Source organism: Photobacterium gaetbulicola, from assembly GCF_003025515.1.
Classification (GTDB): Bacteria; Pseudomonadota; Gammaproteobacteria; order Enterobacterales; family Vibrionaceae; genus Photobacterium; species Photobacterium gaetbulicola.
In genome coordinates this window covers 1-57,391 of the sequence record NZ_PYME01000016.1, presented here as the reverse complement: position 1 = coordinate 57,391, position 57,391 = coordinate 1, and the positions used below count along the sequence as shown (strand labels likewise).

The 57,391-nt window shown below is 49.4% G+C and carries 54 protein-coding genes and 1 tRNA gene (1 of these 55 cut by a window edge); 28 read left to right on the top strand and 27 right to left on the bottom strand.

The window, feature by feature from the left end; all coding sequences use genetic code 11:
- The 10 genes from tkt to C9J03_RS14935 form a co-directional block, all read right to left on the bottom strand.
- Positions 1–770, bottom strand: partial view of a transketolase gene (gene tkt, locus C9J03_RS14980; protein WP_044620537.1) — the 5' end (the start) only. The gene continues 1,222 nt to the left of window position 1, outside the view; 770 of the gene's 1,992 nt are visible here — the first part of the coding sequence; its start codon is at positions 768–770; the stop codon falls past the left edge of the window.
- Between the two features lie 82 nt (positions 771–852).
- Positions 853–1,803 carry a transaldolase gene (gene tal / locus C9J03_RS14975; RefSeq protein ID WP_044620538.1) on the bottom strand — a complete coding sequence of 317 codons (951 nt, stop codon included), beginning with the start codon at positions 1,801–1,803 and terminating at the stop codon, positions 853–855.
- 470 nt (positions 1,804–2,273) lie between these two features.
- The gene (locus C9J03_RS14970; RefSeq protein WP_044620539.1) at positions 2,274–3,686 is read right to left on the bottom strand and encodes a YfcC family protein; all 1,413 of its coding nucleotides are present in this window, start codon (positions 3,684–3,686) and stop codon (positions 2,274–2,276) included.
- 53 nt (positions 3,687–3,739) lie between these two features.
- Complete coding sequence (locus tag C9J03_RS14965; RefSeq protein ID WP_044620540.1) at positions 3,740–4,804, bottom strand: alanine/ornithine racemase family PLP-dependent enzyme; 1,065 nt, start codon at positions 4,802–4,804, stop codon at positions 3,740–3,742.
- 277 nt (positions 4,805–5,081) lie between these two features.
- A complete protein-coding gene (locus C9J03_RS27185; protein WP_338064704.1) occupies positions 5,082–5,489 on the bottom strand; it encodes a substrate-binding domain-containing protein in 408 nt (135 codons plus the stop codon).
- Positions 5,490–5,790: 301 nt separating this feature from the next.
- The gene (locus tag C9J03_RS14955; RefSeq protein ID WP_044620541.1) at positions 5,791–8,598 is read right to left on the bottom strand and encodes a hybrid sensor histidine kinase/response regulator; all 2,808 of its coding nucleotides are present in this window, start codon (positions 8,596–8,598) and stop codon (positions 5,791–5,793) included.
- A gap of 153 nt (positions 8,599–8,751) precedes the next feature.
- Positions 8,752–10,242 (bottom strand): lactate dehydrogenase, encoded by a 1,491-nt coding sequence (locus C9J03_RS14950; protein WP_044620542.1) that lies wholly within the window; start codon positions 10,240–10,242, stop codon positions 8,752–8,754.
- Positions 10,243–10,635: 393 nt separating this feature from the next.
- Positions 10,636–11,346, bottom strand: a complete 711-nt coding sequence (gene deoD, locus C9J03_RS14945) for a purine-nucleoside phosphorylase (RefSeq protein ID WP_039457361.1) — start codon at positions 11,344–11,346, stop codon at positions 10,636–10,638.
- Positions 11,347–11,411: 65 nt separating this feature from the next.
- A complete protein-coding gene (locus tag C9J03_RS14940; protein WP_039457360.1) occupies positions 11,412–11,582 on the bottom strand; it encodes a XapX domain-containing protein in 171 nt (56 codons plus the stop codon).
- A 435-nt stretch (positions 11,583–12,017) separates the two neighbouring features.
- A complete protein-coding gene (locus tag C9J03_RS14935) occupies positions 12,018–13,364 on the bottom strand; it encodes an amidohydrolase (protein ID WP_082060419.1) in 1,347 nt (448 codons plus the stop codon).
- A gap of 162 nt (positions 13,365–13,526) precedes the next feature.
- On the opposite strand from C9J03_RS14935, the gene C9J03_RS14930 reads away from it, so the two are divergent.
- The 10 genes from C9J03_RS14930 (at position 13,527) to tsgA (ending at position 22,318) form a co-directional block, all read left to right on the top strand.
- Complete coding sequence (locus C9J03_RS14930) at positions 13,527–14,045, top strand: porin family protein (RefSeq protein WP_044620544.1); 519 nt, start codon at positions 13,527–13,529, stop codon at positions 14,043–14,045.
- Positions 14,046–14,284: 239 nt separating this feature from the next.
- Entirely contained in the window at positions 14,285–15,058 is a 774-nt protein-coding gene (locus C9J03_RS14925) for a hypothetical protein (protein ID WP_044620545.1), read from the top strand.
- Positions 15,059–15,242: 184 nt separating this feature from the next.
- The gene (locus C9J03_RS14920) at positions 15,243–15,449 is read left to right on the top strand and encodes a DUF3283 family protein (protein WP_039457350.1); all 207 of its coding nucleotides are present in this window, start codon (positions 15,243–15,245) and stop codon (positions 15,447–15,449) included.
- A 209-nt stretch (positions 15,450–15,658) separates the two neighbouring features.
- Entirely contained in the window at positions 15,659–16,384 is a 726-nt protein-coding gene (locus C9J03_RS14915) for a response regulator (RefSeq protein WP_039457345.1), read from the top strand.
- Between the two features lie 29 nt (positions 16,385–16,413).
- Positions 16,414–17,859 (top strand): ATP-binding protein, encoded by a 1,446-nt coding sequence (locus tag C9J03_RS14910; RefSeq protein ID WP_044620546.1) that lies wholly within the window; start codon positions 16,414–16,416, stop codon positions 17,857–17,859.
- 4 nt (positions 17,860–17,863) lie between these two features.
- Entirely contained in the window at positions 17,864–19,111 is a 1,248-nt protein-coding gene (locus C9J03_RS14905; protein ID WP_044620547.1) for an ABC transporter substrate-binding protein, read from the top strand.
- Between the two features lie 292 nt (positions 19,112–19,403).
- Complete coding sequence (locus C9J03_RS14900) at positions 19,404–19,919, top strand: SixA phosphatase family protein (protein ID WP_044620548.1); 516 nt, start codon at positions 19,404–19,406, stop codon at positions 19,917–19,919.
- 103 nt (positions 19,920–20,022) lie between these two features.
- Positions 20,023–20,113, top strand: a tRNA-Ser gene (locus tag C9J03_RS14895).
- Between the two features lie 245 nt (positions 20,114–20,358).
- Positions 20,359–21,069, top strand: a complete 711-nt coding sequence (gene deoD, locus C9J03_RS14890; protein WP_420813010.1) for a purine-nucleoside phosphorylase — start codon at positions 20,359–20,361, stop codon at positions 21,067–21,069.
- Between the two features lie 76 nt (positions 21,070–21,145).
- Positions 21,146–22,318: an MFS transporter TsgA gene (gene tsgA / locus C9J03_RS14885; protein ID WP_044620549.1), complete on the top strand. Its 1,173-nt coding sequence runs from the start codon at positions 21,146–21,148 to the stop codon at positions 22,316–22,318.
- Positions 22,319–22,393: 75 nt separating this feature from the next.
- On the opposite strand, the gene C9J03_RS14880 is transcribed toward tsgA, so the two are convergent.
- Positions 22,394–23,068: a Crp/Fnr family transcriptional regulator gene (locus tag C9J03_RS14880; protein WP_044620550.1), complete on the bottom strand. Its 675-nt coding sequence runs from the start codon at positions 23,066–23,068 to the stop codon at positions 22,394–22,396.
- Between the two features lie 155 nt (positions 23,069–23,223).
- On the opposite strand from C9J03_RS14880, the gene C9J03_RS14875 reads away from it, so the two are divergent.
- Positions 23,224–24,252, top strand: a complete 1,029-nt coding sequence (locus C9J03_RS14875; protein ID WP_082060421.1) for a linear amide C-N hydrolase — start codon at positions 23,224–23,226, stop codon at positions 24,250–24,252.
- Between the two features lie 120 nt (positions 24,253–24,372).
- Entirely contained in the window at positions 24,373–24,636 is a 264-nt protein-coding gene (locus C9J03_RS14870; RefSeq protein WP_044620552.1) for a hypothetical protein, read from the top strand.
- Positions 24,637–24,747: 111 nt separating this feature from the next.
- On the opposite strand, the gene C9J03_RS14865 is transcribed toward C9J03_RS14870, so the two are convergent.
- From C9J03_RS14865 to ebgR, 5 genes are all read right to left on the bottom strand, one after another.
- Positions 24,748–26,175: an amino acid permease gene (locus C9J03_RS14865; RefSeq protein WP_044620553.1), complete on the bottom strand. Its 1,428-nt coding sequence runs from the start codon at positions 26,173–26,175 to the stop codon at positions 24,748–24,750.
- 187 nt (positions 26,176–26,362) lie between these two features.
- Positions 26,363–27,796: an amino acid permease gene (locus tag C9J03_RS14860; protein ID WP_044620554.1), complete on the bottom strand. Its 1,434-nt coding sequence runs from the start codon at positions 27,794–27,796 to the stop codon at positions 26,363–26,365.
- 94 nt (positions 27,797–27,890) lie between these two features.
- Positions 27,891–28,343, bottom strand: a complete 453-nt coding sequence (locus C9J03_RS14855; protein WP_044620555.1) for a beta-galactosidase subunit beta — start codon at positions 28,341–28,343, stop codon at positions 27,891–27,893.
- Positions 28,344–28,357: 14 nt separating this feature from the next.
- Positions 28,358–31,462 (bottom strand): beta-galactosidase subunit alpha, encoded by a 3,105-nt coding sequence (ebgA, locus tag C9J03_RS14850; protein ID WP_044620556.1) that lies wholly within the window; start codon positions 31,460–31,462, stop codon positions 28,358–28,360.
- A 317-nt stretch (positions 31,463–31,779) separates the two neighbouring features.
- Positions 31,780–32,763 carry a transcriptional regulator EbgR gene (ebgR, locus tag C9J03_RS14845; RefSeq protein WP_044620557.1) on the bottom strand — a complete coding sequence of 328 codons (984 nt, stop codon included), beginning with the start codon at positions 32,761–32,763 and terminating at the stop codon, positions 31,780–31,782.
- Positions 32,764–33,096: 333 nt separating this feature from the next.
- Here ebgR and C9J03_RS14840 point away from each other — a divergent pair, with 333 nt between their 5' ends.
- Both C9J03_RS14840 and C9J03_RS14835 read left to right on the top strand, forming a co-directional pair.
- Positions 33,097–33,429, top strand: coding sequence for a tRNA-binding protein (locus C9J03_RS14840; protein ID WP_044620558.1), 333 nt, complete (start codon positions 33,097–33,099; stop codon positions 33,427–33,429).
- 14 nt (positions 33,430–33,443) lie between these two features.
- Positions 33,444–33,986, top strand: coding sequence for a nucleotidyltransferase family protein (locus C9J03_RS14835; protein ID WP_044620559.1), 543 nt, complete (start codon positions 33,444–33,446; stop codon positions 33,984–33,986).
- An 80-nt stretch (positions 33,987–34,066) separates the two neighbouring features.
- Here the strand turns inward: C9J03_RS14835 and C9J03_RS14830 are convergent, their stop codons facing one another.
- A complete protein-coding gene (locus C9J03_RS14830; RefSeq protein WP_044620560.1) occupies positions 34,067–35,044 on the bottom strand; it encodes a zinc-dependent alcohol dehydrogenase family protein in 978 nt (325 codons plus the stop codon).
- A gap of 138 nt (positions 35,045–35,182) precedes the next feature.
- On the opposite strand from C9J03_RS14830, the gene C9J03_RS14825 reads away from it, so the two are divergent.
- Positions 35,183–36,082, top strand: coding sequence for a LysR family transcriptional regulator (locus C9J03_RS14825; RefSeq protein WP_044620561.1), 900 nt, complete (start codon positions 35,183–35,185; stop codon positions 36,080–36,082).
- Positions 36,083–36,115: 33 nt separating this feature from the next.
- The gene (locus tag C9J03_RS14820) at positions 36,116–36,367 is read left to right on the top strand and encodes a hypothetical protein (RefSeq protein WP_231580610.1); all 252 of its coding nucleotides are present in this window, start codon (positions 36,116–36,118) and stop codon (positions 36,365–36,367) included.
- Between the two features lie 83 nt (positions 36,368–36,450).
- Here the strand turns inward: C9J03_RS14820 and C9J03_RS14815 are convergent, their stop codons facing one another.
- Positions 36,451–37,611, bottom strand: a complete 1,161-nt coding sequence (locus C9J03_RS14815; protein WP_082060422.1) for a DUF4382 domain-containing protein — start codon at positions 37,609–37,611, stop codon at positions 36,451–36,453.
- A gap of 175 nt (positions 37,612–37,786) precedes the next feature.
- Between C9J03_RS14815 and C9J03_RS14810 the strand changes: the two genes are divergently transcribed.
- The 4 genes from C9J03_RS14810 to C9J03_RS14795 all read left to right on the top strand — a co-directional run bounded on the left by C9J03_RS14810 (position 37,787) and on the right by C9J03_RS14795 (position 39,650).
- The gene (locus C9J03_RS14810) at positions 37,787–38,026 is read left to right on the top strand and encodes a hypothetical protein (protein ID WP_044620562.1); all 240 of its coding nucleotides are present in this window, start codon (positions 37,787–37,789) and stop codon (positions 38,024–38,026) included.
- Positions 38,027–38,171: 145 nt separating this feature from the next.
- Positions 38,172–38,462, top strand: a complete 291-nt coding sequence (locus C9J03_RS14805) for a DUF3303 domain-containing protein (RefSeq protein WP_044620563.1) — start codon at positions 38,172–38,174, stop codon at positions 38,460–38,462.
- 281 nt (positions 38,463–38,743) lie between these two features.
- Positions 38,744–38,959: a TIGR02450 family Trp-rich protein gene (locus C9J03_RS14800; RefSeq protein ID WP_044620564.1), complete on the top strand. Its 216-nt coding sequence runs from the start codon at positions 38,744–38,746 to the stop codon at positions 38,957–38,959.
- Between the two features lie 88 nt (positions 38,960–39,047).
- On the top strand, positions 39,048–39,650 hold the full coding sequence (locus tag C9J03_RS14795) for a 2OG-Fe(II) oxygenase (protein WP_044620565.1): 603 nt from the start codon (positions 39,048–39,050) through the stop codon (positions 39,648–39,650).
- A 228-nt stretch (positions 39,651–39,878) separates the two neighbouring features.
- Here the strand turns inward: C9J03_RS14795 and C9J03_RS14790 are convergent, their stop codons facing one another.
- The gene (locus tag C9J03_RS14790; RefSeq protein WP_231580611.1) at positions 39,879–40,622 is read right to left on the bottom strand and encodes a hypothetical protein; all 744 of its coding nucleotides are present in this window, start codon (positions 40,620–40,622) and stop codon (positions 39,879–39,881) included.
- A 299-nt stretch (positions 40,623–40,921) separates the two neighbouring features.
- Here C9J03_RS14790 and C9J03_RS14785 point away from each other — a divergent pair, with 299 nt between their 5' ends.
- The 4 genes from C9J03_RS14785 (at position 40,922) to C9J03_RS14770 (ending at position 45,463) form a co-directional block, all read left to right on the top strand.
- Complete coding sequence (locus C9J03_RS14785; RefSeq protein WP_231580612.1) at positions 40,922–42,334, top strand: DUF3943 domain-containing protein; 1,413 nt, start codon at positions 40,922–40,924, stop codon at positions 42,332–42,334.
- Between the two features lie 179 nt (positions 42,335–42,513).
- Complete coding sequence (locus C9J03_RS14780) at positions 42,514–43,629, top strand: M28 family metallopeptidase (protein WP_044620567.1); 1,116 nt, start codon at positions 42,514–42,516, stop codon at positions 43,627–43,629.
- Positions 43,630–43,926: 297 nt separating this feature from the next.
- On the top strand, positions 43,927–44,880 hold the full coding sequence (gene melR, locus C9J03_RS14775) for a transcriptional regulator MelR (protein WP_044620568.1): 954 nt from the start codon (positions 43,927–43,929) through the stop codon (positions 44,878–44,880).
- 91 nt (positions 44,881–44,971) lie between these two features.
- The gene (locus C9J03_RS14770) at positions 44,972–45,463 is read left to right on the top strand and encodes a GreA/GreB family elongation factor (RefSeq protein ID WP_044620569.1); all 492 of its coding nucleotides are present in this window, start codon (positions 44,972–44,974) and stop codon (positions 45,461–45,463) included.
- Positions 45,464–45,544: 81 nt separating this feature from the next.
- On the opposite strand, the gene C9J03_RS14765 is transcribed toward C9J03_RS14770, so the two are convergent.
- The 3 genes from C9J03_RS14765 to C9J03_RS14755 all read right to left on the bottom strand — a co-directional run bounded on the left by C9J03_RS14765 (position 45,545) and on the right by C9J03_RS14755 (position 48,498).
- Entirely contained in the window at positions 45,545–46,858 is a 1,314-nt protein-coding gene (locus C9J03_RS14765) for a peptidoglycan DD-metalloendopeptidase family protein (RefSeq protein WP_082060423.1), read from the bottom strand.
- Positions 46,859–47,345: 487 nt separating this feature from the next.
- Positions 47,346–47,546 (bottom strand): hypothetical protein, encoded by a 201-nt coding sequence (locus C9J03_RS14760; RefSeq protein ID WP_039460341.1) that lies wholly within the window; start codon positions 47,544–47,546, stop codon positions 47,346–47,348.
- 415 nt (positions 47,547–47,961) lie between these two features.
- Positions 47,962–48,498: a GNAT family N-acetyltransferase gene (locus tag C9J03_RS14755; protein ID WP_044620571.1), complete on the bottom strand. Its 537-nt coding sequence runs from the start codon at positions 48,496–48,498 to the stop codon at positions 47,962–47,964.
- A 235-nt stretch (positions 48,499–48,733) separates the two neighbouring features.
- On the opposite strand from C9J03_RS14755, the gene C9J03_RS27100 reads away from it, so the two are divergent.
- Together C9J03_RS27100 and C9J03_RS14750 are read left to right on the top strand one after the other, a co-directional pair.
- Positions 48,734–48,868: a hypothetical protein gene (locus tag C9J03_RS27100; protein ID WP_276329430.1), complete on the top strand. Its 135-nt coding sequence runs from the start codon at positions 48,734–48,736 to the stop codon at positions 48,866–48,868.
- Between the two features lie 597 nt (positions 48,869–49,465).
- Positions 49,466–50,914: a glutathione synthase gene (locus C9J03_RS14750; protein WP_197078560.1), complete on the top strand. Its 1,449-nt coding sequence runs from the start codon at positions 49,466–49,468 to the stop codon at positions 50,912–50,914.
- A 59-nt stretch (positions 50,915–50,973) separates the two neighbouring features.
- Here the strand turns inward: C9J03_RS14750 and C9J03_RS14745 are convergent, their stop codons facing one another.
- On the bottom strand, positions 50,974–51,546 hold the full coding sequence (locus C9J03_RS14745) for a DUF2913 family protein (RefSeq protein ID WP_039460333.1): 573 nt from the start codon (positions 51,544–51,546) through the stop codon (positions 50,974–50,976).
- A 305-nt stretch (positions 51,547–51,851) separates the two neighbouring features.
- On the bottom strand, positions 51,852–52,238 hold the full coding sequence (locus C9J03_RS14740; protein WP_039460331.1) for a hypothetical protein: 387 nt from the start codon (positions 52,236–52,238) through the stop codon (positions 51,852–51,854).
- 272 nt (positions 52,239–52,510) lie between these two features.
- On the opposite strand from C9J03_RS14740, the gene C9J03_RS14735 reads away from it, so the two are divergent.
- Complete coding sequence (locus C9J03_RS14735; RefSeq protein WP_044621807.1) at positions 52,511–53,416, top strand: DUF2860 domain-containing protein; 906 nt, start codon at positions 52,511–52,513, stop codon at positions 53,414–53,416.
- A gap of 71 nt (positions 53,417–53,487) precedes the next feature.
- Here C9J03_RS14735 and C9J03_RS14730 read toward each other — a convergent pair whose 3' ends face one another.
- Positions 53,488–54,423 carry a LysR family transcriptional regulator gene (locus tag C9J03_RS14730; protein ID WP_039460327.1) on the bottom strand — a complete coding sequence of 312 codons (936 nt, stop codon included), beginning with the start codon at positions 54,421–54,423 and terminating at the stop codon, positions 53,488–53,490.
- A gap of 167 nt (positions 54,424–54,590) precedes the next feature.
- On the opposite strand from C9J03_RS14730, the gene gltS reads away from it, so the two are divergent.
- Entirely contained in the window at positions 54,591–55,787 is a 1,197-nt protein-coding gene (gene gltS, locus C9J03_RS14725) for a sodium/glutamate symporter (RefSeq protein WP_197078561.1), read from the top strand.
- A gap of 179 nt (positions 55,788–55,966) precedes the next feature.
- Here the strand turns inward: gltS and C9J03_RS14720 are convergent, their stop codons facing one another.
- On the bottom strand, positions 55,967–56,413 hold the full coding sequence (locus C9J03_RS14720) for a hypothetical protein (RefSeq protein WP_044620574.1): 447 nt from the start codon (positions 56,411–56,413) through the stop codon (positions 55,967–55,969).
- 367 nt (positions 56,414–56,780) lie between these two features.
- Positions 56,781–57,077, bottom strand: a complete 297-nt coding sequence (locus tag C9J03_RS14715; RefSeq protein ID WP_044620575.1) for a hypothetical protein — start codon at positions 57,075–57,077, stop codon at positions 56,781–56,783.
- Positions 57,078–57,391 lie beyond the last annotated feature (314 nt).

Here is a 57,391-nt window from a genome sequence, read left to right as displayed (position 1 = left end):
TCGTGAGAGCCAGACTTGTTAGGTGAACCGAAACCGATGATAGTTTTGGTACAAATCAGAGTTGGGCGAGGATCTGCTTTTGCTGCTTCGATTGCTGCGTTGATAGCGTCTGCATCGTGACCGTCTACTGCTGGGATAACGTGCCAGCCGTAGGCTTCGAAACGCTTAGGCGTATCGTCAGAGAACCAACCTTCTACGTGACCGTCGATAGAGATGCCGTTGTCATCCCAGAACGCGATCAGTTTACCAAGGCCTAGGGTACCCGCAAGCGAGCACGCTTCGTGAGAGATACCTTCCATCAGACAGCCGTCGCCCATGAAAGCGTAAGTGTAGTGGTCAACGATATCGTGACCGTCACGGTTGAACTGGGCTGCCATGGCTTTTTCAGCCATTGCCATACCCACCGCATTGGTGATGCCCTGTCCCAGTGGACCCGTTGTGGTTTCGATACCCGGTGCATAACCGTACTCAGGGTGGCCCGGGGTTTTCGAGTGTAGCTGGCGGAAGTTTTTCAGATCATCAATTGATAGCTCGTAACCTGTCAGGTGAAGCAGCGAGTAAATCAGCATTGAACCATGGCCGTTGGACAGCACGAAGCGGTCGCGATCAGCCCACTCAGGGTTTTGTGGGTTGTGGTTCATGTGGTTGCGCCACAATACCTCAGCAATATCCGCCATACCCATAGGTGCACCCGGGTGACCAGAGTTTGCCTGCTGTACACCGTCCATGCTCAGGGCACGGATTGCATTTGCCAACACTTTACGTTCCATATTTGTATCCATTATGAAATTGTCTAAATCGAAAAAGGAAGAAAGCGGCAAATGGCCGCTTTCTAAAATTATATCTGCAGGATTACAGACGCTCTGCAATCATGGCTTCTAGCTTGCCCTGGTCGGTGGCGAAGTTACGGATACCTTCCGCTAGCTTCTCAACAGCCATTGCGTCTTGGTTGTGCTCCCATAGGAACTCTGCGTGCGTCATCGCCGCTGGACGTGCTTTGATTTCAGTGGCAGGCGTTAGCTTCTGAACCACTTCGCCTTGCGCATCTTCAAGTTCTTGAAGCAGCTGCGGGCTGATAGTTAGGCGGTCACAGCCTGCAAGCTCAAGGATCTCGCCGGTATTGCGGAAGCTCGCACCCATTACCACTGTGTTGTAATCGTGCTCTTTGTAGTAGTTGTAGATCTTGCTAACAGATAGTACGCCTGGATCTTCAGCAGCTTCAAAATCACGGCCTTCTTTGGCTTTGTACCAGTCCATGATGCGACCAACGAATGGCGAAATCAGGTAAACACCGGCTTCGGCACAGGCACGTGCCTGAGCAAATGAGAATAGAAGGGTCAGGTTACAGTTGATGCCTTCTTTTTCCAGAACTTCAGCAGCGCGGATACCTTCCCAAGTAGAAGCAAGTTTGATCAGGATACGGTCATTTGGAATGCCTGCATCGTTGTACATTTTGATCAACTGGCGGGCTTTGGCAATGCTGCCTTCTGTATCGTATGAAAGACGTGCGTCAACTTCGGTAGAGATACGGCCAGGTACGACGTTCAGGATTTCTTTACCGATGTTTACAGCCAGCATGTCACAAGTGTCTTGGATTTGTTGTTCTTTGTTGTCACTCTGTGCTTTGGCGTAAGCAATGGCTTGTTCGATTAGCGGGGCATATTCGGCAATTTGAGCCGCTTTTAGGATCAGGGATGGGTTGGTGGTCGCATCTTCCGGCTTGTACTTACTGATAGCTTCAATGTCACCTGTATCAGCAACAACAGTAGTTAGCGCGCGCAGTTGTTCCAGTTTAGTACTCATATATTCCGACCTTATCCTCGTAGGGCATTGTTTCAATGCTAGCTAAAAAATCCTGCTGGCAAAGTTATAATTACGCTTTCTTAACCTTTCCGTATCAGACCAAAAACATGGCCGATGAGCGGATGGAGTGCTTAAGAACAATTGATGCTTCGATAATTAGCGTTTTGACATATTTTGTCAATCATAAAAGTGCTCAAACTGTGTTTTGATCTCAGTTTTATCTGGTCTAGGTGCTTAAAGACCAATAATTCAACAGTGCAAATAGCCTTTAAGGAATATGCAGGATGCTTTTGTGTTGAGCGCATGCTCATGAGGCGGATCATATGTTCGTTTCGGGCGTGATATTAGCTGGGTAGAGGGCCGGTGAGTTGTTGCTTAGCGATGGATATCTTTGTGTTGACGATTTACAGGCAGAAACGAGCGGCCCCGGGAGTGGCGATACTCCCGGGGCCGACTGCTGGTAGGTAGGGTTACATGGTGACGCCGATGGAGAGGATGATACAGTTTAGCGCAACAAAGAAGGCAACCAGCGGTGCGATAAATTTCAGCCAAGTTACATAAGGGATACGTGCAATGGCCAGACCGCCCATCAGTACACCGTAAGTTGGGGTAACAAACAGGACAGTACCAATTCCGCTCATAAACGCGGTAACGACTAATTCGCGGCCAGTGTTGGCAAAATCACTCAATGGCGCCAGGATAGGCATACTCATCACTGCCAAGCCGGAGGTCGACGGTACAATGAACGATAGCAGCATTTCAATTCCGTAGACGGTGTTGATAAACAGTACCGAACTCTTGCCGGCAACAAGGCCTTCGGCATAGTTAAGAATGGTATCGGTGATATTGCCCGCTTCCATTACGACAACGATACCGCGTGCAACACCGACAATTAATGCAACCCCGATAAGATCGGCTGCGCCGGCGACAAACGAGTTAATCAGGTCATCTTCGCTCAGTCGGCCGACAATCCCGCACAGGATCCCCATGAAGATAAACAGGGTTGCCATCTCAGCCATCCACCAACCGAGAACGGATACACCGTATATCATGATAGTGAATGTCAGGATAAACAGTACCAGTACCGCTTGCTGCGGACCGGTAAGTACCGGCAAGTTGCTGGTGGTGTCTTTGTTGCCAAGAAAATGCTGTTCGTGATCATCACGCAGGTGGGCAAGCAGCGATGACTCTGGATTGTTCTGTACCTTTTTGGCGTAGCGCATGACGTAGCCGATACCGACAACCAGGGCGATTGCCAGAATCGCGAAACGCAGTTCTACGCCGCTGAGGAAGTCTACGCTGGCTGCGTTAGAGGCGATCACCGTACCAAACGGGTTGATAGTTGAGCCAAGGGTACCGATCCCGGTACCGACGAATATCACGGCTACGGCCACCAGAGGGTCAAAGCGTGCAGTCATGAAAATGGGGATAAGTAGGCCGTAAAATGCCAGTGATTCCTCAGCCATACCGTAGGAAGTACCGCCGAGCGCGAATAGAATCATCAGGATCGGAATCATATAGATCTCTTTGCCTTTCAGCCGCACCATGATCCGCGCAATACCGGTATCAATTGCCCCGGTTTTGGTGACTATCCCTAAGAAGCCACCGACCATCAGGACAAAGAGGCTGACATCAATGGCCCCGATGACGCCGCTGATAGGATCATAAAAACCGGAAATGGGGGCCATTAGCGTGTCGAAAAACCCTTGTGGCGACGATTCAATGATTTGGAACGAGCCAGGTAAAGGGACTTCACGGCCGAGTTGCTCGTTCATCTCGCGAGTGTATTTCCCTGCTGGCAGTATGTAGGTCAGCATGGCAAAAAATGCTATCAAGAAGAACAGGATGGTAAATGTATTGGGAAACTTTTTAATTTTTAGCATGGTGCTTCCTTAGCAGGAGGTTGTGGTGCGATCCTGCATGAGTTGGGTCGAAATTAAATGAAGCGTTTGGTGACGTATTCGGATGTCATGCATTGCAGGACACCCCCGTAAGAGAGCTCGAATTCGACCAGGCTGCCAGTGTGGTAGTCTGTCTGGCTGTCATTGATGTCGATGATCAGGTGGTCGCTACTGCCGCCGATAACGATGATGTCCTTGTCTTTGGGGGTGATCTCGCTAATATCGACATCTTGCTTGCCGATTGCGCAAATGGCGCGTTTGCGTAATCCCCGGTCAACAAACTCAGGCTTGTTGCCAAAGGCATCAAGGGCGGTGGAATTGATCGGTACTGAAGGCTTTATTTTGAGCTCGACGATTTCGGCCGTGAGATCAAAAGTATCTTGCTGGGTATTGGGGATTGGATCATCGTTTAAGCCAATACCCATCAGAAGTGATGCCCCGAGCCTGAGCTGATTGATATCTTGTGGAAGCTGACCATTGAGCATCAAGGGCAGAGCGGCCGAGCTGGCGCCGGAGATGTACTTCAGCGTGATGCCTAGTTCAGATTCAATCTGTCTGGCGAGGCTGACTAGTTTGCTCTGGTTCTCTGCAGTGGGCTCCACGCCACCGTAGCAGGCGAGGTTGGTGCCGAGACCGACGACCTCTATGCCTGGCATCGCCATCGCTTTGTGAGAAAGCGCGATCGTCTCTTCTTCATAGAACGCTCCTTCGCGGAGATCACCCAAGTCATGCATGAGGATAATCTGATGAGTTTTATGCTGCCTGACTGCCGCGTCAGACAGTGCCTCCAATGTCGTGAGTTCTGAGTTGAGGGAGATATCGGCATAATGCACCACATCGTCGGCCTCGCTGATGGCGGGTATCCTTAACAGCATTTTTTCCGCATCAAGTCGCTGGATTTTTTTTAAATTGGCAATGCGTGAATCGGCCAGCAGGTGAATTCCGCCGTTGATAATCGCCTGTCCAACCTCCGGATAGGCGCAGGCCAGTTTGGTTACGCCAGCGGGGGAAACGCCGTAGCTGTGGCAGGCGGAAACCATATTCTGAGTATTTTTGGTGATCGTATTTAAATGAATATTAATGCAAGGGTAAGTGCTCATATTATTACCTTTAGGCAATATTGTTATTTGTTATTATTGAGCACTATTTATGGGTGAAGATAAATAATGAGTTTTGTATGGTTACTTTGAAAAATGACAATGTATTATTTTTAATGAAATAATATCCGCGGGATAAGTAATTTTATCCCACGGTAAGAATAATTGTATTTAAAACACAGTTTGTTATTTGGATAGGAGGAGCGGTGATTGTTGCTGTTGGTGCGAAATGGTGATGGCACGAATTAATTCAGCGGCGGCCTTTGATAATTCTTTTGATTCAAGGGTGGTCAAATGAAATTTGGCAAAATACTCCAGAGAAGGGGGCGTTAACTTTGACCATTTCTCCTCGCTGCGCCCAAATCGATGCGTAGTGATCTGGCAGATAACCAACAAAATTGCCGGATAGGATGAGATGGGCTGTGGCTTCCATGTTGGTACTGCAGGCAAGATGGAGCAGATCTTTGGTACCGCTAAGCGGTGTGATTTTGTGGGACAGACCACGCTCTACAACTGGAAACTGTCGGAGCTCCTGGGGAGTGATCTCCGTTGAGATAGCGAGTATTGGGTGGTCGGGTACGCAGTACAGGCACTGTCTTTCGCTAAACAAGTAGGTGTATTTTAAGCCGTCTTTGGGGACTTCGGAAGAGGTGATCCCTACTTCTGTTTTACCGTCAAGCAGCATCATCTCTATTTGGTAGGAATCCCAGATATCGGTGTTAATAGAGACTTTCGGGTGCTAATTGTTGATGGGTGCATATTTAATTTAAATTGTGCAGCGGAAAAACCACCTGAATCAACGATTGTCGTAAATAAGTGGAGGAGTTTAATGTCAACGTCATTAATTTTTCGCATCTCATATTCTCATTCTTATTATTGGTTTTAATATTCAAGCCAAATAGGTGCACAACAGAAAAATAATAATCTGTCAGGAATAAACGGGTTATTGTGCAATGCCATTAAACAGGAAGAATAATGGCATTGCGTTATCAAGTGGTGAGGGCTACCTGATAGTGAATCTCTTCAATCAGCAGCGATAATCGCTGTTCGAGCAATGAAAGAACCTCATCCGAAGGAGGGATACCGGCCTTGATATTCTTTTCGACCGCTGCTGAAGTTTGCTGTACATAGATGGCACCGATGCTGCCTGATGCCCCTTTCAGTGAGTGGCTAATCAATAGCGCTGAATCAAAATCTTGCGCAACCAGGGCTTGCTTTAACTTTTTCATATCCAGGCTATGCTCGTCGGCAAACATCTGCAGGAACAGGCATACGATATCGTGGTCGTCGTCCATCATCTCTAGCAGGCTTGTCAGGTCGATTTGCTTAAAGCCGTCTGGATTAAGGTTGCCCACGCCGTTTGTTGGCTGACTGCTGTCGTGGGGGGAAGCTGCTTCATGGGGAAGGGCCAGCCCCTCAGCTTCCAGATCCGAGCGTAGCCGAGCCATATGGGTGATCTTGCTCTTAAAACGCTGCAGGGCATCGACTAACTTTCTTTCATCCAGTGGTTTGGTAAGCATACAGTCCACGCCGGCCTTGAGCATATTGCGCTGGGTTTCGGCAAACACATCGGCGGTACAGGCAAAGATCGGCGTCTGGCTGGCCGGAGGTGGCAGTTTTCGGATCCGCTGGGTCGCCTCGATACCATCCATGACTGGCATATGGTTATCCATCAAAATCAGATCAAAGGCCTGGCTTTCGAGGATTTTCAGGGCTTCGGCACCGTTCTCGGCTGTGGATGTTATAAATCCTCGCTGCTTGAGGAAGCTTTCGATGATCAGCACATTGAGGTGGTTATCTTCCACAATCAAGACGTTTAAATTGGCAAAGTCCAGATTGTCAACGCTGATATCACTGTTCTCGTCGCTGGTGTAATGACCCGGTTGCAAAACGAGATCGACCCGGAAAGCGGAGCCAACGCCCTGCTCGCTGGAAACCGAGACATTCCCTCGCATTAGCTGGGCCAGCTGCTTAACGATACTCAGGCCCAATCCCGTTCCGCCAAAACGGCGGCTGGTTGAGGCTTCGGCTTGGGCAAACGGGTCAAAAATGAGCCCGATTCGGTCGGCTGGGATCCCTATACCAGTATCGGAGACCTGGATATGGAGGTACTGGTCGCCACTCGATTCACCTGCGGTTATGGACAAGGATACTGTCACCTTGCCTTTTTCGGTGAACTTAATGGCATTGCTAATAAGGTTAAACAACACCTGCCTGATCCGAGCCTTGTCGGCATAGAACCACTGGCGGCGGTCGAAGTCGCAATAGATATCAAATTCAATGCCTTTCTCCTTGGCAAGGGAGTGGTAGGTGCTCTCTATTGCCCCGACGAGGTCCGTAAAGCAAAAATGGGTCGGGTTGAGTTTCAACTGGCCCTGTTCAATCTTGGAGAAATCCAAAATATCATTCAGCAGTGCCATCATATGCTTGCCGGACTCCAGCAGGGTGCGCAAATGTTGCTCCTGCTCTTTGCTGAGTTCCGTTTTGAGCAGTAGCTGTGAGAGACCCAGCATCCCGTTCATCGGGGTTCGGATTTCATGGGATAGGTTAGCCAGGAACACCGATTTTGCTCTATCGGCGGATTCAGCTTTGTGCAGGGCTTGGTTTAGGCGCTGGGTATCGTGGGCGATTTTGTTGGCCCCTTGGTTGAGTGCGTCGTGCAGGACTTTGAACTCATATGGCCCCTTGAAGTTGTTCTGCCGGCTATAGTTACCGAGTTTGAACTGGGCCGCGAACCGGGTCAGGGCCGCGATGGGGGCTGTGATGTGCTTTGTTAGCATCAGGGACAACACGACGACGATACCTGCAGTGATCAGCAGGGCCAGCATGAAGTACTGCTGTAGGTAGTCGATGGTTGCCGTGACGGTGTGTTTGGGGGTGATCGAAGCGAGATACCAGTTTGTCCGACCCGGCAGTTTGACGTTGAGTGGAGCCAGGGTTGTGACCATGGCGTGGCCCTGGCGGTTGGTAAAACTGTTCATGTCGATTGAATGCTGCTGGCCAGTTGCCTTATGCTGCTGGGAAAGCGGCAACTGCTGATGGACATACGCTTTGAAGTCATCGAATATGGCCAGGTCTTGGCCTTGGTGGCGGCCGGAGAGGATGATTTCTGCCTTGTCGTTGATCAGCATGATGTAGTCGCTGTTGCTGATCTGCTCGCCGAGGAAGGTTAGCTGGGTATTGAGCTCGTTGAGTTGGTAGCGAATCAGCAGATAGTTTTCGTGCTCATCATCAGTGTGGTGCTGATGCGTTACTGAACTGATGATATAGAGGTACGCGGTGTTGTTGCTGTACTGCACCTGTGAGACCAGAAGCGATGCCCTGCCATTGCTCAGGGCCGCCAACCGGCGGTGAATATCTTCCAGTCCGGCTTGTTCCAGGGTGCGGGTTAGTTCCGCTGGCTGGGTCTTGGCAGAGCTGGCGATAATGGTTAATGTCTCTTGGTGTCTCTCTAGCAGGTCTAGTTGGCTGAAGCTCGGGTCAACTGAAGACAGCTCTTTGAGATAGTTGCTTATAAACGTCTGCTGGCCCGGTAGCCGTGTCTCATCGCGGGCAAGGAGCGGGAGCTCAAACACCGGGGAGCTGGCCAGTTTACGGATACTGAGTAGTCGCTGAGCAAGAATGTCATCGAGGTTGTGCGCAGCAAGTGCAGTGCGGCTACTCAGGCCTTTGGCTATTTGCTCGGTCGCTACCGTTATTAGCTTATCGCTGCTGAGCCAGTTATAGATAAAGGCTGGAACGATGCCAATAAATAGCATACTCCCAAGTAAGATTGGCTTAATTCTATTTGGTATCATCCGTGAAAATCCATTTCGTTACCGCTTATAAAACGCTTTGTAACGAGTGTGATATATCTTCCATGAATTGATCAACTGCAACCGTGAAGCGAGGGGGAGAAATTGGATCTCCCCGTCATTATTTGCTTGGTTGGCCTAACCGACCAAGAAAAATTAGCTAAGCAGTTGCTCGAGGGTCAGTGGGGTTGCCACCAGGCCCATGCGCTGGGCTGGGGTAATGCCGTCTTTATCTTGGTGGCACAGGTTATGCCATGCACGGTAAATATCCAACAGAGGCAAAAGACCACCTGGCCGAAGTTTACGGCGCGGCTCGTTTATGAAGTGACTGAAATGATCTTGGAAGCGCTGCTGGTAGCGAGTTATCTCTTTGTGGGTGGCAATTTCAAGCCATTTTCCTTCATCGCCTTTTGCGCCGCCTAGATGACAGATCCCTTTGCTGATCTCTTGGTGGCGTGTGAAGGCCCAGCGATCACGCCACCACCCCATCAGCACAATGTCAATCCGGCCTGCCGGTTGGCCGTGTTGCCAGTCGGGATCCGTTTCGACGTAGATCGGGTGTATGGTTTTGTCCTTGATACGGTCGGAAAAAATGGAGATGCAGGCCGAGCGTAGCAAGGTTTCCTGCGGCATATAAATGGCCAGTTCTTTGTTCTCGCTCAGCATCTGCTGCAGGTGCATATAGTGGGCATAGACCGTGTATTGCGGCCTGATCAAGCAGCCTTTAGACGGATAGTTCAGTCGAGGCTTGCTCGAAAGGGGGTCCTCAAAATTGGGGCGCGCCATGATCTGCCGGTAAACGGCATCGATGTGGGCAAGCAAGCCTTGCGGCTGCGGTGGCTGGGCTTCGATCAGTTGCGCTGGAGGGGCTGCCATAAAACGTGCCCCGTCGGTGTAGGGGTCATGCCACTCGCTGCGCTCTTCGTGCTCATCGGGCTGGTAGTTGATGTCCTGGGCCAGTACATATCCTGACTCGGCTTCGCAACTGGCTACCCAGAGTACACCGTTTTCACTATTGGGTTGTAACTCACTGATATTGGATGCGAGAGCAAGCTGGGGGGCATTTTTGACCAAACGAGCATCGAACATTGCTAGCTGGCGGCGACAGCGGCTGGCAATATGTGTCAGCTGATCGTAGAACGATTTGGGATTCATATTCAAGCGACGGCAGATATCCCTGACAGGATAGCCAGTAAATAGCATCGCCAATAATTTCTGCTGGATTTGATTCTTGCCATTGAATCCCGACCAACGATCCACAAAGGTGGCATGGCAGCATTTACAGCGATAGCGCTGGCGGTCACCACTAAAGCCAAAAGCATGGTATAGGTGGCGATGGGTCAGTACTGGCAGCCCGTGGTTTTCACACTCAGGGTTACTACATGCCGGCATCCCGCTGTTTTGCTGTTGTTTAAGACGCAGGGCTTCTTCGACCACATCATGGTTATTGATGATCGGAGGGAAAGCTCCACACTCTTTACAAACCAGCATGGGTTTGTTGGGGTTGTTACGTTGAAGGACGTAATTATGCGTGTCGATCGAACCGAAATTGCTGCAGCTGACGGTTTTACAATGATTAAGTTGATGACCGCTGCAGGCTTGCGGGAGTAATGAATCGTGGTTGTCGATACGGCGTGTATTCATCATGTCAGCCTAACCTTATCCATGGGCTTAAGCAACAAGCGCGTTATGTATAATTATTGGCAGGGGAGAGAGCCCTTTAGGGGGGTGGTACAGAGCAGGTTTCCCTACTCTGTACCATTAGTGTCTACAACAGACCTTGTCTAGCAACCTACGCCGGCCTTCTATGGAGAGTGCCATTCAAATTGTGTAAGACGCCACATTTTACAAAATTTTGAGCTGCGAGATAGCAAGGCAAAGCAATACTGTAGAGACTAATAATTCTCACTGTCTGTCATACCAATACCATCTGGTCAGATGGTATTGGTATGAGTGCATCCCCAAATAACATGAAGTTACTTGGACATACAATAAGGCGTGGCCGATGAATCGGGGGTACACCGGCCACAGGTAGGTTCGTTACAGCTTGATTGCCGTTTCCAGTGCAACGTTCATCATCTGTGCAAAGGATTTTTGGCGATCGTCTGAGCTTAGTTTTTCACCACGCTTGATATGGTCTGAAACCGTTAGGATAGTCAGGGCCTTGGCGCCTAGCTCAGCTGCCACACCGTAGATACCCGCAGCTTCCATATCAACACCCAGCATGCCCAGTTTTTCCATCTTGTCGAACAGGTCAGCTTCTGGGCTGTAGAACAGATCGGCAGAGAAAACGTTACCCACACGAACAGGAACATTCTGTGCGCGTGCTTCGTTAACAGCGGTCTCTAGCAGGCCAAAGTCAGCGATAGCGGCAAAGTCGTGGTTGTTGAAGCGAATACGGTTAACTTTAGAGTCTGTTGACGCGCCCATACCAATGATGACATCCATCAGTTTAACGTCGTCGTGTACAGCCCCACAGCTACCTACACGGATGATGTTCTTAACACCAAACTCTTTAATCAGCTCGTGTACGTAGATAGAGCATGACGGGATACCCATACCGTGACCCATTACAGAGACACGCTGGCCTTTGTATGTACCGGTGTAACCGAACATATTGCGAACGTCACAAACAAGTTGAACGTCTTCAAGGTAATTTTCAGCAATGAATTTCGCACGAAGCGGATCGCCTGGCATCAGGACTGTTTCTGCAAAATCACCAAGTTCAGCATTGATATGTGGGGTAGCCATAATTCACTCCAGGTATGTTGTTTGTACGTTATAGTTTCGTTGTGTCGTTTCTATTCAATTGCGTATCAAGAGAAGAAACGCTCAACGATGCTTTGGTAGGCAATGCCACCAAGGTAAACACCGACGATTCCCATAATGCCTGGTAGCACCGGTGGCGCAGGCAGCGGAAGTTTAATGGCCGAGAAAAATAGACCAACAATTAATCCTGCAAAAATTGCAAGCAGAATCTCATTCATGTGTTTACCCTCTATGTTCATTGTGTATTACGACGTCGTGGGCTGCTCTGTTGGCGCCTTAGTTAGCGTTGTCGTTTTGATGGCTAAAGTGTAAGCAAGGATGTCCGCAAATCTCGCGATCATGATCACACTTTATTGAGCTGTTAGTCAAAAACACACCATTGATTACCAAATCTGTTGAAAGGGTGAGGGGTATCGTTTGCGTGAATGTTGGAAGGATAACATAAAATGGAATCAAAAATGATGCTTAAGTTGTTGAAAATTGATGGTTTATGTGTGCTTGTGGTGTTTGGTGAGAAGTAAGGAAACAAGCTGAAACAGTGTGAGCAAAAATGTGATGTTGTAATGGATTTCATTGGGGCTAAAGTCAAAATCTGCTATGGATTCCCCGTTTTTTGTTTAATTCGCCCCCTATCTGACATAGTGCCAGCCCAGTTAATTAGTCGGAGGATCCCCCTTCTGGGTCTTCGAAGCCGAAGGCCGGCGATAAATTGTTTTACCTTGCTTGATTGTTGCGACAACCTCGATAGTTCTAATCAACCCGGGGGCAATTGCCATCGGGTTGTCAGAGAGGATCACGGCATCAGCTTGTTTGCCGGGCACCAGCTCTCCCTTGGTCTCTTCTTCAAAAAACTGGAAAGCCGCATGTTTGCTCATGGCAGTTAACGCTTCCAGCGCTGAGAGGCGTAATCCGCTGCCCATGATTTCTCCCTCTTTGGTTACCCGGTTGACAGCGGACCAAAGGGCAAAAGTGGTGTCGAATGGATTGGGGCCTGGAGAGCAGATGTTGCTGGCTGATAGACCCTCTTCCAAGGCTTGCTTGATCGGGCTTTGCCCGTTTGCCCGGCCAAGGCCGAGCTTATCGACATCGTCCACCCCATCTAGGTAGATGTTGCTGGTGTCAAAACAGCCGAACAGCCCCAATTTGGCATATTGCTGTATTTGGTTATTGCGCATAAAACGCGACATAACCACGACGTGACGTTGATCTTGCCCGGCATTGATTTTGAGGTCATAGCTTGCTTGGATTATGGCGTCGATAGCGGCATCGCCTACTGCGTGGATGAACAGCTGGCGTTCATATTCGACGGCCAGTTGAAAGAGAGCATGAAATTGGCTGAAGGGCATCAATGGGCTACTGCGCCAATTTGGGGCGGGTAAGTCGGGGTTCTCTTGGTAGGGATAGGCCATCCAAGCGGTAAGGTCTTTTGTGGTGCCATCTAGCTTGAGCGTGAAGCCGGCTATCTTTAGCCGGTTGCTATATTGGCCGAATTTAATCTGATCGCTGCCGGCCAAAGCCTCCAGCTCACTGGCGCTGGGGATCGCAATAATATCCAGCGTCAGCTTATTTGCGTTTGCCTGGGTGAGCAGGGTTTCAAGTGCTTTTCGATCGATATCAATATCCACCAAGGTTGTGATGCCCTGGCTGGCAAAGGCCGCTAGACTTTGTTCAATGCTGCCAGTCTGTTCGAGCAATTTAGAAAATTGGCTGTTGCCGGCAAAAAATCCTGGGAGCATGGTCTGGCCATTTAGATCAACCACCTCGGTGATATCACCTTGGTGGCGCATAACTCCAATACGTGTACCTATCGCCTGGACCTTGCCGTTCTTAAAGGCAATGGCTGTGACTTTCTGGGAATGTGGTGACAAGGTGAGAATGTTGCCATTGAAATAAATGGTATCGGCGTCTGGCGTATCGTCCATGCTGTCACAGGCAATCAGGGCAAGCAGACTTACTGCGGCAAGATAGCGCATGAGTTCTTTGGGCACGGTAGTGGGCATCAACGAGTCATCCTCCGACAAGAGGTAAATGAAAAGCCAGTTGTTTGATTATAGGCTTGGTTGAGCTGCTGCACGGAAAACAACAATGGGATTGGTAATTTGCAGCAATACGCACTACCCATAATAAGGATGTGATGGGATTATTTTCGAAGGACAGGAAGCATGAAAAGAATAGGGTTAGCGGTAACGTTATTGCTCAGCGCAGCACCCGCCTCGGCAGATTTGTTGGGTTTCTCCGTCGGTGCGACTGTTGGTGGCGCCAGGGTGGAATACCAAGGTAATGATAATACGGGCGTCGAGTATGGTATAAATGGCGCTTATCATCTTAATGATATCTTTAGTGTCCATGCCGGTGTGGTGCAGGGCAGTGCCGATGTCGACGCGCCCAATCAACGTGCCAAAAATGAAATTGACTACACGGCTTTTCCGCTTACGCTACGGGCAGATTTGCCTTTGGTGATCGGAAGCGTTTACGGCAAGCTCGGTACTAATTACTATGATTATGATGTCGACCAGTCAGGTCAGCCAAGAGAAAGTGACGATGGTTGGGGATTTGCAGGTGGCGCGGGAGTGGTTTTTACCATGCTGCCGTTTATCGATTTGTCGCTGAATTATGAATATCGCGATATGGGCGATGTAACCAACAACTCGATCCTGTTCGGGATCAGTGCCGGCTTGTAGTCAGTTGGCTTTCCACACTGGTTATGTTGCCAGTATGGAATAGGGCATCTTTTGGGCTTGGCGGGAACTTCTTAAAGTGCAGGTTTGGCATAACTGATAGATAACATGACAAAAGGGATTTGATCTTATCGCATTGTGGTGCTTTTTACCGGTTATTCAAAACAAGATTCTGATCACCATAAGGAAGAGCGTTTTTTTGTACAATAAGGTCTGTCCAGATAACCACCCGGAGGTGCCCGATGAGCAACTACGAGCATTACCAATCCACGGTTGAGCAGGTATACCGGGCGAGTATGCGAAAAGTCGCGAAACCCTGGCACATTGAATATCTTCCTTCGATGGAAAACTGCCAGCAGGCACTGAAATTTGTATCTCCGAAAGGTACTATCTGTCAACGCTTGACCTTGCCCGCTTCATCAGCCCAGCTGTGTTGGCCCAATCAAGGTAATGTCAGCCAGCATATTACCGATTTCGTGGTAAGAGGAGCGTCTCGGCTTGCTCCGCTTCGCCAGAGTGCTTTTCGCAATAATTTTCCGTATTGGTTGGAAACCTGTATTCAGCAATTGCACTCACTGTGTGATGCAAAAGAAAAGCTGCTGGATATCGTGAGCAATGCACGATTTCCTTTCCCCAGCCAGGTGAATATCGAAGGTAACTATCTGCCTTGCTGGGTGTGGAGTGAAGATCAGGGCTACATGGCTGTGTCGGTTGTCGACCGCCGTACCGGACGCTTTTCCGGAGTACGCCATGTCGAGTCGGGGCAGTTGATAGACCAAGAGCGCTGGCTAGGTGCACAAGTAATTGATTCGGTCGAAGAATCAATTGATACCATCGACCATTACGTTAACGAGCTGATTCAATCACAGAAGAAGGTGGAGTTCGAAGAGCCAACTTTGGCTGATGCCATCAATAACCCGTGTGCCGCGACGTTAGGTCCGGTGGCCAGTGTGGCGCTGACAATGGCGGTCGTCGCCGGATTCTTCATTACCTTTAAGTGGCTACTTGGCTTTTAGCTGAGCATGACGGTTGCTTGACCAAGCCCGCGTTATTCCTGGTTATCACAAGGAAGCGCGGGTTTTTTTGTTGGTATTGCCCCCCCCCTCGATCGTCGCTAAGCGATAGGCCGTGAAGTTGCTTGGGTCTGGCCGGTGTTTGCGCTAGAATCGCCAACGCAATGATCGGGGTAGGAATTTCAGCATGCATAATTTGACGTTACTTTCTGAAGCAGAAAAAAATCGGGTGGAACTGGATAAGCAGGCGGCTTATTCCGTTTGGCAAGTGAAGAACGGCAAGAAAGGCTACGAGGTATTCGTTGAGGTCGCGGGTAATATCGATGACGACGATGAACGTGAGTTTTTTGAACAAGCAGTTGCGAAGTACAAGATTAAGATGGGCGTTGCATAAGTATTAGTGGCGGGATGTTGCTACGGTTGTCATTTTTATCTATTCAGATCATGATTATTAGGCGCAGTACGCGCCTTTTTTGATTCAGTTTGATATGTTAGCGAACGGTATGTATTTGGCGCTAATATATTGCTTTTCGGCATGTTATTGCCATGAAGAGTGTATAGTCATGCTTGGGGGTTCCCTTGCTAGGGCAGAAGGAAGATGTAATGAGCACAAGCAAGAAGGTTCTTGTTGTTGATGATGATCAGGAAATTCGTGAGTTGTTGGACGAATACCTTACCAAGGCGGGGTTTACGGTTGTAACTGCTGCCGAAGGGGAGGAAATGAAGCGCCGTCTAGCGATGGGGACCCCTGATTTGATCTTGCTGGACGTGATGATGCCGGGGGATGACGGTTTTACCTTGTGCCAATACATTCGTAAAACGTCCGATGTGCCGATTATTATGCTGACTGCCGTATCAGATGAAATGGACCAAATCATTGGCCTTGAGCTTGGGGCGGATGATTATATTGCCAAGCCGTTTAGCCCTCGCCAGTTGATGGCCCGGATCAAAGCGTTACTGCGTCGCGTCAAGCCAACCGAAGCCCAGCAGATGCCGTCTGCCCCCAAAGCGATTAGGTTTGCCAACTGGCGCCTGGATACGGCCGCCCAGCGTCTGTACGATCTGGATAAAGAGAAAGATTACGAGCTTAGCGGCAGTGATTTTGCCTTGTTGATGCTGTTTTTGACGCGTCCGAACGAAGTGCTGGATCGTGATACGATCTCTTTTGCAACCCGTGGCCGTGAGGCAACCCCGTCGGCGCGCAGTATTGACGTGCAACTTAGCCGGTTGCGCCAGCGGTTGGGGGATAAGGGTACTCAGCAGCGCTTGATCAAGACAATCCGCGGCAATGGTTACTCATTCAATGCCGAGGTCACCTACGAGGAATAAACAACCTCGCACAGCTTGTGGTTTTAACTATGAATATTCGAAAGTGGTGGCCAAAGTCCCTGTTGGCCCGCACGCTTTGGTTTACCCTGCTGGCAGTGTTTCTTGCCCAGGTTATCGCAACCAGTATTTGGTATGGGCAGTCGAAGCAACGTGATTTGGAAGGCCTGGAGTCGGCCTCGGCCAGCATGGCCAATATGTTTGCCTCGACAGTGACCTTCTTCCAGTCCCTGCCCCTGGAGTACCGCCATATTGTGCTCGACCAGCTGCGCAATATGGGGGGGACCCGCTTTTTCGTTTCCTTCAACCAAGAAGAAATCTTGATTGACCCCATTCCGGACTCGCTGATGAAGCGGACCGCGGTCGGGGCCTTTGAAGAAGTGCTCAGTGAAAAGCTCCCCCGGTTGGATGTGATCCGGGTGGAGTTTTCCCGTCCCGAAACCTTACATGTTTTGAAAAATGATATCTTGCTCAGCGATCTGCCTCGCTCTTGGGCGCACTATACCCTGAGCCTCGAGCCGTTCAACCCGCCGATTTTGGTGGTGCAGCTTGAGTTGGCAGAAAATGAGTGGCTGTATATCGCCGCCTTGTTGCCAGCACCTTATGTGACCTTGGAAGACGAAATTATCACAGGCCAGCAATTGGTGTTTATGGTGTTCATGACTGCATTGCTGCTGGTGTTCACTTTCCTGATGATCCGGCGTCAGACCAAGCCGCTTAAGCGCCTTGCCTATGCGGCCAATGCTATGAGCTTTGATATCTACCAGCCGCCGCTTAAAGAGGAGGGGGCGACGGAATTGGTGACGGCGACACGGGCATTCAACCGGATGCAGTCGCGGGTACAGCGCTACATCGATGATCGCGAGCACCTGTTTTCGTCTATTTCACATGATTTGAAAACACCGATCACCCGGTTGAGACTGCGTGCCGAACTGATTGATGACGATGCCAAAGTAGAGAAGTTCAACCGCGACCTCGATGAGCTGGAGATGATGGTCAAAGGGGCTTTGCAGACGGTGAAGGATACCGACTTGCATGAGAACCTGACCCAAGTCGATTTGAAGGAGATGCTTTTTAGCATCGCGGAGCGCCACAACCAGCACCAGGTCAAGGTGACCATCCCGGCAACGAAAATAGCCCCGCTGATGGGGAAGCCGCTGGCCTTGAAGCGCTGCTTTAGCAACCTGATTGACAACGGGGTCAAGTATGGCGGAGAGGTGCGGCTGATCATCGTTGATGAGAAAGACTCGCTGATCCTTATCATCAAAGATAAAGGCCCGGGTATTCCCAATGAGTCCCTTGAAGCCGTGTTCGAACCTTACGTACGGGTGGCGAAGGATGAGGAAGGGCATGGTTTGGGGCTGGGTATTGCTCGCAATATCATCCATGCCCATGGTGGTGATATGGCCATCCATAACGCGGTAGATGGCGGGCTGGAAGTGAAAGTCTATATTCCCCGCTTGTTGAAAGAAGATTAAGGCAATGAACACGAAACACACCTTGATAACGGCTTTGTTGATGCTGGCCTGTGGTGCGGCTTCTGCTGGAGAAGTGGAGGTCTTGCACTGGTGGACATCAGGGGGCGAAGCACGATCAGTCTCCCTATTGAAGGATAAGATCCAGGCTCAGGGCAACCACTGGAAAGATTTTGCCATTGCCGGTGGTGGTGGCGAAAGCGCGATGACAGTGCTGAAAACCCGTGCCGTTTCGGGCAACCCGCCTTCAGCGGCGCAGATCAAAGGTCATGATATTCAGGAGTGGGGGCGGCTCGGCTTCCTGACGGATCTGAATGATGTGGCAAGTACCGATCATTGGTCGCAGATCCTGCCGCCTGTTGCCCGCCAGATCATGATGTACGGCGACAGTTACGTCGCTGTGCCGGTCAATATTCACCGGGTAAATTGGCTATGGGCGAACCCCAAGGTGTTTGCCAAGGTGGGGGTGGATGTGCCGACATCGCTTGATGAGTTTTTTGCCGCCGCGGACAAAATCCAGCAGGCCGGATATGTCCCGCTGGCCCATGGTGGTCAGCCGTGGCAAAACGTGACCCTGTTTGAAGCCGTAGCCTTGGCGGTGCTGGGGCCTGAGGATTACCAGCGTGCGTTTGTTGAACTGGATATGTCAGTCCTTGGCGGCGATAAGATGGTCGCTGTCTTCACCCAGTTTCGCCGGATGCGAGATTATGTCGGCGCCAGTTACCGGGGCCGTGACTGGAGTACGGCGACAGCCATGGTGAGCAGCGGCGAAGCGGCGATGCAAATCATGGGGGACTGGGCCAAAGGGGAGTTCGAGGCTGACGGCAAAGAGCCGGGCCAGGATTACTTGTGTATGGCAGCGCCGGGCACACAGGGGTTATTTACCTACAATATAGACAGCTTTGCCTTCTTCAAGCTTGCCGATGCAGCCAACAGCCAAGCTCAGAAGGACTTAGCCCGGGCAATCCTGGATAAGGAGTTCCAGTCGTCGTTCAATCTCAGCAAAGGCTCGATCCCGATCAGGATGGATATGGACTTGGCCGAGTTTGACCAGTGCGCCAAAGATTCGCTGGTGGTGTTCAAGCAAAGCAGCCAGTCTGGTGGCTTGGTACCGAGTGTCTCCCAGGGGCTGGCGACAACCAGCTATGTACAGGCTGCGATATTTGATGTGGTAAGCAATTTCTTCAATGCCAAAACAGCTGATCCCGAGCAAGCGGTTGATCGCTTGGCACGGGCGGTGAAATCTGCCATGTAGTGGTTTGATGGATAGGCTGATTTCTCTCAAGGGTTGCTGTATTGGCAACCCTTTTTTGTAATCGAAACAGCCTTCCTCTTTAAGTTTTATATACTTATATCCAAGTAACTCCAAGTAGCATGACTGCGTGCGATTAGCTCGGCTGTCAGGCAAGGCCGCGATAAGTTGATCTGGCGGCGCTAATATAAAAATCGTATGAAAACATCAGGAAGGAGCCAGGATGTAGAAGGTTTGAGCAGGCCCGCGCTTGATGGGGTTTCTGAGTGTGGCCTGTTTTAACAAGGGGAGAGCAATGAAATTATTGTTTTTAGTCCGTCACGGTAAATCTCAATGGGGTGACCCCACCTTGGATGATCACGAGCGTCCTCTCAACAACCGTGGCCTGAAAAATATTCCCAAAATGATCCACCGCTTGAATGGCTGGCAGCAGGGCCCGCAGCTAATTGTCACCAGTTCTGCGCTGCGTGCCGCCCAAACGGCCTATTTGTTTGCACAGGGGCTGGAGTGTGCCCCCAAGCTCGAATCAAACCCTAAGGTTTATACCGAGTCGGCATTTGAACTGATGGATATCATCCACGAGAGCAGTGATGTGGTCGATCGCTTGATGCTGGTGGGCCATAACCCCGCCATTACCATGCTCGCGCAAATGTTCGGCTTCAAAGGTGACAACATCCCTACCTGTGGTGTGGCAGTGTTTGGTTTCGAGGTTGATTGCTGGCAGGCCATTGCCGAAGAGCAGGGGACCTTGTTCTATTATGATTACCCCAAGCGGCCCCGGCCAGATAGCACGTCGAAAGATATCGGGTGATTGATTAGTAAGTCGTTTGGCTGGATTTTGCTGAAACTATAACCATACAGTTGTTGTGGGGTTTACAGCCTTGTGAATGCTGTATATCATACGCCGCACTTACGGAGAGATGGCTGAGTGGTTGAAAGCACCGGTCTTGAAAACCGGCATACGTTAATAGCGTATCTAGGGTTCAAATCCCTATCTCTCCGCCACATTCAAAGGCCTTGTCGCAAGACAAGGCCTTTTTCGTATGCATTGAGTTCTGAGTGAGGGATTTGAATCAAATCCACCATACCTAAAGCGCTCCTCCACATTCAAAAAAGCTAGCTTAATGCACCGTTCCCTCACGCTGTAATCATCCATTTTTGAGAAGCTAGCCGACCAAAGCGGACTTTTGTCCTGAAAATTTCCTCTTCCTCCTCACTATGATGGCGCCATCAGAACGAAAGAGGAAACAATGATGACTGCTCATATCGCAGGTTCTGCAGAAGATTTTGCTTCAACCGTAATCATGCCGGGCGATCCGCTACGCGCTAAATACATAGCTGAAACTTACCTCGAAGATGCCAAGCTGGTGACGGATATCCGCAACATGCTTGGCTATACCGGCTACTACAAAGGCCAGCTTATCTCGGTCATGGGTCACGGCATGGGCATTCCCTCGATGGTGCTATACGGCCACGAGCTCATCAATGACTTCGGCGTCAAACGCATCATCCGTATCGGTAGCGTGGGCGCAACGCAGAAAGATGTACACATGCGCGATGTGATTCTGGCCCAGGCGGCAGGCACCGACTCTCCGACCAACGCCAAGCGCAGCAGCGGTTATCACATGGCGACGTCGGCAACCTTTGAACTGCTGCACAATGCCTACCTGTCAGCGACAGAGAAGGGTATTGATGTCAAAGTCGGTAACGTGTTTACTGGCGATCTTTATTACGATCCAGACGAAGATCTGATCCCGGCCCTGGAGCGCTTTGGGGTACTGGGTGTCGATATGGAAGTGGCGGGTCTGTACGGCCTTGCGCACCAGCATGGCATCGAGTCGCTGGCGATCCTCACTGTGTCTGACCATTGCATCACGGGCGAAGAGACCACGGCGGAAGAGCGCCAGCTGTCGTTCAATAACATGATTGAAATTGCGCTGGAAACCGCAATTAAGGCTTAACCCTACACTGAGGGCCGGCAGGTTCGGCTCTCCATGATTTTAAGAACATCTCCTCAATGAGCCCTTGGAGTGAGCAATGAATAATAAAATGACACTCACCGCGATCAGCTTCCTCGCCAACTTCATTATGGCAGGCTTCGCCACCCAGTTCGGTATGCTGATCCAACCTATCGCCGATGCATTCGGCGCCAATGTAAACGAAGTCGCATCGATTTTCTCGCTGCTAAACGGGGGGGCACTGGCCGGTACCATTGCGGCTTTCTTCCTGATTGAAAAGATAGGCATCAAGCGTATCACTGTCCTGTGCTACGGCGCGATTGCACTGGCCGCTTTGAGTTTATACGCAGCACCCTCGCTATTTATCGTAATGCTCTGCATGACGGTGATCGGTTTTTGTGGCGGCGTCGGTCTTTGTATTGCAGGTACTATCGTGGTGTCGGTATGGAAAGACAAAATCCAAAGCACGATCCTGGTCGTGCAGGATGCCACCTTTAACATTGCCGGTGTCGTGTTCCCGATGATCACCACCTATGCATTGACCAACGCAATGAACTGGAGCATCAGTTACCTCAGCGTCGGGGTTGTGGCTCTGGCGACCATGTTTGTTGCCCTACTGACAAACTTCAACCAATGCAGCGGTGACAGCAGCACAGAGCAAGAAGCGAAATCAGAATGGAACTTCGGCATCATCAGTGGCGGTGTGGGCCTGTTCCTTGGCATGCTGGCGCTGTATACCTTCCTGACATGGGCTCCGATGTTCGTGCAGACGAAATTCGATATCCCATTCGAGCAAGCTGGCAATATCATCACGCAATACTGGTCGGCGGCACTGATCGGTGCACTGGTTTCGACTGTGATTGTGTCCCGGGTGAAGATCCAATATTTCCTGCTGACTATCATTTCTGTCGCGATGGTGCTGACCGGCGTTATCGTTGTCACGGAGAAGCTGGAGTGGATCTCTTACCTCACATACGGCTACGGCTTTGCCTGTGCGGCGCTGTACAACGCATTTATCGCTTATGGTGTGTCTTTCGTACGTAATGCAACCAGCAAAAACGTTTCTTACATCTTGATCAGCGGCAGTGCCGGTGCAATGTTTAGCCCGGCAATCAGCTCGGTCATGGAGAGCGTGGTCGGTCTACAAACGGTAATGTACTCGATTCCGGTGATTTACGCGGTGATTGTTGCCATGCTGGTGGCTTCGGTGAAATACAAAACCGCCGACGCGAGCCAAGCGCAAGCGGCCTAACCGTCTTTAAAGATTATCAAACCGGCAAAAGGTCTGCGTGGTGCAGGCCTTTTTCTTTGCCGTTCAACTGGAATACTAGCCCTCAACGAACGCGCGCAAGCCGTCTAAATCAAGAATGCGTAGCCCTTTCTTTTCCTTGGCGATAAAGCCTCTATTTTCCAGCTCGTTGACCGCACGCCGGTACACGCGGTCAGAGGTCGCAAACCGCTCAGCCTCAAGGTAGTTCTTTTGAAAGCCGTCAACGGGAAGATCATTGAGGTACTGGTGATAGATGTCATATGCCACATTGTAAGCAATGGGATAGAGCATGCGCCGGGTCAGGATCTCTACCGTATCTTGGTAATCGATGGCGATAGCACTGGCAAAGTAGAGCGAGAGGCGGGGTTGCTCCAGCAGGCAGCGCTGCAGCTTCTGGGGATCGATGATGGCAACGTCAACCGGTTCGACAGGCACAATATCCATCTGACACCGATATCCCGTGAAGAACTCCATCTCGCCGAACAACTGTTGTTCGCACTCAAGAGTCCCGAGCTGAAAGGTCTTGCCGTTACGGGCTGTCATGCCCATCGATATTCTTCCCGAGTCGACAAGATACAGGTTTTCAACGTGTTCGCCTTGGGTTAGGAGCTTTTCGTTCTCATCGAAAATACGGCGCGTGCAGATACAATCTCGAATCGTCTGTTCGATGAGCTGTTTATCCTGACTCCATTCCGATTCAAAACGTCCTTTGCCTAGGGTTTGTAGTTGCATTGAGTTACCTTGGAAACTGACTTCAGCAGTGGACGAGCATGCTATCACAAAAAGGGGAGGCTGCATTTACTCCAAATAGAGAAGAAGATCCCGCGCCATCAATAAGCAATTAATGGCATAGTATTGGGCTCGTTAACGGTATCAGGAGAAAAGGGATGTGTTCTTCGTTGGGGGTAATGTCAGCCGGACAGTCAGTATTGGGTGTGAATTATGATTTTCAGTTTGACCATGGGATGGTGGTGATCAACCCGCGCAGGTTGCAAAAATGGAGTGAGTTACCCCAAGGTGGAGTGTTCCGCTGGCAGAGTCTCTATGGCTCTGCCACGTTAGTACAGTTTGGCTGTGAGTTGCCGAGCGGAGGGATCAATGAATCGGGGCTGAGTCTTCATCTGCTCGAGCAGCGAGATGCCGCGTATCCGCCACTGGCCGCCACGGATACTGTGCTGGGGGAGTTGCAGTGGATTCAATACCAATTAGATGTTAGCCAAAGCGTTGATGATGTCGTTGCGAGTTTGGATACTGTTAAAGTTCATAGCCAATTTATTCCGTTGCATTACGTTGTCGCGGACAGTTTTGGCCAGGGGGCCGTGATTGAGTTTGTTCGCGGCCAGGTCGAAGTGACCCGGTTCAGGGAGGGGCAACCCTTGGTGCTTACCAATCATAGCCTGTCAAGCAGCCGCCAGCACGACCAGAGCCAAGCGAGCAGGACTGATGATAACAGCTCTTTTTCCCGTTATTGCCGGTTGAGTACGTACAGCCTGTCTTATTGCAACGGTGTGGAGCCTGAGTCATTTGTTTCGATAGGTCTTGACCGGGTGGCGATAGCCGGGAGGTTCTGGGACCCGATGTTGCATTTATTTCGCGGTGCGAGCAGTTTCAGAACCTGTTGGCAGGTGCTTTTTCTTCCCGCGACAAAGGAAATGAAGTTTAGGCGCTATGAAAATGGCAAAGGCTTTAATCTAAGCCTGGAACGGTGGGATTTTTCGGCATTGGATAAGCGATTGAGTAGTGATTTCTCTTGCTTGCAAACTGGCGGCGACAAGCTGGAATTTTCGCCTTATTCGTTAAAGGACAACCGGCGCATCGTGACCAAAACGTATCGGCCATACCGGCGACATTTTCCTGCTCAGGCCGTTGAAGACATTGCCCGCTACCCGGATGAATTTATGTTATCTGCGGAGTAAAGGGAGGCCGATTGATACGCCTGTGGCCACATAATCTAATAAACAAAGTTACTTAGTTCTACACTTGTTGCAGGGGGCTTTTACGCTGTTTGGGTAAATTCATGATGCTGGATGTCAATCATGTTGAGTAATAGGATCAATCAACTTGTTGAGAGAGCGTTGTTGGAAGGGGACATTAAGGCAAAGGTCGCGATAGAGAAAATCAACCAGAAGGCGATTCCTGACGTGGAGATCCCAGCAAGCACTACCACTCAGTACGAAGAGAAGATGATGCTGGAGATCCAATTGCAGTCCGACAGGCTCAATCAAAATGCCAGAAAAACGGCAACGGTTGTCGCCAGTCTGCCTTTTATTCTTTTTCTTCTGAGCCTAGTGACAGCTTGATGTCAATCGATGGCGTCTTGGGATCCGGGCGCTCCGTGTATTTTTGCCTTATAGAGGGCAAAGCCCGCCGTTGACGTACACGGCGGGCTTTGTCGTTAGTGGGAAACGATTTTACTGAGTGACTGTTTCCTGCTCAGTAACAGCCAGCTTGCCCGCCTGCTTTTTTTCAAAGCGGGAGATCCACCACCATGCAATGGCAGAGAAGACCGCAGTCATGAATACATTGATGAAGAACGCGCGGACCAGGTTAACACCCGTTGGGAAGGCTGATGCGGTCATGCTCACCACGAAGATAACGATAAGTACCGACACAATTGCCATACCGACTTTGCGCGAGCCCATGCGGAAATCGCGAGGGGTGTCATCGTATTTCCAGCGGAACACAAAGTAGGCCGCCATGATGAAGATTGGCGGTAGCATTGCGGTACCGGCTGTCAGGTTGATGGCTTGGTTCATCATGTCCTGTACCGACTCAGAGCCGAAGCCGTTGACGATAAGCATCACAAATACGAAGGCAAACTGCCACCATGCGGCGCGCACAGGTACACCGTGTTCGTTAAGCTCAGTGGTTTTCTCGCCGTAGACGCCTTTAGGGATTTCAGAGAAGTGGATTTTTACCGGAGCTGCGGTCCACATCATCATCGAGCCGAACATGGCGATGAACAGAACGATACCGACAAAGCGGCCAACCAGAGACTGGGAAATCTCGAAGTAGTTCGCCATACCGGTAAAGATTTCGACCATACCGCCGGCGTAGGTCAGATCTTCACGGGCGACGAAGACGTTGACCAGCAATGAGCCCACAGCGTACATCGCGCCGATTGCGATACCCGCGGCAATGATGACTTTGATGAATGACTTGTGGCCGCCTTTCACGTCGTTGAGGTAGGCTGCCGCTGTTTCAGCGCCGCCTGCTGCCTGGAAGATCCAGCACATAATACCCAGCGTTGCCCAGTTGATGGTCGGGCTCATGGCTTCCATGGTGATTGGCTGGGCTGGCGTATAGTCGCCGCTCAGTGCCATTAAAGCACCAAGCACATAGATGCCGAACAACGCGAATACGCCGTAGGCCACTATCTCGGAGATTTTACCCAGCCAAGACGCCCCTTTGGTGGAGATGTGGGTAGCCGCCGCAAACAAAACGATTGATATTAGCGAGGTGACCATTGGCGAGAAGGTGTATTCGTAACCCAGCATAGCGTAGGACGCATAGGCGATAACGTTCGGTAGTAGCGATACGAACCAGAACAGGTTAACGAACCAGTAAAGGAAAGAGCCAAGGTAAGCTGCTTTGGTGCCCAGAGGTTTTTTCAGCCAGTCGTACATTCCCGACTCGGAGTTCTTATTGGCCGATACAAACTCGGCAATAATGAACACGAACGGGATAAAGTAGACCACGGTAGCCAGCAAGAAAATGGGCGCGGAGCTCAAGCCGAGCTCGATGTTGTTGTTTACGATGTTGCGCACGTTGAAAACTGCCGCAAAGGTCATCGATAGCAACGCAAATTTGCCAATCGTGCCGCGTAAGGATTCAGACATTGTGTCCTCCGTTATTTTGTGTCTGTTAGGACTGATGTTGTGTGGTTATACCCAAGTAACCTGGAGGTGTCCGACGGTTACTTGGGTATAACAGCACTTGGTTGCGAAGTCCAATTAGTTATCTGTTGCCTTTGCCTTGCTTGGCAGAGAAAGCACAATGGGCTTCCTCTGCCATTTGATTTTGGGGTTACTCCGTGGCTAATGTCGGTGCGGCTTCTTTCATCCGCTCTTCATCACCAAGGGACTTCTCGTACTGGCTGTACTTCCACCAGGCAAAGCCAAGGAAGATCACGATGCCGCCCACGTTGTAGAAAATGATGGTCATGATGTCTGCGCCGGTCGGGAAGGTAGACGCGAGGAATCCGATCGAGAAGATACCGATCAGAACCGACACCACGGCGATACCTAATTTGCGCGAGCCCATCTTGAAGTCACGCTCCAGGTGGTCGAGCTTGAGGCGCAGGTTGAGGTAGGCCAGCATGATGAATAGCGGTGGCAGCATTGAAGCCGCAGCGGTCATGTTGATCACGGTATTCATCAGGTCTTGCGCCGTATCCGAGCCCAGTGTAGGGATCACCATCAGCGGGAAGACAATGGCGTATTGCACCCATGCCGCGCGGGCAGGCACACCGTTTTCGTTCAGCTCGACGGTCTTCTTGCCGAAGATGCCTTCAGGGATTTCAGAGAAGAAGATTTTTACCGGGGTCGCCGTCCACATCAGCAGCGAGCCAAACATCGCGGTGAAGGACACCAAGCCGACAAAGCGGTTCATCAGGATTTCCGGCAGACCGAAGTAACTGGCCATACCCTCGAACACCTGCACCGAGCCGCCGGTGTATTTCAGCGCGTCGCTTGATACGAACACGTTGATCAGGATAGAAGCCACGGAATACAGGGCACCGATGATAATGCCCGCCACGATAATCACCTTGACGAAAGACTTGGAGCCGCCTTTGACGTCGTTAACGTAAACCGCGACGGATTCGGCACCACCGGCTGCCATGAAGATCCAGGTGGTAATACCGAGGAAGGCCCAGCTGAATTCCGGGATCATTGCCTCAACAGTGATAGGATCAGCAGGTTGTACCCCCCCGATCAGTGCGGCGCCCGACAGCAGGATGTAGGACATGGTCAGCAGCAGCATCAGGGAGGACGTCACAGAGGTGATGGGACCTAACATCTTCGCACCGTTGGTCGAAACGTAGGTGGCGAAGGCGAACAGGATCATACTCAGCGCCGTGGTAGTAAACGGCGTCAGGATGTATTCGTAACCGAGGAAGGCATACGACGCATAGGCGATTACCCTTGGCAGCAGCGACGTAAAGAAGAACAGGTTAACGAACCAGTAGGTATAGGCCGAGATGAACGCCCAGCGGCCACCCAGCGAGCTTTTCACCCAGGCATAGACCCCAGCCTCTGAATCTTTGTTGAGCGAAACAAATTCCGCGATGATCAGGCAGAACGGAATGAAGTAAAACAGCGTGGCCAGGAAGAACATCGGCGCTGAGGCCAAGCCAATCTCAATGTTGTTGTTGATGACATTGTTGAAGCTGAACACTGCCGCAAATGTCAGGGAGAGCAAGCCAAATTTGCCTATCGTATTACGTTTTGTATCAGACATTTTAATCTCCGAAGAGTCACGTTATATCTAGGGTATTGGAAGGGCTGCCGGCCGAGGCCGGGCCCTTCTGTTATTATTTTTTTGAATGTCTTGTTTACTTGTTAAGGAAGTAGCCATCTTCGATGGTCACTTTCAGCACGACCTTGCGTACCCGGTTGTCACCGTGGAAGCGATACGCTTTGTGGTTGTCGCAAATCGCCACTTGGCCTTCGTACAGCTCGCGGGTTTCGCCGGCACCTTGCAGGTATTCGCGGTCGGTTTCGTCGCGGTAGGCCTCCACCACGTCAAGCTCTGACTTGTCAGCGAACTCAACGGTTTCACGGCCTTCCAGGTAGTAGTGCACATCGAAGTAACGGCGGTTGCCTTCGAAGGTGCCGGTGTTGCGGGCAACACCGTCTTCAATCATGTAAACCAGCGAATCGCCGATGGAGTGCATTACGCCATCTTTGATATTGGCGATGTTTTCAATCGCTTCGACACAGCGATTCCATTTACGGCCATCGCGGTATACCTCTTTGAATTGCTCTAGGCTCTCTAGCACGATCATGATTGTCGCCTCGTTTACTGGTTGTCTTGGGTTGATGGAGCGGTGAAAAAGCCGTTGCCGAAGTCATGGCCTGCCATGGCTTGCGCGCTGCAATCACCGGCTTGCAGTGGCATCAGGGTGAGGCCGTAGCGGAACTCATCCATGTAGACACGGTAAGAGTCGAGCACTTCGCTACCCCACGAGTTGGAGCCGAGGCCCATCAACTTGTGGTCAAGGTTCAGGGTGATATAGCCGCTCTTGACCAGCTCGATAGTGTGCTGGGCTTCATGCAGGTTCTGGTTGGTGTAGAACCATGCACTGAAATTGATTTCCTGCTGCGGCTTGACCAACAGGCCGGCACCGTGACGGTTGGTCAGGGCTGCCCAGCGAACATGCTGGCGGTTACCGTTGTTTTGCGGGAACGGGTAATTCTCGAACATGTCGGCAACGGTGCTCTGGTAGATATCAATCAGGTTGGCCTGCTTGCTGTCCTGGTAGTTTTCTTCCGGGCCGCGGCCGTAGTACTTCACCTGGTCGAAGTCGCTGTTGATCCCCAAGTCGAGACCGATAACCGGAATGACATGCGGGTAGTCGCCGTAGCGCTCGCCGCTCAGTTCAATATTGAGCTGGCCTGCGGCGTTGATCTGGTAGCGGTACTGGCAGCGCATGCCGAAATCAAACACCGGCGGAGCAATGATGCTGGTGGTGGTGATGTCAACGGCGTCGGCGTTTTTAACCACGTTGATACTACGGAAGTGCTCCTGCATAATTTGCAGGTGGGCTGGCTCCCACAGGCCTTCGTGCTCTTGCTTGTGGTTGTCGATCATCGGCTTGAAGAAGTTCAGCTTAGGCTCTGACTTGATCAGCTCTTCACCGTTGACCACCCACGAGGTCAGCTTGCCGTTGATCTTCGAGAAGGTCAGCGCAAAGTTGTTGCCGGAGATCACTGTGTTCAGGCGGCTCTCTTCCACCATCAGCGGTGTGGCGTTGTGATTGATAAAGCGCGCTTCGGTCGCGGTGTTTTCTTTAAGCGGGTACTGGTAAACCGCAATTTCGTGGTTGGCAGCGCTGTACAGCGTGCGGCTGTCTTTGCGCACCGTGAAGTTGATGAACACTTCACGCTCGTCCAGCTCTGGGATAGCAATCGTGATTTCGCGGCTTGTGTTGGCAGCAAGATCTTCAACTTTGAACTGCACGGTGCGCAGGGTTTCGCCCTCGGCGCGGATATCGGCGGTGATGGTGTAGTCGTTCAGATCGGAGAACCACAGTTTGTTCTCGACCAGGAACTTGCCAGCCTGTTCGTCGATAGCACGGATCTTCACCGGTGCGATCACTTGCTTGTACTCTTTCAGGCCTGGGCCCGGGGTCTGGTCTGGGTAGATCAGGCCATCCATGCAGAAGTTGTAGTTGTTCGGGTAGTCGCCGTAGTCGCCGCCGTACTTGTAGAACTCGGTGCCGTTTTCGTCACGGGCCAGAATGCCGTGATCACACCATTCCCACACGTAATGTCCCTGGATATGGTCGTGCTGGTAGAACACGTTTTGGTATTCGGTCAGGCCGCCCGGGCCGTTACCCATGGCATGGGCATACTCACAGATGATGCGAGGCTTCTCGTGCGGGTGCTCGCCGAAGTAGTTCATCAACTGGGCGCGGGAGTACATGGTTGAAATCACATCAACCACTTCTGCGTCGCGATCTTCTTCGTAGTGCACCAAACGGGTGTCATCAATCGCCTTGGTGGCGCTATACATAGCGCGGATGTTGCAGCCGTAGCCAGACTCGTTACCCAGTGACCACATGATGATTGAAGGGTGGTTCTTCTGGGCGTGGACATGGCGCACTGCACGGTCTACGAAGACGGTCTCCCACTCGGCATCATCGGTGATTCGGCTCAGGTCGCCGACATTGGCAAAGCCATGGGTTTCGACATCGGCCTCAGCCATGACGAACAGGCCGTAAATGTCACACAGCTCGTAGAAGCGCGGGTCGTTAGGGTAGTGCGCGGTACGGACCGAGTTGATGTTGTGCTGTTTCATCAGGATCAGATCTTTTTCGATGCGATCCATACCGACAGCACGGCCTTTGAGGTGGTCGTTGTCGTGACGGTTGACGCCATGCAGCATGACGTATTGGTTGTTGATGTAGAACAGGCCGTCGCGCACTTTGATGTCACGGAAGCCGACACGCTGTGGGATGATTTCCAGGGTGTTGCCCTGATTGTCCTTAAGCGTCAGGATCAGCTGGTAAAGGTAAGGATTTTCGGCTGTCCAGTGAGTCGGGTTATCGAGCTCAATGGCAAATTGTGTCTGTGCCTGTACCTGTGAATTGGCATCGATAGTCAGCTCAGGGCATGCGCCCTCGGCAATGATCTGGCCCTTGTCATACAGCGCGTAATCCAACATAAGGCCTGATGCCTGAGTTGCAGACAGGTTTTCGAGCTCGACTGCGCAAGATAGCGTTGCTTGCTGGTAGTTCTCTGCAAAATCAGTGCGAACCGTGAAGTCCTGGACATGCACCAGCTCTTTGCCGACAAGGTACACATCGCGGAAGATCCCGGCTGTCCACCACATGTCCTGATCTTCAATGTAGGTGGAATCAGCCCACTGCATCACACGTACCGAAAGCAGGTTGTCGCCTTGCTTAACGTATTGGCTGATGTCGAACTCGGCGGTCAGGCGGCTGCCTTTGCTAAAGCCGACGTATTCGCCGTTTACGTACACTTCGAAGTAGGTTTCGACGCCGTCGAACTTGATGATGGTCTGCTTGTCTTGCCAGTTTTCGCCCAGTGTGAAGGTACGCTGGTAAGCACCGGTTGGGTTATCGGTTGGGACGAACGGGACATCGATAGGGAAAGGGAAACCCTCGTCGGTGTATTGCAGATCGCCATGGCCTTCCATCTGCCACATGTTAGGGACAGTGATGTGGCCCCAGTCAGCCATTGGCTGGGAGTAAAACGCCTCTGGCACCAACAGCGGGTGGGTAAAGTATTGGAACTGCCACTGGCCGCTGAGCAGCATGTAGTGGCTGCTTAGCTCTCGCTGGAAAGTCTGTGCGCTGGAGAGGGAGTTGTACGAGAAGAAGTATGCACGTGGTGCAAGTCGGTTCTCATGTAGGTGAAGGAAGTTTTCCCAGTTGTTCACGAAATGCCTCCGGTTCGATACCGATGTATTTTTTGCCATGACCAGGATGTTGGCCAGGTAACTTGGGAATCAGTTTAGTAAAAGTTTTACTAAATTGAATCGGTAAAACTTCGATGCTTTAACTTGATCACGGTTTTAACTGTTGGTTCGCTCAATAGTGTGATGGTGATTAAGAAAATTGACAGAGAAGCGGTTTTACCTAGCAGAGTGAGTGGGAGAGGGGACTGACTGGTGGGCAGGCTTTGAAGAGCGATACAAAAAAAGCGCTGTATATCAGCGCCTTATAAGATATTAAGCCGTAATGTAAAAGCTATAAATCACTTCGTGGTATCGCGCAACTTGAGCTTGCTTGGCACATACACTTGCAGCGGTAATGTCCTGCCGTCGCGGATTTTTTCAACCAGCAAGTTAACCCCTTGAATACCCATCATTTCAGAGTGGATACGAACCGTAGACAGTGACGGGAAGGTAAACTTCGCGGTTGGGATATCATTGACACTGATTAGGGCAATATCGTCAGGGATCTTAAGGCCGTGCTCGTGAATTGCCCGTAATACCCCGATGGCGATGGAATCTGAAGCCACAAACAAGGCCGACGGATAATCACCGGTCGCAAGCATTTTTATTGCTAACTTGTAGCCGGATGAGCTGGAGAAGTCGCCGCGGTAGATATCCTTGCTGGAGACGACGCCTTTAAGCTGGCCGTATTCCGCAAAGGCTTCTTCGCGAATATCGGCCACATCCGGTAGATCCTGCCCGCCAATAAAGCCAATTCGCTGGTAGCCCTGTTCGATGAAAAAGTCGGTGATTTCCTTGCTGACCCTTGCCAGGTCAATATCGACAGAGTCATAAGGTGAGTGGGGATCACTGAAATCCACAAAGCAGATGTTGTCCGACAGCGTTTTTACTTTCTCGAGTACTTTCGAGCTGTTACGACCAACTAGAATAATGCCGCTAACCTTACCGTTTTCATTGGTAATTTCCCCGTTGTAACAGTTGGTTAGCTCAACGCCTAACTTGCCGCACTGGGTCTCAATACCATAGCGGATAGAGAGGTAATAGGGGTCGTTAACCTCAGCTTCTTGCTTGTAGTTATAGACAGCCAAGAAGTGCTGCTGTTGTTTTTTGCTGGTCGCCAGGGCCTTGGAGGTGCTGGTTTTGTATTCCAGCTTTTCAGCGATCTCGAGAATCCGGTGCTTGGTTTCTTCTTTAACGCTGAGAGTCGGGTCGTCGTTGAGAACGCGAGATACCGTCGCCAGAGATACGCCCGCTTCCGTCGCGATATCTTTCAGTGTCGCCATTTACTTGTATCCATTGGCAAGGCTCACTCACCGTGAGCGGTCTATCAATTGACTTATTGTAAACAAACTCGTTGGTGAAGTTCTACGTTTTACTAAAATCATTTCAAATAAACCGCGGGCGATACGGCTAAGTGGATGATTGATAACTGAGAGGTATTCAGCGGTGACATCGCATTTTTGATTATTACCAATGGGTATAATACGTTACCTAATAACCGACTTGATGGCACTGTGCGCGCATGGGTCAAAAAAAGAACGTGACTGCTTGCCATCTGCCTGGGTTCTGGTAAGTTAAAGGTGTTTTAGTAAAATTTACTTATAAGGAAATGCATCATGGAAACCATTGCTTACTCTGACTTCGCCAAACTGGAGATCCGAACCGGTAAGATCATCGAAGTGGCTCGTCACCAAAATGCCGACAAGCTGTATATTGTTCAAATCGATGTCGGCGAGCGAACGTTGCAGACCGTGACCAGCCTGGTGCCATACTACACGGAAGAAGAGTTGATGGGTAAGCAGGTGGTGGTATTGTGCAACTTGGCCAAAGCCAAGATGCGCGGTGAAACGTCTGAATGTATGCTGCTTTGTGCCGAAACCGATGATGAGTCGGAAAGTGTACTCCTGACCCCCGAGCGTGCGATGCCGGCGGGGGTCAAGATCGTCTAGGGAGCTCTCTCTGTATGTGGGCAGAAGCACGGATTGCTAAGTGGCTTATTCAAGATGCCGATAGGTGTAGGGCGCTGCAATGCGCTCGCCAGCTAAACCTGCCGCAATGCTACTTGGCAGCGGGGTTTGTCCGCAATCTGGTTTGGGATCACCTGCATGACTATAGCGAGCCTACACCGCTCAATGATGTCGATGTGGTGTATTTCGACCCCGATGAAGACGATCCCAATCAATATCTGTTTTATGAGCGTCAACTGACGCAGATGCTGCCGGATTGCCACTGGCAGGTGCGCAACCAAGCACGGATGCATCTGCGCAATGGCGACACCCCGTATTCCAGTACATTGGATGCGATGAGTTATTGGCCTGAAAAAGAGACGGCGGTAGGCGTTCGGCTTACCGGCGAGGGGGAGTATGAATGCATCGCGGCTTTTGGTTTTGAATCATTGTTTGAGTTGCAGCTTACCCCCAACCCCAAACGTCCGTATTCGCTTTTTACCGAACGGCTGAACGGCAAGAACTGGCTTGAACATTGGCCTAAACTGCAGGTGATGTAGGGGCTTGATCTAGCTCTTGTTCAAGGTACAGACAAAAAATCCCCTCAGCTGGCAACAGCAGTGAGGGGTTCCGAATCTAGTTAGGCGGTTAGCACAACTTTGCCGACAGCTTGCTTGGATTCCAAACGCTGGTGGCCCTGGGCAACGTCCCAAATACTGTACTGGCTGTCGTCAACCAGAGGTTTAATCTGTCCATCGTCGACCAGTTTGGCAATGTGGGCCAGGATTTCACCGTGCGCCTTGCGGTTGATGCCATAGACCAGAGGGATCGGCATCAGCACACTGTGGAAGCTCAATCCTTTCAGGGCGACCTGCAGCGGATCGCTGATTGGCAGGATGGTCGCGACCTTGCCGTTGTAGCGGGCTGCCTTGAAACTGTTCTGGATGTGGTCGCCGGCAATGGTGTCGAAGACGGCATCGAAGCCCAATCCGCCTGTGAGCTGCTCGGTGTAGGCTTCGACCGATTGCTGTTCGGCATTGATCACATGGTCGGCCCCCAATGTGCTGGCTGTGTCGAGGTTTTTCGCCAGTGAGGTGGTGGCGACGGTTGCCCCCAGCACTTTAGCCAGCTGCACCGCAACATGGCCGACACCGCCGGTTGCGCCGTGGATCAGTACATTGTCACCGGGTTTGATCATCATCTTGCTGACGAGTGCTTCCCAGGCGGTGATTGACACCAGTGGTAGTGCGGCCGTCTCGCGCATCGACAGCGTTTCGGGTTTGTGGGCCATCAAATCGGCATCGACCAGCATGTACTCGGCAAGTGCCCCGTTGGTGCCTGCGATACCGCCGGCGCAGCCATAGACTTCCTCGCCGACCTTGAACTGCTCAACGCCCTCGCCCACTTCGACGATGACCCCGGCGACATCACCGTGCAGGATCTCCGGTAGGTTGGCTGACCATGGCGTCTCCGTCGAGCGAAGCATGGTATCAAGCGGATTGACACTGGTTGCCTTTACCTCGACCACCAAATGGCCTGCTTTTGCCTTGGGCCTATCACGCTCGACCTGTCGGAATACATTGGCATCGCCCAGTGAATCAATAATCATCGCTTTCATTGTTTAACCCTCGTTTGTTGAAGCGGGGCCAGTCTATTGATTGCGTTAACTGCAATCCATGCATTAAAAGACAAGTATATTTTGTCTTTTATGCAAAATATGCTTAGGTAGAATACTGCTCCGTGATTGGAGGTAAAGATGATCAAACGACTGCAATATTTTAATGCCGTGGTGGAAACCGGCAGTATTTCTGAAACCAGCCGGGTGTTTGATGTCCAGCCTTCTTCGGTTTCCCGCCAATTGGCGGCGCTGGAGGAGGAACTTGGGGTTCGGCTGATTAACCGCAATACCCGAACGGTATCGCTCACCGAAGCCGGGCAGACCTTTTACAGTTATTCTCAGCATATTGTTGCCAGTCTCGATGAAGCGCGCAGGACCATCAATGATCTGCAGGATATCCCGAAGGGCAAGCTGGTGGTCAGTGCCACGGTGGGGTATGGCGAAGTGGTCCTTCTGCCATTGATCAACGAGTTCCGTCGGCGCTATCCCGAGGTGGATATCCGCATCGAGTTGAGCGAGCGGGTGAAAGATCTCATTGAAGACAATATTGATGTGGCGATCCGAAGCGGGGAGCTGGCAGACTCTTCGCTGGTCGCCAGGAAGCTGCAGAACAATGATTTTATTCTCTGTGCCAGCCCCGAGTACCTCGAGCTGGCACCAGAACTGAACTGTCCGCAGGATTTAACGGAGCACCACTGTATTCGATACGGCTATGCCGGATGGCAGCATTGGTATTTGATCGGCGAAGAGCTGGAGAAGTTGTCTATTGGCGGTGGGCTAGAGGTCAATACGGTTAACGGTCAGAAACAACTGTTGCTCAGCCATTGCGGGATTGCGCTCATTCCCCTTTGGGCTGTTGCCAGCGAGCTGGCAGATGGCCGCTTGCAACAGGTGCTGGCGGAATATCGCTTCAGTCCGCAGGCGACGCCAACGGCGACCTATGCCATCTATCTCAAGCGGGAGATGGTTCCACCCAAGGTGCGGGTGTTCATTGATTATCTGATCGAAAAGATACACGGCAACAAACAGGAGCTTTGAGCTCAGTGGCATTGGCTATACTCAGAAGGCATCATGAACACAACTGTTGAGGGTGATGAACCTATGGCTGCAGATTTTGACTCCATGCTCCCTGAGCTGAAAGAATTTACGATTCCGGATACGCCGTTCAAAGTCGTTGATCCGACCGGGTTGCCAGATGACACCCGCAAAGCATTTGATGATTTTCTGGCGGGCTCGACCTTGCCTCAAGCATTTTGTGCCTATAGCCACGATTACTCGCAGTTTTGCAAAATGGTCCGAAATGGCGATATCAATATTGGCTAGCAACTGTGCCACGGGACGGGGTAAGAAAAAGGCCGCGGGTGCGGCCTTTTTGTTTGGTGTTAATCTATGTCTATGTCTATGGCTTATAGAGAAAATGTCACGCCGATGGTTCGGCCCGGTTCAACGATGATGTTGTTGATCGAGTCGTAGATTTCAAAGCCTGACCCATTCGCTTCTTCCGTGTCGTGCTGGGCGGTACAGGTATAGCCGACGGCATACTCTCCGGCATACACATCACTGAAGCTGAATTGTGCCTGCATACCCGATGGGTCTTCAACCAGAGGAACTGCAACTGCAGCCAACTCTACTGGGCGGCGTTCGCCTTCATTACCGATTCTCGGATCGTGGAAGCCTAGCATCTGGCTTTGCTCGGTAGCGCCTCGATACAGGTAAACCGCGTCCACAGCATCTAAGTTGTTGTCGTGACACACGCTTTGGATGGTGTCGATGTCAATGGTACCGCGGATATGGCCTAGTCGCGGGGCGATATCATCGACATGGACGATTTCGAAATCTTTGTTGCCGAGGAAGCGCCAGTCATGGTTTTTATTGTACTGAAGGGTTTCTTCCAAGTTAAACCAGAATGCCAGGTTGTTGTAGCCTTTTTGTACCGTAAACGGCTGGCTGACCAGACGGCCGGTTGGGCGGGCATTTTGCGGCGGCTTGGCACCGGCACACGAACCCTGGCTTGGTGTGGTTAGGTAAAGATAGCTACCGTCGATATCACGGACGTGTGAGTCATAGTCAACTTCTACCTGCGTACCACTTTCGTATTTACCATTGATATACAGGCACATCTCATAGTCACCCGGCGATAGTTTCAAGTCTTGGAAAAGCGGGTAGGCATTGTCACCGTTGGCATTCATGACATCGATCATGCGTAGCTCATTGGCTTCTTGCTCGAAAGTGATGTGGTACGCCTCGCACTCCCCGGTCTGATCGCAGGTGGCGTCGTCACCGCCGTTGCCGTTGACTTTTTTCAGGTAGACATAATTGAAGGCGATGACGGCTTCGTCAATGTCATCGAGACATTTGCCGTGATTGCAGTTTGTACTGCTGTAATCACTTGTCTCAATTAGGCTTTTGCTGGCGCTTGCCGGGGAGCTGAGCTGATTGATCACGCCAAAGTTCAAGGTGGCGTCTGTTGGCCCCGGTACGTTTCCGCCATTGTCATTATTGTCGGAGCCACAGCCAACAAGGATGCTGCTCAGTACCAAAGGTAGGAGTAACTTATTGCTTTTCATGATAAATCCTGCCGAAACTATTTTGGCGGAATATATAGAATGGTGCAGATAGGTATGTCATCAGATTGTCAGACGCACTAGGCTTGGGTAGGTTTTCACAAAATGGGGAACTATCGGCATAAATTATGCTGGATATAAGCCGTGTACTTCTAACTTCTCTGTAAAGGAGAAAATAATGAAACTGTCCAGTATTGATATGCCAGCCGTCCATGAGTTGCAGGCGCTTGGTTATACCAAGTCAGAGTGCATTACTATTATTGAGCGTGAGATATACCGCCTGAGCTCAACAGATCGTTCATATATCGATGCAATGTGCGATAGCCAACAGTTGAGAAAAGATGAGGCGCTAGACAAAGTGCGTAGAATGAAACGCACGCGCTTCTTCCAGTATATCCAATGCTTTGTTTTTCTTTGAAAATCGCTAATGAAGTATTATCGCCATTTATTCCTCCCAAATTGATTCCCATATTGCAAATGTAGATACCCAGCAATAAAGATATAGGCTGGGTATCAGTGACTATACTCTCAACACGTTTGATATGTGATTGAAGAGGTATTCCATGACTTTCCTGATATCTTGGCAGCTTTATCAAGGGCGGTTGCATCCTGTGCTGGCGCACTTTTCCAAACTGACAGAAGAGCAAGACAAGGCACTGATGGGGCCGGATATCAAGTTGGTTGGCCGCTGGCATGACTTGGTCAGTGGCACGGGCGTGTGTATCGTAGAATCTGACAGTATCGAGGCCGTGACCGCTTATGCGTTGAAGTGGAACAGTGAAATGGAGATCACGGTGCAGCCTGTGGTTGATGACGCCATGGCCCGAGAAATGGGTGAAAGGCTTTCGTTGTAATCTTTAATTAAGAACAAAGCCTGATATAAACCGCGCCTTCCTCATTCCGCTTTAGGTGATGTGATGACTTGGTGGAAAGAGGAAGGCTGAAGGATGGCCCGGAGTGCTGTTCTTTCTTGTATTGCAGAATCTTCTCCTGAAGCGCTTACCTTGCAGCATTCGCGAAATTTCCCCCTATACATCCTCACAATGACTTTAGAACCTAAAGTCATCCCTTGAGCAGAAAACCATGGTCGTTTAGATTACGTATTGTGGTAAAAGCGTTTTGTTGGAGGCTCCCCATGAATCGGGTACACCCTAAATCCCTTTATGGAAGCAAATGGACCAAAGTGGAAGTCGAAGGGCGAGAGAAGCATTTTATGGTGATCGATGTGGAATATGACGACAACCAAAAAGTCGTCTACTGCCTAATTCAAGCGGTGATCAATCATCGAATGTTTGAGCTTGATTGGCGTGAGCTCAAAGATAGCAGCCGCTGGATAATGGGCTGGAAGTAATTCTCATCGTCAGGATTAAACATCTGAATTGTCGCTCTGTGAGATTGGTTATATAACGCGCATTCTTTTCTAATTTTGTGAAAACGTGATGCAGAAGTTAATCGATGCGCTGGCGACCCAGGGATATTTTGTTTGGGATGACTTTCTCTCCCCTGAGCAAGTGAGTGAGCTCAAATTGTGTTTGCCGGAGCAATGGACCCAAGCCCGAATTGGCCGTAACGATGAAGTGGCTCGTGAATCATCGATTCGTAGTGACAAAATTCATTGGCTAGCGGCAGATCAAGGTATCGCGGTACAAGATTACCTGGAGCGTATGGAAGTTATCCGCCGAGAGGTCAACCAGCACTTTTTTCTCGGCCTATTTGAATATGAAGCCCATTTTGCCAAGTATGAAAAAGGTGACTTCTACCAGAAGCATTTAGACTGTTTTCGTGGCAATGAGAATCGCCGCTTAACGACAGTGTTCTATATGAATGACAGCTGGGATGAACAGGATGGTGGCGAGCTGGTGGTCTATGACTTGGATGACAAGGAATTGATGAAGCTAGCGCCTAAATCAGGCCGCCTGTTTGTGTTCCTGTCCGAGCAGTTTCCTCATGAGGTACTGCCGACCAATGTCGAGCGCTTCAGTATCGCGGGGTGGTTTCGCACCAACGGCGTGAAAAATAACATGCTCGATATCGCGCAGTAATGTCTTTAGCCATACCCTGAGATAACAGGGTATGGCTATTTATTTCATAGCAAATTCAGCCCAAACGCCGTTTTTACTTTATCGAGTGTTTGTTGCGATTCTTCCTTCGCTTGCTCGGTTCCTTTCTTTAACACCTCTGTCAGATATCCTTTATCTGCAATTAATGCCGTCACTTTACAATGTAAATTTCCTTTGTCCCCCGCTTGCGGGGGACTAGAAACAAGCGAGTTATTTTTCCTGGTTAGCCTGTTCGATGAGCCGTGTGCGCTCGTTGGTGCCCCGGTTGCGGATCTCATGCATGACAAAGATCAGCGGGTCTCGGGTCCAAGGCTGGCCTGACTCCTTGTCGTAGTCGTTCGGCAGCTCGATCCCCTCGGGGGCATAGGCATCGATACCGGCATCCTTTGAGGTGTTGATAGTGCGCAGGCTGTGCTCATAGAAACCGACCACAACGGCTTTACCGAGTTTATCAGTTCCTCCGGCCAGTTTAACTATCTCTTCGGCAACGCCAATCGTACTGAGGTAGATGATGGTGCCGTCAGCGCCCACTTTGGGATAGATGGCAGTGAGATCCTTTTCATCAATACGATCTCCAATTTCCTGGGCAATTTCCCACTGGGCATATACCGGCTTGCCGGTTTGCTTGTAAATCTCCACAACCGTATCTGCCAGCGCTTTGTTCATCGGACCGGGCGACTGGTTGCCATTTTCGGCAATTCGGTTACCAAAGGCATAGGCAATAATACTGTCTGCTTGATCAAGCGATAGGGGTTCCCCTTGCCAGGTCAGTAGGTTTTTCATAATAAAGTCAGCTGTGTGGGCTGCTACTTTCTCATCTTTTAATTGTTCGGTTAATTTTGCTTCTATCGCTGCTTGTAAATCGGCGTCCGATAATTGTTGTGCGATGACCGCGGGGGAAATGAAAGCAATGGTTGAAATTGCAAGCACGGCTGATTTAGCAATTATGTTCATGTTCATTCCTACCATTTGTCTGGGGATAGATTTTAACTGCAAACTAAAGGCTAGCATTAATTGGGTTTTCGGCGACTTTGTTGGCTATTTGGCAAAGTAGATGTCGGTGCTGTTCTTCTGCCATGCCCTTGATTCTGTGCGACAGATCTGAGAACTGATAATCGGTTGTAAGCATTTTTTCTCTTTGGGCTTTGTTAACTATACTCAAAGGTACGGTTTTTAAGTGTCTGAAATTAATAGCCAATATAAAAGTGTTCTTTTGGTACTTGAACCGAGCGTCGTTTTGAAAGGAGATTGAAATGCGGTTAGCAATGGCAGTGGGAATAGCATTGGCTTCATCAGTGGTTGTGGCAGAAGGTGACAATGTTGAGGTTGGGCAGGCCCCAACAGAGCAGCAGCCTCTTTTTCTTTCAAACGGCTCGCAAGAGCAACCCTCTTACACCTCCCATTATTCGAGTGCTCCCTATACCAATACTACTTGGGAGCAGGTGCCACGTGATGCCTCAGTATATGACTCGCCGTATAACGTCGCTTTATTTTCGGGAGAGAATGGCGAGGACAAGGCGCGTATGTGGTCACAAACCAAATCAATTTTTTGGTATGGCGTGGGGGTGGCTGGTTTTATTGCACTGTTACCGGAAGATATCTCGAACTGGGATACTAGCGACGACCGCTTGCTGGAAAAATGGTGGAACAATGTCAAAGACGGTCCGGTATGGGATAGGGATGTGTGGTATATCAACTATATCGGCCACCCCTACTTTGGTGGGGTGTATTACCAGATCGCGAGGAAGTCGGGATACCGGCAATGGGATGCTTTTGTCTATTCCTTCATGATGTCGACCTTCTATTGGGAATATGGTGTAGAGGCTTTTGCCGAGATCCCTGCCGTGCAGGATCTTGTTGTTACTCCGGTGCTGGGATGGGTATACGGTGAATGGGCTTTCCACAAAGAGCGCGAGATTATTCAGGGCGGGGGGAAAGTCTGGGATTCCGAATGGATGGGAAGTACTGCCCTGTTCTTGCTCGATCCGGTTGATAGCCTGGGGCGCGGCGTAAACCACCTGATGGGGCGTGATGTGGTGAAGGCGGGGACGGGATATATTGGCTATCAGGATGTTGCACTGCCTAACGGCCAGACAGATACCCAGTTCAATGTGAATATGAACTTCCAGTTCGGTGAGGGGGAAACTAGCCCGGCAATGCGCCGCAGTTATACCCGGGTTCGCAACGTCACAACTCATGATCCTGTAGATTACGGTATCGTCGGTATCTCGGTTGGTGGTCGTTATCTGGATTTGGATGATGAGTGGGGGATCGAAAATAGCTGGGCACCGATGATCACTCTGGGTGTGTACTACACGCCATCACTATCATCTCGCTTGCAATATACCCGTATCGACACCGACAGTAAAACAACGGGTGAAAGCATCACCTATGAAAATTACAGCTTCGATTTCCAATATTATTTCCTTACTGATGACGATTTACGTCCTTATATCAATGCTGGGATCGGCGAAACCCTGCTGGAAAAAGATAGAGATACCACCACATTCCAAGTGAATGGCGGGCTTGGCTTACACTATAAACTAAACAGTAATTGGGCGCTGCAGGCCGACTGGGTTCATTTCTACAGCGGCAAACTCTCAACCAACGATGACTTATTTTCAGGCCAGCTAGTTTATCGTTTTGGCCGAGGTGAGCGGTGGTGATAAGCCGTAAGAATAAGCATTTTTCCATTTTTTTTATGCCTAATTGACTGAGTTCTCAAAGTGATCTTTTTCTGCTCATAATTTATCCGTTCGCGATATTAATCACGGTTTTTATCGCTTGAGACTAGATACTAATTTCGAATAACAACAATTACTTGAAATTAGATAGTGGTGCGATCATGAAAAAAGGAATTATCAGTTTACTTTCCCTTTCGGTCTTAATTGGACTCAGTGGCTGTAACAGCGACTCTGGATCCGAATCCATCGACTACGGCAAGAAGGCGACCGGCTATCTGGTCGATATCGCCGATGAAATCGAGGGTATTGGCGCGCGGGAAGCCAGCACGCCAGAGGAAGAGGCGATGGGCAACTGGCTGTACGACAAGTTAACCGGCTTTGGCTACGACGTTGAGGTTCAGCCTTTTACCTATCAAAAAGGCGATAAGCTACTTTCCTCGAAAAACTTTATTGTTGAGAAGCAAGGGGCGAGTGAGAAAACCATCGTTTTGGCCGCTCACTACGACTCCACCGGCTCTGATCACGGTTCACTGGGAGCGACCGATAATGGCGCTGGAGTTGCTGCTGCGGTGGCGATTGCCGAAAGCCTGATGCAAGAGTCTCTGCCTTATACTGTACGTATTCTGTTCCCCGGCGCGGAAGAAAACGGCCTCAACGGCTCGCTGCATTATGTTCGCCAGGCGTTGGACAACGACCAACTGGACAACGTCATTGCCATGATTAACTACGATACCGTCGGTGGTGGCGACTATGTTTATGTGCATGCTGCGCACTCGGATTATGCTGAGTATCAATCCACCTGTGAGAAGTTGGGCTTGGGTGAAGCAGACTACAATGCCCAACCCCATGTCCGGGATGCCATGCTACAGGCTTCAATCGCTGTCAAAGGCGAAGAGGGACAGTATACCGTTCACCCTGCTTTCCCGGGCTACCCAGAGGGGGAGACTGGGTCATGGTCTGATCATGCGGGCTTTGCCTGTGCCGGTATTCCGATTGCGTATGTTGAAGCGACCAACTTTGACATCAATGGTAAGTGGGGTTTCGACGGCTATTCGCAAACGGTTAACCCTGCAGCTTGGGACTGCTACGATGCCGAAAACAAAACTGCCTGTGATCGCGAGAATGAAACCCGATGGGGCAAGATTTGGCATACCGAGTTTGATCGTTTGGATAAATTGGAAGAGTTATTCCCGGGGCGGGTTGAGCAGCAATTGAGTGATAACGTGAATATTGTTTTGGAGCTAATGACATCAGCGGGTTATATCAGCGATAAATGAGAAATAAACGATAAAAAATACTTGTTTTACCTAGCCGAGGTTTATGGGTATAAATCGCAATGTACTTTTAAAGACAAACCCAAGGAACGCTAGGAAAATTGGGTATATCGTATCTTTTTAGCACTTTTGGCCATCGCACCTTCTGATGGCCTTTTTTTATTGTGGCGTTAGTGCTTGCCTCGATTTTGTGAACGTGGGCTTTTGGCTGGACTTCACAGTTTGCAGAATAATAATCGGTAGGGCTGTCTGTATTGTCGTATATTCGCTGGTGTTAACTGACCGGTATACAGAGGAATAATGGCTAAGCAAATCGCCCAGAATGAGAATCCGCAAGATACCTCAGATGCAGACGCTGTTGGCCCACTGAGCTTATTTTCCTCTTATGAATCGATTCATATCGAGTTGCGTAAGCCGCACCACATGCCCTGCTACCATTGGCACGGCCAAATAGAAGTCAACATCCCCTTCGGTGATGATGTCGATTATGTCATCAATGACCACCCGTTTACTATCAGCAATGGTCATGTCGGGATCTTTTGGGCGACCACACCGCACCAACTTATCGAGCCCGGTAAGTCGAGTAATATGGGGATCTTGAATATACCCATTCATTACTTCTTGGCTTGGCCTCTGGACGAAAGCCTGCTCAATCAGATCACCCATGGCACAGTGGTGCAGTCAGCGCTGCCAAATCTGGTGACCGAGCAGCAGATTGCATTCTGGATGGAAGAAAGTAAAAGCAATGACATTGGCTTTCGTCAATTGGCGGCCGATGAAATGTCCCTGATGTTAAAAAGAGTGTGCCTAACAGGCTGGGAGAAGCTGACCCATACCATGGAAAGCAAGGGGAGTATGAAAGGGCTCTCCAAGCACTCGCAATTCCATGTGCAGAAAATCTTGGAATATATCGCTTGTCATCATGATTCTCCTTTGACAGTAAAAAGTATTGCGGAGCATGTTGGCTTGCATACCAACTATGCGATGAACTTGTTCCAGAGTGTGATGAAGATGACCATCAAGGAATATGTCACTTCGATGCGGATTAACCACGCCCGCGCACTGCTAGCGGATACCAACCGAACGATTCTCGATATTGCCCTAACGGTGGGTTTCAATTCAAATAGCCGCTTTTATGAAACCTTCCAGCGCTATATGAAAATGACGCCAACGGAGTTTCGCAAGCTCAGTCGCAAGAGTAATAAGCTGGCGCAGTATGATAGCAATTTGGATTTCCAAGGCATTCCTAAATGATTTTCGACGAACCTGCTGTATATGATTAGGTAGCTGTATCAATCCACGTTACACTTTCATTTCCATCTAGCTTCAATGAAAACACATCAACATGAACTCCAGCCATAAACTTCAGATCATTGATCTTATCCTTGACGATCTACAGCAAGCCTACCATGGGGCTATGCATGCCGCTGATCAGGCACATAGTGCCGCGACAGACGATCAGAGTGTGGCGGAAACCCAGTACGATACGTTGGCGATTGAGGCGGCTTACCTAGCCCACGGACAGTCACAGCGAGTTGCCGAGTGTCTGGCAGATATCAATGCTTATGATAAATTGAAAGCGGCGCTGCCAAAGTCATTAGATGAAATCGTATTGGGGTGCCTGATCCATCTTCTTGATGAAGACGACAATGATAAGTGGATTTTCTTTGGGCCTGCGGCGGGAGGTATCAAGCTGAAGCTTGAAAACCATGAGGTCGTTGTCGTCACGCCGTCATCACCATTGGGCGAAGCGCTGCTGGGGTTGACGCTTGGCGAAGAGGCTGAAGTCCATATTGGCGGCAAGGTTGTTTTCTATGAGGTAGAAGCTATCTACTGATAGTGGGTGCTGACTACCAATGAGATAAAAATAAAGGGGGAAGTGTGATTCCCCCTTTATTTAAATCATATCCGACTTTTATTAAGCTTTCGGCTCTTGTTCGGGATCGGCCATACTGAGTAATGAACGGTTTGGGGTATCCATCATCTCGTCGTACAGTGCCACCGTCTCTTTGAACTGTCCTTTTTCTTTACTCGGTACCGAAGACGCCATTGGAATATTGGCGGTCATTGGGTTAACGGCACGGTTACGGATCAGGAATTCATAATGGATGTGTGGTCCGGTAACCCGGCCCGTTGCACCGGCCAGGGCAATACGCTGGCCGCGTGAAACTTTCTGTCCCTTGCGCACCAGGATCTTGCTGTTGTGCAAATAGCGGGTACGGTAGTTGGTACCGTGCTGGATCACCACATATCTACCCGCGTAAGGATGGTTGACCACTTGGGTGACCACGCCATCGCCCGTAGCAATTACTGGCGTACCTGTTGGGGTGGCAAAGTCAACACCGTTGTGCGGCGACACGCGACCAGTTACAGGGTGACGGCGCTTAGGGTTGAAGTTTGAACTGATCCGGTAGGTGCGGCTGCGTTCATAAGGGTAGCGCAGGAACGCACGCTGCAGGCTCTCGCCTTTTGCATCGTAGAAGTTACCATCGCTGTGTAGGTAAGCTGTTGTTGCCCGGCCGCGGCTATGGATACGAATTGCACGTAATTCATGCTGACCGGTGACTTGGGCATCGACCGACTGGCGCGAGACAACCACTTCGAATTTGTCCCCGGCGCGGATATCACGGGAGAAGTTAAGCTTTTCCTTTAGCAGGCTGGTGATCTCATAAATCTCTGTTGCGTTTAAGCCGGCTTTCTGGGCTGAGACCGAGAAACTGCCGTGGATTTCGCCACTGGCGATGATATCTTCCCAATCACCCGGAATATTGACTTCTTCAAGCTCAAAACCATTATCTTCTACCCGCTGGTAGGCGACTTTTTGAGCAATGTTGAATTCCAGTTCTAAGCGATTCAGGCGCTTTTCTGCCGAATTGACCCAAAAACGCAAAGTATTGCCCGGTTGTAGGGTATCAATCTTCAAATGGTTGAGATCGGCTTCCTGCAACTCTTGGATCGTCCGTAGAGGAATGTTTAGCCGGGAGAAAATTTGGCTAAGCGTATCACCTTTCTGGATGGTATAGGCATAGCGCGGCGGTTCATAGACGGGCTGATCAGCAAGATCGCTGGGTGCCCACGGGGTGGAGTTGACCGCAAGGTTAAGTGGAACCGTGCGGTTGTTGGTGCTGGTTTGTGTCAGCAGCGCTGCGATTGTTAACAGCGAGAAGCCAGCAATCCCTAAAAATTTGGTCGACATCCACTTTCGAGAAAGCGTCGAGTTTTGCGTAGACATGGTAAAAGAACTCGTCGTTTTTATTTCTGATAAAGGTTCTTTATCTTGGGTTACGGAGTGTTGGTATCGCTCTCCATAACGATGATGATTTTTTGAATGTTTATAACTATGCATCCATTACAGGTGCGATAGTCTGCCATAAAGAGACCTCGCATGTGTTAAAAAGGTTCCTCGATCCCAAAAAAATCACTTTTCTTGCGTAAAAGATGCACATTTTGTGATGTATGTTTGATTTTTTAAAGCTTAGATTCGCTTTGCTTTATCAAAGCATGAAAAAGCTATCTCTGACATTGCCCTGACATACTTTATGGCTGATGTTGCGTATGGATGGTTGGACATTCATCGTGATGTAATCGGCGGTGGGGACTTGATGCTTAAATGTAAAGTGGTGGAAAAGGCAAGAGTTTAAACAAGCGAAGAAAAGAGGATAAAAAAACAGCGCTCATTGAGCGCTGCTTTTGTGATTCGAACGGCTGTTGCCTACTTATTAGACGAAGCGGATTTTGACAGCCTGTAGGCTGTTGCTTGAGTCGTCCATATCAAACTCTACCAGGCTGCCTGAAACAGGTTGGCCTTGGCTTGCAATATTGGCACCGAAGAAGCGAATGTCTCCGCCTAGATCACAGGTGATAAGGCCCGTACGGTTGGTTGGGTTGTAGCTGCGGATAATACCGGTATGTGAAATCATAATTTTACCTTTTTGCCCAAACTCTACATTCTGTCCCGGCTAGCGTTTGCTTTGTCTGCCAGCACTGGGGAACTTGCTCTGAGATTGTGGCTATCAAATTGAGTACAAATGCTGAAAACAGCGCTTGTCTTGCCGGGTATTCAGCACTCGCTGTTCCGGTTTACTCATTGACCTTGTCTCTGGTATTCACGTCAGGAGTTCACCTAGCTCGCTGACTCATCACTACAGGCGCTCGCAACTTAGCGTGGCAGTGGTATTTAATAGAGATAATCTTCTGGGGGAGCATCAAACTTTGGCGAGAAGTGAGGTGTAGCCTTTGAAAATCATATGTCGGTCTGAGTAGCAGACAGGGCTAAACTAACGTGATTTACCGGCGTTGTAAATACATTTAATTGCAAAAAAGTGTGATCTTGATTTACCAAAGTCCCGGTGCGTTGAACGCTGTGACACAGGAAGAGCTTCCCGCAATTGCCTCCAATGGTTGTTCGGTCAGTGATTGTGCCTGCCAGCCATGCGGGAAAGAAAGTGGCAGTGGCGCTTTGAACTCTTGCTCGGTAATGCGTTCGAATCCGACCCTGCTGTAATAGTTGGGATCACCATAGGTAAAGGCGATCTCAACGCCTCGCTGTTTAAGAGTTTCCAAGCCGTAGCGGATAAGTGCCTGCCCAATACCCTTGCCTTGGCTCTGTGTACTGACAGCGACAGGTGCCAGTAAAAAGGCGGCTTTATCCGTTTCAAACTTCAGGCGGGTAAACAGGATGCTCCCGACTAATTTGTCTTCTTTTGCGGCAACAAAGACAAAGAGGTCGCTGCTGTCTGTGGTATTGAGCAAATCCTCGACTAGTTTGCCGATCGCTGCGCCTTCGTTCGAGCCCTCTGAGTCCGAGAAGGTTTGGGTAAATAGCTGGATAATTGCTTCGCACTGGCTGTTGTCATAGATACCGTAATACATTTTTAGTTCTCCTGTTAATTGATAGCAGAAGTTTAAACTGTAAAGCTATAGACAGGTCAACACTGAATTCTGGGAATAAAACAATATCCTGCTCAATAATTCTGAGATCACTAGATCTAGATGGTATGTCTAGCTTATTGAACAGGAAACGTTTTTGTTTGCAACCCCGTTTCTTAGTGGTAGTCTGAAACGACCGTAGGTGTTTCAACCTTCATTTGGATTCAAGGATGGATTTATGAGTTTGAAAGAAGAAACGAACTGGCGCACAACCGAACGAGATGCGCTATGTGCCGAGTATGAACTTTACGTCGAGCAGATGAAAAACCTGGGCTTATCTTGGGTTGATTTTAATGACTGGCTAGATTACTAGCCCCTAACTACGTACTGTATTTATCTAGTATTTAACCATTTCCGTGCCGTTGTTGTCTCAACGCGGCACATAACATTCTAATTCTCGCTCTCGTATTTTACGCAAAACTTTCCACTTGATGAGTGATGTAGAGCTTCCAGCCAAGTGCTTGATACACACTAACAGCGAAGTCATGGCTAATGGCGAAACCCGGTGTCGCACATAATGTCTTTGTGTTTGCCAATACCGATTTACATACGGTGAATGATCCAGCCTGATGACAGGCATGCCTGTAAGCAGCTTGCTCGTCTATTGCCTGAGCTTGCACCAATAAGTAACCTATTGTTGGTGCTTGAAGGTCGCTACCGGCAGATTATTGCTCGTCCGCCCCTTTCTTAAAATAAATTCTGTTTTTTTCATCGTTTGGGTTTTCCTCAGGCACGTCCAGCGCTGGCGTTGTGAGTGTTTTAATGATATTTCTATACTTTTGGAAATAAATGCAATAAACCTGAGTTCATTTAAGTGACACGTGCCAGACGTTACTCGTTTATGGTTGAAGCCATTCTACGGGCATTTGTTAAGTGCAGGGTTGAAGAGTAGATCAAGATGAGAAACGCAATGCAAAGTTTGCTATCGCAGCAAGTTATTGAGGATGCCTGTGAGTGGGCCATCATGCATGGTGTGGCTTTCAGGCAGGCTGATAATACGGCAAGGCACTGTCCGTTCAGTATTGCGCCGATGACAATGAAACGTGACGTGTATGAGCACCTGCTTAAGGTAACACCGCTGATCACTAAGCTGATCAGCCAGGTATCGGAGGACCATGATTTTCTCCAGGCATCACTGGGTGATTTGGCCAAAGCCGACCCGTTTTTTGGCCGTCTGATGTCGCTTCACCAGCAGGCACACGGCGACGGCAACGACAGACGATATCCAGCCAGGCAGCCGCTGTTGTTGATGCGTACCGATTTCATGGATGATCGCCAACATGGTGCGAAAGTTATTGAGTTCAATGGCATTGCTGCTGGTATGGGGCCGTTTGGCCAGCGTGCAACAGAATTCCATGCTTATATGCAAAGCCAATGGCCCGCAACGTATCAACATTGGTTGGAGGAAAGTCATGCTGTGCCAGCGGAAAACCAAGGCCTAGTGCAGTTGGCCTACGCGATTGCTACCGCGGCGAAAAAAATCCAGGCTGATTTCAATGCCAAGGGGAAACCGACCTTTTTGATGGTTGTGCAGAAGAATGAAGATAACGTGTACGACCAGCATTTGCTTGAAGTTGAGCTGCAGAAACTCGGCTTGCGTACTGTCCGCCGTACCTTCGAGCAATTGAGTACCCAGCTTTCGACTGGTGAGAACCATCGGTTGGTGCTGGATGGTGTCGGTGCCGTCGATGTAGCCTACTTGCGGGCGGGTTATCAGTACTCTGACTACTGGGTGCCTGAGCTCAATGAATCTATCTGTTGTCATACCTTGAGCCAGACTCGGCTGTTTATCGAACAGCACCATGTCGCGCTCAATGCCACTATTAGCCAACAGCTTGCAACAAGCAAATCGATGCAGATGCAGCTGACGATGATGACCGCTCAGGACTATGCTCGCTGGGGGCTAAACCTTGAGGAAGCTCTGCTTGTGAAGAGCGTGTTGGCCGAGATGAAGCCAGTCAATAACACCACGATTGAGTGGTTCAATACCCAGGCGATTAAGCATGAGTGGGTGTTGAAGAATCAGGGAGAAGGCGGCGGTCACTGTGTATTTGGCGAGGATATCAGCGCTAAGTTGGCTCAGCTGTTGTTTGGAGACTATGATGCCTGGGCATTGATGCAGCGTCTTTATCCCCATGAGCGCGAGAAGCCAACGATTGCGGTACGGGATGGCACCCAGAAATTAGTGGATGATTTGGTCAGCGAGATAGGCCTGTTTACGGCTTATTTCAATGGCGAGCCCGTGACACAGCTAAAGGGGTATGCGGGGTATTTGATCCGCAGCAAACCGGCGAGTGAAAACGAAGGGGGGATCCACAGCGGCAAGGGGATCCTCGATTCGCTCACCCTTGTCGATTAAGTGGGGTAACGAATCCAGTGAAACGGGGGAGGCTGCAATGCCTCCTTTTTGCGTACTAGCTAGAGCCTGAATAACTCAACGCGAAGGTGGTTTTCATCTTCGTAAGCGATAACGGATTGGAAGTCATCACATTTATCGATAACAGCCGAGAAGGTGTCTTTGTCGTCAGTACTACCAATAAACAGGATTTGGGTTGACTTGGTCATCAAGCCTTCTTCGTCGAAGCTGGCTTTTAGATCTTCATCCACCACGCAGACCAATACTTTGCCGTAGCGGGCATTCAGGTCAATCTTGTGCGCTTGAGAATACTGTACTTTGGTTTTCAGCTCAGATTCTATGTCATCAACCATCCCGACAAAGCGGTACAAGTCGGTGGAGCAAGTCTGGGTGAGTTGCTCTACTTCATTGCTCAGAGTGGTTTCCAAATCACCCTCAGGGTGTCGGCCAATATTGATCCACTGCTTGGCTGTTTTTTTTATGGCTCGGTATCTGTTTGATTTAGCTATACGTTTTAAGTACTTAACTAAAATATTATTCCTTTCAGCTAAGGTAAGGTGCTTGTCCAGTTTCTGAAATTCGAGGTGCAATAAAGCATTGGTACTAACATCTAGCAACTGCTGGGTTTGGTTCATTAACGTACTATCCAAATCTCTACAAGATTATCGGAGGTATTATATCGAAATTTGAACAAAAATTTTTACATTTTCTCAGATAAAATACCTTTGATAAAAAAAGGGTCATACGGCAAGTCGATTTTCTGGTTGGAGTGGATACTTGGCTGAGTGTTGCGTATCTGGAGTTGGCTGAATTTCAAGCGGCCTTGGTGTCGGCTGTTACGGTGTTGTTGGCTCATCAGGTCAGAAAAGTGCAACACCAACCTAGCCGATGAAAGTAAGTTGGTATTGAATTAGGGGAAGGCCAGGGTAGATATAATTGACTAATAATAATCAAGCGCCAATTCATCTTTGATTCTATTACGGAAGATTGATTTTAATATTTCACCCAGTTGAAGGTTATTACTCAAATCCTTAATCTGGAGTTTGTCTATCCAGTAAATATCTGCGAGAAGGTGTATATCCTTTGCAAGCTCAAATAAACAATCAAGCGACATATCATTGATTGTTTTTTCCCATGCTGGCGTTATATCAACTATAATAATTCTGTTTGGGCGCGTTTGGCTTTTTATATCTTGTATATAGGGGTGTAATTGATCAACGATAATGATCTCGCACTCTCCTTCACCTTTATCATGTATTTTATAAGGTCGGTCATTAATGTGGATTTTTATACTGTTATCTTTTTCAAGAGTACCGTAGAATGACATTATAACTTATCTCTGTAAATTTGTTCCGGTAGAGCAAAGCTACCACTTCCGGTGCATCCATTCTATGAATATGAGAAATTCAATTTTGAAACTATCTAGAGCATAAATACTTTCATAAATGAATATCTGTTATGCGTGGTAATTTTGTTATTACATTTTTATATTACACACACTTAATTACTTCCCTGCCTTTGAACGGTCATATTCAATAAGAGATGATAATGAAAAATTTATATCTATATACAGCTGTTGCACTTACAGGTTTTTCGGCCATGAGTTTTGCTAATGAGTCTTCTCGACTGAGCGGTGAAATCATAGTGACTACGGGCTATATGTCCACTAACTCGAATTTGAGCACCGATGGCAATGCCCGCCTGAATGACTTGAATAGTAAGGGGTCCCATACCGATGATTTTATTGCCGCCCCGCTTGGTAGTCTGAGTTACCGACTGGATGACAATAACAAGCAGCGGGTTTACCTTGGTACCTCAAGGGACGATCTTGCGGTGGGTGATCTGGCCTTTGAGATTGGATACCAGCACGACTTTGCCAATGGTACCCAGCTTGACGTAGCTTACCTGCCGACAGTCTTATCTGGTGAGGTGTGGGCCAATCCCTACCAAACGGGCAGCGGCCGACAGAAAACCGATATTGAAGGCCATGCGTTTCGTATGAAGCTCAACAATATCAATAATACCGGTATGTCGCTGGATATGGCCTATGCCTCTGCCGAAGTGGATAACGAGCAAATTGCGGAACGGGCGCTGCACCGTGACCATGATACTTACTACATCAAGGGCTCGTACCAATCGATGCTGAGCGAGCGCTCTGGTTTAGTTTCTTCCGTATCCTATACCCACCGAGACGCGAAGGGTAAAGCCGAGACATTCGATCAATACAAAACGGAGGTAACGTACTTCACCTCAGTTGACGCACATAAGCTGGCATTGACGGGCGGGTATGCGCACCGAAGCTATGATGGTACCAACCCTATCTTCAATAAAGATCGTTCAGACAACCGCTACAAGCTATTTTTGGCTTATGAATATGCCGATTTTGCTGGCTGGGATAACTGGAGCCTAGTGTCATTGGCCGGGGCTAATTTCAATACTTCAAATATCGATTTCTACGAGAGTGAAGAATATCTGATGACTGTCGGCTTGAGCTATAAATTCTAAGGCCTGTCATCAAAGAAAACGGTAACCAGCAGCTCAAAAGCGGGTTACCGTTGGACGCATTTGACACGCATTCAAGTCATCGGCGGTTGAATGACCGAGTCGAAGAATGATTGCATGGTTTGATGCAAGTGCTGGTTGAGCGGGTAGCCTCGCTTGGATTGGAGGTAGCTACCAGATATGCTGAATTCTCTTAAATTTGCCGGAATTTTAGGTAATGGGTAACAGGCTAATTTATCACTCAGGCTCATGATATAGCTGCTACTGAATTTGATGGCATCAGAGTGCTCAAGTTTATCGATAGCAATAGGAATGCTGTGTGTTCTAAGCGCAACTTTCGGGGTGTACCCCTTGTCTAGATAAAGTTCGTCATAAGGATCGTGCTTAATGTTGACAGCATCGGAGACGAGTTTCACCAGTGGGAGGTGCGCAATGGCGTCGAGTTCGTTGGTTTGACTCAGTACTGGGTGGTTTTTCCTGGCAACCAGACTGACTTTTATGATGCTAAGGTGGTGCACATAAAGCTCTTGAGGTAGAGGGTAAGGTGAATAGTGAACCATATAATCTATTTTGCGTTCTAGAATGTCTTGCAACGATCCTTCTTGCCAATAGATAAGCTCAAGGCAGGCGTTAGGTAGTGCCTTGTTGAGGGCCCGATATATGCCTTGACCAAACGTCTCAAGCAGGCTCAATTCAACGGCAATAACTATCCTGCCACTATATTCAAGCGGGTCAAAGCTTTGATAGGAGTCAAGCACGTTCGCAAATGGGGTAAGCATGTTTTCTGCGGCTTCTGCCAGTTTTTCGGCGAGCTCAGAGGGTTCGACACCATGTGCCTTGCGGATGAACAGCTGGTCACCGAAGGTTTCCCTTAGCTTAGCCAATCCCCGGCTGACACTGGTCTGGGAGATCCCGAGCTTGTCGGCTGCAGTTGACGTGTTACGGGTTTCCACCACCACCCGAAGCAGCTTCAGTAGGTTTAGGTCGAGATCCTCGAGGTTTGTTTGCATGTGCTCTGTCTACTCCATGGCCACATTCCATCATTAATTAATTATTACCATAGCACATGTATATTTAATTAAAAGTTATAGGTGTGAATTATTAACAAAATAAAACGACTGGTTAATTTTCTATTCAACTTTATTATTTTATGACTTTATATTTTAGGTAGATGACGATGCAGACTATTGCGATTGATGGCTTTGTTTCATTTACGCTGGCAATTTGCTTATTATTTATAGGCAAGTTTGCCACTATGCGCTTTGAAGTGTTGAGGAGGTATAGTATTCCAGAACCGGTGATTGGTGGTTTTATTTGTGCCATTTCGGTAGCCTTTTTTTATTATTTTTTCGAAACCAAAGTTGAATTTGATCTCGGGGCAAGAGATACCTTGTTACTGTACTTTTTTGCAGGTATTGGATTGAGTGCAAATATCAAAACGTTATTATCAGGTGGAAAGCCTCTTCTGATACTGACGTTGTTGGCGATTGTTTATATTGGGCTGCAGAATATTGTCGGCGTCAGTATTGCGTCTTTATTTGGCTTTGAACCGCTATTGGGTTTAATGGCAGGATCTATTTCCCTGATTGGCGGTGTGGGTACCACCATGGCCTGGTCGCCAGCGTTTGCGGAAATGGGGATGGAAGGCGCCGCCGAAATTGGTATCGCCAGTAATACACTGGGGCTTATTTCTGCGTGCCTTGTCGGGGGACCGATAGCTAACTATCTGATTAAAAAGTACTGCTTAGAGGCCAATGCCGATCATCAGTTGGATATTGGTGTTTGCCACAATGAAACCGTTAAGCTGGATCACTTCGGCTATTTGTATGCATGGCTGATGCTCAACTTGAGTTTGATGCTGGGCTACTTTGTTGACATGGGACTTGCTTCTATGGGGCTTCAGTTGCCTATGTTTGTTGCGTGCCTCTTGGCTGGCATCATTATTGGTAACTTCAAGTCGGTGGTATTAAAGCAAAAGGCCAGTAAGAATGCCCAGCTTGGACAATCTCTGATTTCAGATGTGTGCCTCGGTATGTTTCTGACAATGGCACTGATGGGGCTTCAGTTGTGGCAATTGCAGAGTTCGATATTGTTCTTGAGTGCTGTAATCGTCAGCCAGGTTATTCTTTCTATTGGCTTTACTCTTTTGGTGGTGTTCCGGGCCATGGGGAAGAACTATGAGGCGGCAGTCATCAGTTCGGGTTTTGGGGGGATCACTCTAGGATCAACGGCCACCGCGATTGTCAACATGACGGCGGTGACCCAGCAGCATGGTGCGGCACATAAGGCTTTTATTATTGTTCCACTGGTGTGTGGCTTCTTTATTGATATTGCCAATGCGTTGATTATCAATGGATTCCTGCAGTTATTTTAGAGGGGGAATGGTTTTTTAATCCATTCCTACAGGCAAAGAAATTCAATTATTGGTGTTGATGTAAAATAACACTTAGTTAGGGGCGCTGTTTAATCAGCGCCCCTTTTGTTCAATTCTGCACTGCGATTGGCTCGATTTTTTACTTGCCTGGAAGTGAGTAGTAATTGGGGAACACAGCGTCAGCTGAGGTTGTTGAGTGCATCCATTGAGCTAAACTCCATATCTTGTAGAGCGAGCATATGCTTGAGGGCGGCATTGTAATCGCTGGTCTTGTGATACACCTCGACAGCACTGCGCCAAATTTCAGCACCTTTAGTGTTAGGTTGTGAAAGTTTGGACAGCATTTCATATGGGCAATCAAAATGACACGGCATAGCCCATTCAGGATAGAATTTTACCCACATTCCAAACTGGTCATCTACAATGTCAACGTTGTAGGGGTGTACCGTGAGGCTAAGGCTACCGTCAGCTTCTCGCCAGGTTCGATAGTATGCTTCCTCGGTAATGTGGTCTGTATCGCCAAGCTCCGGATCGAAGTGTGTATCTTCTCGCAATGCCTGTCTGATGACTTGTCTATTGTCATTACGAACCTTGCCATTGTTGAGAATTATGAAAAAAGCATCCATATCCACCACCTCCGTAAGCAATTGACTAAATTGTGTAAAAATCTACAAATTATTTATAGAGCGATCCACCTATTTTGTTGTTGAGCATCAGTATGTCTGACTCGTCAGAGATGGTCGCGATCTGCGCTGCAATCAAGTTGTGGAAGCTGTGACAAGTGATATTGCCACCGAGATCTAATTGGCCGTCTTGGCGCTCGTTCTGATATCGCTTGGGGCTATCAAAAAAACGAATCCTACTTTAAGCGGGCTCTTCTCAATGCCCAGCAAAGCCTTTTGTTGGGCAGTTTTTCAACTACGTTTTAAGCGTCAATGTAATCAATATACGTCCCTGGAAAAGATCGACATCAACCTGCTTTGGCTGGTATTACTATTTTTTGCGGTGCCTTGCTTTTCTATGCAGGATTTTTTCCAAATCCTGAATGGCTGTTGACAGTTTGATCCCGCTGGTGATTAAGCCATGCTCGTGGAACAGGATGGATGGGATCCGTTTCAAGTTAAACTTGTGACAATCGGTCGCGGTTGTTAGGACGATCTCTAAACCGGCAATCTCGGTGTCATGTAACCAATTTAATTGATGCTCTGAACACACAACGGTGACACGTCCTACCTGCTCTCTTTGCCACTTGTTGTCATGCACCGAATAGTGAGGCTGTAAATTCGACATGCCATCTCTCAAAATAATAAGCCAGTCATCATTTTACGTTTTCTTTAACTACTCAAAGTTAAAGTTATGTCATTTGATGCAGGGGGAGTAGAGATGCCCAATCGTGCAGTGAACGACTGCCGGGTATTTATTTCTTATTCCCCGAGCGGGGAAATAAAACAGCCTGGGCAATGCCCAGGCTGTTACGTATGGTGCGCCGAGCATGGCGTTGTTCTAGGAGGTGAAAGTCCTCTACGGGCTCAGTCGAGCGAGAACCGTTAGCCTATGCAAGGGTGTCCACCGTGAGGTGGGATCTGAAGGAAGCAAACGGCAAA

What these genes read in the sequence shown, in the direction of transcription:
- tal (WP_044620538.1), bottom strand. Translation starts at nt 1,803, where the DNA reads ATGAGTACTAAACTGGAACAACTGCGCGCGCTAACTACTGTTGTTGCT.
- C9J03_RS14970 (WP_044620539.1), bottom strand. Translation starts at nt 3,686, where the DNA reads ATGCTAAAAATTAAAAAGTTTCCCAATACATTTACCATCCTGTTCTTC.
- C9J03_RS14965 (WP_044620540.1), bottom strand. Translation starts at nt 4,804, where the DNA reads ATGAGCACTTACCCTTGCATTAATATTCATTTAAATACGATCACCAAA.
- C9J03_RS27185 (WP_338064704.1), bottom strand. Translation starts at nt 5,489, where the DNA reads ATGATGCTGCTTGACGGTAAAACAGAAGTAGGGATCACCTCTTCCGAA.
- C9J03_RS14955 (WP_044620541.1), bottom strand. Translation starts at nt 8,598, where the DNA reads ATGATACCAAATAGAATTAAGCCAATCTTACTTGGGAGTATGCTATTT.
- C9J03_RS14950 (WP_044620542.1), bottom strand. Translation starts at nt 10,242, where the DNA reads ATGATGAATACACGCCGTATCGACAACCACGATTCATTACTCCCGCAA.
- deoD (WP_039457361.1), bottom strand. Translation starts at nt 11,346, where the DNA reads ATGGCTACCCCACATATCAATGCTGAACTTGGTGATTTTGCAGAAACA.
- C9J03_RS14940 (WP_039457360.1), bottom strand. Translation starts at nt 11,582, where the DNA reads ATGAATGAGATTCTGCTTGCAATTTTTGCAGGATTAATTGTTGGTCTA.
- C9J03_RS14935 (WP_082060419.1), bottom strand. Translation starts at nt 13,364, where the DNA reads ATGCCCACTACCGTGCCCAAAGAACTCATGCGCTATCTTGCCGCAGTA.
- C9J03_RS14930 (WP_044620544.1), top strand. Translation starts at nt 13,527, where the DNA reads ATGAAAAGAATAGGGTTAGCGGTAACGTTATTGCTCAGCGCAGCACCC.
- C9J03_RS14925 (WP_044620545.1), top strand. Translation starts at nt 14,285, where the DNA reads ATGAGCAACTACGAGCATTACCAATCCACGGTTGAGCAGGTATACCGG.
- C9J03_RS14920 (WP_039457350.1), top strand. Translation starts at nt 15,243, where the DNA reads ATGCATAATTTGACGTTACTTTCTGAAGCAGAAAAAAATCGGGTGGAA.
- C9J03_RS14915 (WP_039457345.1), top strand. Translation starts at nt 15,659, where the DNA reads ATGAGCACAAGCAAGAAGGTTCTTGTTGTTGATGATGATCAGGAAATT.
- C9J03_RS14910 (WP_044620546.1), top strand. Translation starts at nt 16,414, where the DNA reads ATGAATATTCGAAAGTGGTGGCCAAAGTCCCTGTTGGCCCGCACGCTT.
- C9J03_RS14905 (WP_044620547.1), top strand. Translation starts at nt 17,864, where the DNA reads ATGAACACGAAACACACCTTGATAACGGCTTTGTTGATGCTGGCCTGT.
- C9J03_RS14900 (WP_044620548.1), top strand. Translation starts at nt 19,404, where the DNA reads ATGAAATTATTGTTTTTAGTCCGTCACGGTAAATCTCAATGGGGTGAC.
- deoD (WP_420813010.1), top strand. Translation starts at nt 20,359, where the DNA reads ATGATGACTGCTCATATCGCAGGTTCTGCAGAAGATTTTGCTTCAACC.
- tsgA (WP_044620549.1), top strand. Translation starts at nt 21,146, where the DNA reads ATGAATAATAAAATGACACTCACCGCGATCAGCTTCCTCGCCAACTTC.
- C9J03_RS14880 (WP_044620550.1), bottom strand. Translation starts at nt 23,068, where the DNA reads ATGCAACTACAAACCCTAGGCAAAGGACGTTTTGAATCGGAATGGAGT.
- C9J03_RS14875 (WP_082060421.1), top strand. Translation starts at nt 23,224, where the DNA reads ATGTGTTCTTCGTTGGGGGTAATGTCAGCCGGACAGTCAGTATTGGGT.
- C9J03_RS14870 (WP_044620552.1), top strand. Translation starts at nt 24,373, where the DNA reads ATGTTGAGTAATAGGATCAATCAACTTGTTGAGAGAGCGTTGTTGGAA.
- C9J03_RS14865 (WP_044620553.1), bottom strand. Translation starts at nt 26,175, where the DNA reads ATGTCTGAATCCTTACGCGGCACGATTGGCAAATTTGCGTTGCTATCG.
- C9J03_RS14860 (WP_044620554.1), bottom strand. Translation starts at nt 27,796, where the DNA reads ATGTCTGATACAAAACGTAATACGATAGGCAAATTTGGCTTGCTCTCC.
- C9J03_RS14855 (WP_044620555.1), bottom strand. Translation starts at nt 28,343, where the DNA reads ATGATCGTGCTAGAGAGCCTAGAGCAATTCAAAGAGGTATACCGCGAT.
- ebgR (WP_044620557.1), bottom strand. Translation starts at nt 32,763, where the DNA reads ATGGCGACACTGAAAGATATCGCGACGGAAGCGGGCGTATCTCTGGCG.
- C9J03_RS14840 (WP_044620558.1), top strand. Translation starts at nt 33,097, where the DNA reads ATGGAAACCATTGCTTACTCTGACTTCGCCAAACTGGAGATCCGAACC.
- C9J03_RS14835 (WP_044620559.1), top strand. Translation starts at nt 33,444, where the DNA reads ATGTGGGCAGAAGCACGGATTGCTAAGTGGCTTATTCAAGATGCCGAT.
- C9J03_RS14830 (WP_044620560.1), bottom strand. Translation starts at nt 35,044, where the DNA reads ATGAAAGCGATGATTATTGATTCACTGGGCGATGCCAATGTATTCCGA.
- C9J03_RS14825 (WP_044620561.1), top strand. Translation starts at nt 35,183, where the DNA reads ATGATCAAACGACTGCAATATTTTAATGCCGTGGTGGAAACCGGCAGT.
- C9J03_RS14820 (WP_231580610.1), top strand. Translation starts at nt 36,116, where the DNA reads ATGAACACAACTGTTGAGGGTGATGAACCTATGGCTGCAGATTTTGAC.
- C9J03_RS14815 (WP_082060422.1), bottom strand. Translation starts at nt 37,611, where the DNA reads ATGAAAAGCAATAAGTTACTCCTACCTTTGGTACTGAGCAGCATCCTT.
- C9J03_RS14810 (WP_044620562.1), top strand. Translation starts at nt 37,787, where the DNA reads ATGAAACTGTCCAGTATTGATATGCCAGCCGTCCATGAGTTGCAGGCG.
- C9J03_RS14805 (WP_044620563.1), top strand. Translation starts at nt 38,172, where the DNA reads ATGACTTTCCTGATATCTTGGCAGCTTTATCAAGGGCGGTTGCATCCT.
- C9J03_RS14800 (WP_044620564.1), top strand. Translation starts at nt 38,744, where the DNA reads ATGAATCGGGTACACCCTAAATCCCTTTATGGAAGCAAATGGACCAAA.
- C9J03_RS14795 (WP_044620565.1), top strand. Translation starts at nt 39,048, where the DNA reads ATGCAGAAGTTAATCGATGCGCTGGCGACCCAGGGATATTTTGTTTGG.
- C9J03_RS14790 (WP_231580611.1), bottom strand. Translation starts at nt 40,622, where the DNA reads ATGAACATAATTGCTAAATCAGCCGTGCTTGCAATTTCAACCATTGCT.
- C9J03_RS14785 (WP_231580612.1), top strand. Translation starts at nt 40,922, where the DNA reads ATGCGGTTAGCAATGGCAGTGGGAATAGCATTGGCTTCATCAGTGGTT.
- C9J03_RS14780 (WP_044620567.1), top strand. Translation starts at nt 42,514, where the DNA reads ATGAAAAAAGGAATTATCAGTTTACTTTCCCTTTCGGTCTTAATTGGA.
- melR (WP_044620568.1), top strand. Translation starts at nt 43,927, where the DNA reads ATGGCTAAGCAAATCGCCCAGAATGAGAATCCGCAAGATACCTCAGAT.
- C9J03_RS14770 (WP_044620569.1), top strand. Translation starts at nt 44,972, where the DNA reads ATGAACTCCAGCCATAAACTTCAGATCATTGATCTTATCCTTGACGAT.
- C9J03_RS14765 (WP_082060423.1), bottom strand. Translation starts at nt 46,858, where the DNA reads ATGTCTACGCAAAACTCGACGCTTTCTCGAAAGTGGATGTCGACCAAA.
- C9J03_RS14760 (WP_039460341.1), bottom strand. Translation starts at nt 47,546, where the DNA reads ATGATTTCACATACCGGTATTATCCGCAGCTACAACCCAACCAACCGT.
- C9J03_RS14755 (WP_044620571.1), bottom strand. Translation starts at nt 48,498, where the DNA reads ATGTATTACGGTATCTATGACAACAGCCAGTGCGAAGCAATTATCCAG.
- C9J03_RS27100 (WP_276329430.1), top strand. Translation starts at nt 48,734, where the DNA reads ATGAGTTTGAAAGAAGAAACGAACTGGCGCACAACCGAACGAGATGCG.
- C9J03_RS14750 (WP_197078560.1), top strand. Translation starts at nt 49,466, where the DNA reads ATGCAAAGTTTGCTATCGCAGCAAGTTATTGAGGATGCCTGTGAGTGG.
- C9J03_RS14745 (WP_039460333.1), bottom strand. Translation starts at nt 51,546, where the DNA reads ATGAACCAAACCCAGCAGTTGCTAGATGTTAGTACCAATGCTTTATTG.
- C9J03_RS14740 (WP_039460331.1), bottom strand. Translation starts at nt 52,238, where the DNA reads ATGTCATTCTACGGTACTCTTGAAAAAGATAACAGTATAAAAATCCAC.
- C9J03_RS14735 (WP_044621807.1), top strand. Translation starts at nt 52,511, where the DNA reads ATGAGTTTTGCTAATGAGTCTTCTCGACTGAGCGGTGAAATCATAGTG.
- C9J03_RS14730 (WP_039460327.1), bottom strand. Translation starts at nt 54,423, where the DNA reads ATGCAAACAAACCTCGAGGATCTCGACCTAAACCTACTGAAGCTGCTT.
- gltS (WP_197078561.1), top strand. Translation starts at nt 54,591, where the DNA reads ATGCAGACTATTGCGATTGATGGCTTTGTTTCATTTACGCTGGCAATT.
- C9J03_RS14720 (WP_044620574.1), bottom strand. Translation starts at nt 56,413, where the DNA reads ATGGATGCTTTTTTCATAATTCTCAACAATGGCAAGGTTCGTAATGAC.
- C9J03_RS14715 (WP_044620575.1), bottom strand. Translation starts at nt 57,077, where the DNA reads ATGTCGAATTTACAGCCTCACTATTCGGTGCATGACAACAAGTGGCAA.